The organism is Embleya sp. NPDC127516 (assembly GCF_044765325.1).
Classification (GTDB): domain Bacteria; phylum Actinomycetota; class Actinomycetes; order Streptomycetales; family Streptomycetaceae; genus Embleya.
In genome coordinates this window covers 343,632-393,462 of record NZ_JBIWJT010000009.1, presented here as the reverse complement: position 1 = coordinate 393,462, position 49,831 = coordinate 343,632, and the positions used below count along the sequence as shown (strand labels likewise).

The window sequence follows — 49,831 nt, the reverse complement described above, 5'->3', positions numbered from 1 at the left end:
GGTGTTGCCGCCCCTGAGCCGGTCCACCGGCACCAACGCGCCGTGTTCGTCGAGGTCGTGCTCGACGAAGCCGCCATCGGTCCCGGCGAGCAGGCCGGTCAGTTCGTACGGGTAGACGTTGCCGCGTCGGGCCGCGCGCAGCACCTTCTGGCGGTACTCGTCCAGCGGCAACACCGGTTCCGTCGACGGCTCGCCGACGTGCACGCCCGCGCCGTGGCCGGGGTCGAGGGTGATCCGTACGGCGACCTCGGTCATTTCGCCCGCGCTCGTGCGCCGGCGGGCCAGGAACTGGACCTCCTCCAGTCCGGCGCCCGCCGTGGTCGGCAGGATGCGCTGGACCAGCGTGTCGAGTTCCTCGGTGGTCACATCGGTCGACGGCCAGACGTACATCATGATCCGGTTGGTGTCGAACCGCTTGTTCTGCGGACGCTGCGCCTGGATGTTGCGGATCGCGTCCATGCACGCGGTGACCGCGTCCTCCACCGCGGGCAGCGCGACCAGTCGGCCGTCCGCCTCGCGCAGCGGCGTCAGGTCGCGGATCTGGCACATCGCGAACAGTCGTTCGTCGGCCGGGTTGCTCTTCGCGACGGCCTTGAACAGGTGGATCTCCTCGTCCGCGGTGGGCAGCCGGGTGAGGTCGAACTCGCGCAGCCGCTCCAGTTGCAGGCGTCGCGCGATCTGCGGGTGCAGGCCGCGGATCAGTCGGTCCTCGGCGAAGCCCGCGCCGTCCGGACGGAAGGTGAAGTGGTGGTGCATCACCGCGCCGCCGGCGCCCACCACGGTCGTGGTGATCCGGGCGACGCCCGCGGGCAGCGACCGCCCGGCCAGGACCTCGCCGAGCCGCGCCGCCATCGTGTCGGCGTCCGGCTGGTCCTCCCACGTGACGTACAGGTCGGCGACCAGGCCGCGTTCGGCGACGTCGGCGGCGAACGCGCCGACCGCGCCGATGGCGTCGGGCAGTGCGGCGATGTCGACGGCGGTGGTGACCAGGCGGGTCACCCGGCTGGTGCCGGTGTGCTCGGCGGTGACGAACCGGCAGCCGGCCCGCTCCGACGCGGTCACCTCGGACAGTCCGCGGTTGCCGTAGTAGCGCCGGGTCAACACCTCCAGCAGCGGCCCGTGATCCCACCCGGGCCGCCCGCTCCGCCGGCCGATCAGCCGCACCAGCGGCTCGGCGACGGCCACCATGGCCTGGATGCGCTCGGCGCGGTCCGGCGCGTCCGGGTGCTCGTCCAGATGCCGCAGGTCGTTGCGCACCGCGGCGTACGCCTTCGCCCGGTTGCGGCGCAGCAGCGGCTGGGCGAACCAGCGCCACACCACGCCGCGGGCCAGGTCCGAGACCGCCGGGAAGCGCACCTGGGTGGCCTCGACCAGGTGTTCCAGGGTCAATCCGGCCCGCTCGCGCAGCGGTTCGGCCGGCGGCGCGCCGGCCAGCCACCGGCGCAGTACCTCGGAGACGATGGCGACGTCGGTCGACATCCGCTGTTGGGCCAGGAAGATCCGGAAGACCGCGGCCTCCAGTTCCGGTGTGCGGTCCAGGTCGGTGATGCCGTAGTGCCCGAGCATGCGCCGGAGCTTGGCCTGGAAGCCCTCGGTGACGCCCGCGCGTTCGACGTCGAGGCTCTGCAGGTAGCTGTGGAAGTACTCGCGCGGGCTGTGCACCGGGCTGCCCGGCTCGACGTCGAGTTCACCGCCCGAAGTGTTGCGGCTGAGTTCCGACAGGTCGGCGAACACGGTCAGCAGGTCCACCTCGCCCGGCAGCGGCCGGCCACCGAGTTCGGCCCGTGCGAGGGGATACGCGGACAGGACGCGGGCCCGGTCCTGCGGGTCGACGTCGAAGCCCAGCAGCAGGCCGCGCAGGTCCGCGAGGCCGCGCTCGACCCGCTCGACGGCGGACGCGTCGATCGGCTCGGCGGGCAGGTCGATCTCGACACTGCGCACGGCGCCCGCGGTCTCCTCGTCGGGGGCCTCGTCGGCGAGCGGCTCCAGACGCATCAGCGGCGTGCCGGTCTCGACCTGGCTGCCCACCGACACCGGGCACTCGCGTACCCGGGCCCGGAACGGCGCACGCAGCACCGTCTCCATCTTCATGCTTTCCAGCACCAGGATCGGCGCGCCCGACTCGACCTTGTCGCCGACCGACAGCGGTGTCGCGACCACCAGCGCGGGGGCGGGGGAGCGGACGACGCCGCCCTCGTCGCGGCTGATCCGATGGGTGACGCCGTCGACCTCGACCAGGTGGATCGGGCCGTGCGTGGCGGAGACCAGGCGGAAACGGTGCCCGTTGACCACGATCCGGCCGCTGTGCGCGTCGAAGCGCTCGAGCTCGACGTCCGCCGGGTGCACGTCGCCGCCACCGGAGACGCCGACACGGAAACGCTTATGGCCCACGCGGGCGACGCTCACGCGGTAGTCGACGCCGCGAAGGCGCAGCTCCAGCGGACGGCCGCTGTCATGGCGCACCTGCGGACGCCCGCCGCGCGCGGTGGTCAGCAGTCGGCGGCGGCTGACCTCCTCCTCGTCCCGGTAGGCCTCGATCGCGGCCGCGGCCAGGGCGACCGCGGAGTGCCGGTGGGTGACCAGACGGCCCTCGGCACGGACACGGTCGATCCAGCCGGTGTCGGCGCTCGCGTCGATCACCTCGGGCTGGTCGAGCAGGTCGATCACGAAGCTCTTGTTGGTCGCGCCGCCCTCGATGATCACGGTCGTCTCGGCCATCGCCCGGCGCAGTCGGCCCAGCGCCTGCTCGCGGTCGCGGCCGTAGGCGATGATCTTGGCGATCATCGAGTCGAAGTCGGCCGGGATGGTGTCGCCCTCGCCGACGCCGGTGTCCACCCGGATACCGGGGCCGGCGGGCAACACGAGCCGGGTGATGCGGCCGGGCGAGGGGGCGAAGTCGCGGTCCGGGTCCTCGGCGTTGAGCCGCGCCTCGACGGCGTGGCCCGCCTCGACCGGGCGGGGGCCGTCCAGCTTCCCGCCGTTCGCCACGTGCAGTTGCAGGCGGACCAGGTCGGTGCCGGTGGTGATCTCGGTGATCGGGTGCTCGACCTGGAGGCGGGTGTTGACCTCGAGGAACGCGAACAGCTTCTCGCCGGGGTGGTAGAGGAACTCGACGGTGGCCGCGCCGCGGTAGTCGACGGCCAGCGCGAGTCGCTCCGCCGACGCCTTCAGCTCCGCGATCTGCTCGGGGCTCAGGACCGGGGAGGCGGACTCCTCGATGATCTTCTGGTTGCGTCGCTGTACCGAGCAGTCGCGGACGCCGAGCGCCCACGCGGTGCCCTGCCCGTCGGCGATCACCTGGACCTCGACGTGCCGGGCGCCGGTGACCAGGCGCTCCAGGAACATCACGCCGGAGCCGAACGCGCGCAGCGCCTCCTGGCCGGTGCGCACGTAGGCGTCGGCCAGGTCGGCACCCGACGCGACCATGCGGATGCCGCGCCCGCCGCCGCCGGCGGTCGCCTTGAGCATCAGGGGGTAGCCGATCTCGTCGCCGGCGCGCAGCGCGTCCTCGAGGGTGGCCACCTCGCCGCGACTCCACGGCGCGACCGGGACGCCGACCTCCTCGGCGATCAGCTTCGCGCCGATCTTGTCCCCGAGCCGGCGCATCGCCTCCGCGCTCGGGCCGACGAAGGCGACGCCGATCCGCTCGCACAACTCGGCGAACGCCGGGTCCTCGGCCACGAAGCCCCAGCCGACCCAGGCGGCGTCCGCCCCGGTCTCCACCAGCGCCCGCTCCAGGACGGCATGGTCGAGGTACGGGCGGGCCGAGGCGGGGCCCAGCGGGTAGGCGACGTCGGCCTCGCGCACGAAGGTCGCGTCGCGATCGGAGTCGGTGTACAGGGCGATCGTCTCGACCCGCGTCCCGGTTTCCGCCGACAGATCCCGGACAGCGTGGATGAGCCGCATGGCGGCCTCTCCACGGTTGACGATGGCGACACGACTGAACACCGGTTGATCCTCCCGAATACCCACGCACAGAAGGCGACGTCCCGGTCCCGGAGCGCCGCCTCCACCTACTCCCAGCCTGTCCGATGAAGGCCGGGTACATCAATGTGCCGCTCCACGCATCCCGGCGCCGCTATGTTGTGGGAACCCTACAAAAAGCGATCCCGGCCGGCGCATCCGGTGGCCGTCTCACGCAAGGCCTACCACAAACACAACCGCACATCGGCACGTGTGCGGTCGGCGGCCCGGTCTCCCGGCCCCGGGCCGGGCTCGGCCGACGCGGCGTGCCGTCGTCGACGTGCGCGGTGTCGGTGAGTTCTTTGCCCGGAGTAGGTGTTTGCCCGGAGTATCTCTATTCGCGCCCGCTTTTCGGGCCGACGGAAGATCCGCTTTCCGTGCGGGCGGCAAGATCGGCAAACGCTCGTTTTCCTGGTTTGTGTGAGGAATATGTGCGTGTTTTTGATCTGTGATCCACGTCACATTGACGCGCCTTTCGTGTCGGGGATTCACTTCCAAGGCAACGAGAATCGGAAACTCGGATTCTCCAGCGATGGATTATCGCCCCGGCCCGCCCGCGTCACGTATGCGACTCGGTCGGTTCACAAGTCACCTGGAGGTTGTCGTGTCGAAGATCGTCAACTCTTTCTCCAAGAGGTTCAGGACCGAGAAGAGCCTGAAGTCCGCCACCTGGTTCATCTGGTACAGCTGATCGGAACACGTTCGCGCATCGGATGATCATCGAACCGCCGCGGGTCGTGCCCGCTTCCGCCGCACGATCGACACCATTGCGGTAGCGCCGCCTCGACCCGACCGAGCGTCGGTTCGCAGTCCGGTCCCGCGCCCGGTGCAGCCGTACATCCGGCCGCACCGGGCGCGGGACGCTCGCAGTGCGGGAAGCGTCGAGCCTTGTTGAGAGCGTCGAGCCTTGTGGAGAGCGTCGATGAGTCGTCCCGAAACGGTCGGCAGGGCCCGGGTCACGGTTTTCTCGCCGAAGATCGAGGAACTCCTTCGCGATCGGCGCGGAGCGAAGGTTTTTCGCCTCGAGGCCGACACCGTCGGAGTCGCCGACCCGAACGTCATGGACAAACTGCTCGGGAGCAGGTCGGCCCATGAATTCGAGCGACCCACTTTCAAGCCACTCCAGGGAAGATCCATTTCCCGGGCGGAAGCGAACGACATGTTGCACGCGATCTCGCGGGACGTCCGCGACGCATTGCAGAGGCCGGCCCCCGATTCGATCGATCTTTCCGGAATCTGGCCGCGCGCGGGCCACGCCTATCTTCGTGATCTGCTTTTCGGACCGGAACCCCCGAGGTTTCGCCTGCTGACCGATCCGCGACTCGAAACGGCGCCCGTGGTGGCCCGCGCGGCGGTCCGAGCGAGTGCGGCATGGCCCGGCAGGCCCGGCCCGGAAGCGTCCATGTCGCACCTGGCGCTCCGCGCCGCCGCCGCCGACGACGATCGGCACTACGCCATGGGGCTGTACCGACGAGTCGCCGCACCGGTGTGCCTGGGTGTGTCCGCGCTGGTCGCCAACGCGCTGTGGCTCGGCTCGCCGTTCGACCCGGACGCGTCGAACCGGCACATCGTGCTGGAGTCGCTCCGGTTGTTGCCCCCGTCGTGGAACATCCTGCGTGTGGCGTCCGGCGATTTTCCCGCCCTGGACCCGCGGATCGGTCCCGGCGACGACGTGCTGCTGCTCCCGCTGCTCAGCCACCGCGATCCCGATCTGTGGGACGACCCGGACGAGTTCCGACCGCGGCGCTGGCAGGACCTGGACGCGGAGAACCAGCCGGGATTCCTCCCCTTCGGCCACGCCAACGAGCGCTGCCGAGGCCGACACCTGATCGTGCCCCTGGCCGAACACCTGCTGGAACGGATCCGTTCCGAGGGTCTCGTGGTGAGCCCGGAGCAGACCACCGCCAAGGTGCCGCTGGCCGGCCTGCTCGGCGTCACCCGGGTGCGGGTCGTCCGCCCGCGCGCCTGACCCGACGGCGCGATCGGCGCACGCCTCGCGGCGATCCGACCCCGGCCGGCGCGTCGGCGTCGGCGTCGAGCGCATGCCGCGCCCCAACTCCCCGAGCCTCCTCGGCACTTCGATCCACGTGCCCGGGAGGCTCGACGCGTTCTCCCGGGCGACGCGGCGCTGAAGACGCGTTCTCCCGGGCGACACGACGCCGAACGGGCGCATACGCCCCGCACCCGCGCGCCGCGGCCCGAGCCGAGTACCAGTACCCCGGTACCGCCTGCGCGCGCAATTCTCGTCCCGCCGTACGACGGCGGGCCGGAAAAGCCCTGGCAGTGTGGAGAACACGGATCGCGGGGCGGTTCGCTTCGTCGATCGGGCCCCCGACCACACACGTTCGACCTCGCCGTAGCGGCGCTGTCGGACCCACGAACCACAGGGGTCGACGCACAACCGGAGTGGGATCGACCCACACCCGGTTCGGCATGCACACATCCCGTCGCCGCACGCCCATGGCGTCGGGGGCGTTGATTTTCCCGCAGGTCGGAACTCATTGGAGGCACCATGTTCGGGCGAGGCAAACGAGGCGACCGTCGGGCGAACACGGGGCCCGTCGCGTCCCCGCGCCCGGACCGGGTACCGCACACCGGGCACCCGGTACAGCACGGCCATCCGGGATACCCCGAACACCCCGAACACCCCGGACACTCCCCGTACGCGGGCCGGCCGAGCCGGCTCGCACCCCCGAGCCCGCCCCCGCACGACATGGGCCCACCGGCCGTCCGGCTCGAAGGGGTCACCAAGACCTACGGGAGCGGTTCGCAGGCGACGCACGCGCTGCGCGGCATCGACCTGAGCATCCCCAAGGGCAGTTTCACCGCGGTCATGGGCCCGTCCGGCTCGGGCAAGAGCACCTTCCTGCACTGCGCCGCCGGACTCGACAAGCCGGGCTCGGGCCGGGTGTTGCTGGGCGACGACGACTTGACCGCGATGAACGAGAACCAACTCACCCGACTGCGCCGCACCCGTCTGGGCTTCGTCTTCCAGGCGTTCAACCTGCTGCCCTCGTTGACCGTCGAGAAGAACGTACTGCTGCCGCTGCGACTCGCGGGCGAACGCGCCGACCGGCGACGCGCCGCCGAGGTGTTGTCCCTGGTCGGACTGCACGAGCACGCCGGTCGCCGCCCCTCCCAGCTCTCCGGCGGCCAACAGCAGCGGGTCGCCATCGCCCGCGCCCTGGTCACCCGCCCCGACGTACTGTTCGCCGACGAGCCCACCGGCGCGCTCGACAGCAGCACGGCCGCCGACGTGTTGTCGCTGCTGCGCCGGGCGGTGGACGACACCGGTGCCACCATCGTGATGGTCACCCACGACCCGGTCGCCGCCTCCTACGCCGACCGCGTCGTCTTCCTCGCCGCCGGGCACCTCGCCGGTCACCTGCACGAGCCCACGCCCGAGGCGGTCGCCGCCCGTATGGTCGCGCTGGCGCAGCCGGTGCGCACGCAGGGGCGGGCCGCCTGATGCCGCGCACCAACGGCCTCGCCCGCACCTCCGTGCGGTTTCGGCCCGCGTCCTTCATCGGCTCGTTCGTCGCCCTGCTGTTCGCCGCCACGCTCGTGACGATGTGCGGGATCTTCCTGGAGAGCGGCCTGCGCGCGCACCTGCCGCCCGGTCGCTACGCCGACACCCCGATCGTGGTCGCCGGCCAGAACAGCGTGCACAAGACCTTCGGCAGCGGCGAGGACAAGGAGGAGGTCTCGGTCGCGCTGCCCGAGCGGGCCCGGATCGACGCGGGGCTGGCCGCGCGCATCGCCGCGGTGCCCGGCGTCGCCGCCGTCCTGCCCGACCTCACCTTCCCCGCGCAGACCCCCACCGCCGTGCTCGACGCGCACCCGTGGTCCGCCGCGCGCCTGGCCGGCACCCCGCAGGGCGGCGCGGCGCCGCGCCCCGGCGAGGTGGTGCTGACCACCGAGGCCGCGGCCCGCGCCGGCAACGGCGCCGCGCCCGGCGGCACGCTGCGGGTGAGCACGCCCTCGGGCGAGGCCGGCCTGCGGATCACCGCCGTGGTCCCGGGCCAGGGCGCCCGGCTCTACGTCGCCGACTCCGAGGCACCGCGGTTCGCCGGGAACCCGGGCAAGGTGACCGCGTTCGGCGTACTGCTCGCCGACGGCGCCTCCACCGGCAAGGTCGCCGGCGACCTGCGCAAGGCGCTGAAGGACACCGACGTCAAGGTCCGCACCGGCGACGGACGCGGCGAGGTCGAATACCCCCGCCTGGGCGACACCAAGGAGATGCTCGTCGCGGTCGGCGGATCCTTCGGCGGCGTCGTCGCCATGGTCTCCGTGTTCGTCGTCGCCGGCGCCACCACGCTGTCCGTGGCCCAGCGCCGCCGCGACTTCGCGCTGCTGCGTGCCGTGGGGGCCACGCCCTGGCAGATCCGCCGGATGATCGCCACCGAGGCCGGATTCGTGGCCCTGATCGCCGGCCTGGCCGGACTGCTGCCCGGGACACTGCTCGCCCGGTGGTGGTTCGACCGGATGATCGAGCGCGGCATGGTCGAGACCGGGGTGACCCTGTCGATCGGCCCGATCCCGATGCTCGCCGCGGTCGGCGCGGGCATCCTGTCCGCGGTCCTGGCCGGGCTCGTCGCCGCCAGGGCCAGTGCCCGCACCAAGCCCACCGAGGCACTCGGCGAGGCCGGCATCGAGCGCGCCCGCGTCGGCTGGTTCCGACTCGTGCTCGGTATCGTCTCGATCGCCGGCGCCGGGGTCCTGTCCGGACTCGCGATGAAGGTCGCCGGCGATCAGGCGGTCGCGGCGGCGAGCGGCGTGATCATGCTGTTCATGCTCGGCATCGGCCTGCTCGGTCCACTCGTCGCGCACCTGTTCGTCCGGCTGACGGGAGTCCTGCTGCGCCTGTTCGGCGTCCCCGGGCAACTCGCCTTCGACAACGCCCGCGCCAACTCGCGCCGGCTCGCCTCCGCGATCACCCCGATCACGCTGACCGTCGCGTTCGCGAGCACGCTGATGTTCATGTTCGCCGCGCAGGACCACTACAGCGAGAAGCAGGCCGAGGCCGCCCTGACCGCCGACCGCGTGGTCACCGGACCCGGATTCCCGGCCCGTACCGCGGGCGACGTCGCCCGCGTGCCCGGAGTCGACGCGGTGACCTCGATCCTGACCACCAGCGTGGTCATGTCCACCTCGGACCGGCTGGAGAAGTTCCCCACACAGGCCGTCGGCGGCACCGACAGCGACCTCGCCCGGGTTCTGGACCTGGGTGTACGCAAGGGCACCCTCGATGCCCTGCGCCCCGGCGCCGCCCAACCGCCCGGCGGCGCGGTTGCCATGGACCGGCTCACCGCCGACACCGTCAAGGCACGCGTCGGCAAGCCCGTCGAGATGCGCCTCGGCGACGGCACCAGGATCAAGCCCGTGCTCGTGGCCACCTACGACCGGGGCCTGGGCACCGCCGTCGTCACCCTTCCGCGCGCCGTGGTGGAACACCACGTCGACGCCGCCCTGGACGGCCGCCTGCTCGTCCGCTTCGCCGACGGGGCCGACCCCGCCGCCGTGGACGCCGCGCTCACCAAGGCGACCGGGCAACACCCCGGTACCTCGGTGTCGGACCGGGCCGGATACGCCGCGGAACGCGACCAGGCCCGCGAGACCAACAAGTGGACGAACCAGGTGATGCTGGTGATCCTGGCCGGCTTCGCCACGATCGCCGCGGTCAACACGATGGTCGTGTCCACCTTCGCCCGACGTCGTGAACTCGGTCTGATGCGGATGATCGGCAGCACCCATGCCCAGGTGCGCGGCGTGCTGCGCGGCGAGGCGGTACTGGTCGGCGTCATCGGTCTCGCCCTCGGCCTGGCCGTCGCGCTGATCACCCTGGTCCCGTTCGGCAAGGCCGCCTTCGGCGAGAGCACTCCCTACGTACCGATCCCGCCGCTGCTCGGGATCAGCGCCGCCGCCCTGTTGCTGGCCCCACTCGCGGTCGCGCCGGTCACCCGACGACTCCTGCGCATCGAACCGATCGACGCGGTCGGCGCCAAGGAATAGCCGAGAGGAATGGCCGGTATATTTCGCAGCACCGATCGGCAGCGAAGGAGACCGACGATGGGGTTCCGACACCCACAGGCGGTCTCGGCGGAAGCTCCCGGTGCCGGCGCCACGGCGAGCCCGCACCCGGAGCCGTTGCCCCGGCACTGGCGCGACCTGGTGACCGTCCGGGCCGTGCGCAACGATGTGCTGATCGCGCTGTTCGCCTGCGCCGGGGACGTCCTCAACTACGTCGCGCCCGAAAGTGCCGACAGCACCGAGGTGACGCCGCTCGGGATCCTGTTGGCGGTGCTGGGGTCCGTGTTCCTCCTGTTGCGCCGGCGATACCCCGTGTGGGTCCTCACGGCCACGGTCGTGACCCAGGCGGCCTTCCTCCTGGTGGTCACGCCGAGCTCGCAGAACTACGGCGGCGCGATGGTGTTCGCGCTGTACACGGTGGCCCGCCATCGCGGGAGCCGGGACACCGCGATCGCCGCCTGCGCCTGTATGGCGGTGCAGTGGTTGCGGGCCGAGCGCGTCGGGAACGGTGTGCTGCTGCCCGTCCTCGCCGATATGGCGGTGACGGTGCTGGTGGTCGCGATCGGCATCGGCGTCGCCAAGTGGCAGAACCAACTCGCCCTCAACCGACAGTTGCTCGCGGAGCGGGCGGTGACCGAGGAACGGCGGCGGATCGCCCGGGAGTTGCACGACACCGTCTCGCACCACATCACCACGATGAACCTGATGTCCGGTGGCGCGCGGTCCACGCTCACACCCGAGCAGGAGATCGCGCGCGGCGCGCTGCTCACCCTGGAGGAGTCCGGCCGGGCGGCGCTCGACGAGATGCGACAACTGCTCGGCGTGCTGCGCGGCACGGACGCCGACGCCGACGCCGACCCGCCGTCCCGTTCTCGGCCCGGGATGGAGGACATCGGCCACCTGATCGCCGAGTCGGACGCGGCCGGCCTGCCCGTCGACTACGAGCAGGCGGGCGAGCCGAGGCCGCTGCCGCCGGCCGCGGGGTTGACCCTGTACCGGATCGTGCAGGAGGCGCTGACCAACACGCGCAAGCACGCGGGCGACGCACGGGCGTGCGTGCGGGTGCGGTATCTCCCCGACCGGGTCGCGGTCGAGGTGCTCGACGACGGCGCCGGCGCCGCGGTGCCGGCCGGACTGGCGGGCAGCGGGTACGGCCTGGTGGGCATGCGTGAGCGGGTGGTCCTGCACGGCGGCACATTGGAGACCGGACATCGTCCGGAAGGCGGGTTCCGCGTCGCGGCGGACATTCCGCTGCCGCCGGTTCTCGGTCGCGTCGAGGACCCGGCGCGGGGCTTTCTCGTGGCGTCCTCCGCCGGGAGCCCGAGCGAGGCCGAACCCGGCGACGACACGCGGCAGACGCGGATCTGAGGGTACGGTCGGCGGCGAGGCGGTCGTCGAAGGCGCCCCGAGCATGCGGGACCGATGCCGCTCCCATGGCGCGACGTGCCGTTCGCGCTCGTCGCGGCGCGGGTCGTGGCGTGGTTGCCGTCGGTTTCGCGATGTCTCGTGAAACGATCGTGAAACCGCGATGAGTTCTGCCGCCGGCGGTCGTCTACCCCACGACAGAGTTCACCGACCTTCGACACACCCTGGGGACCACCATGCGGAAGATCACCGCCGGCCTGTTCGTTTCGCTCGACGGCGTCGTGGAGGCACCCGACCAGTGGCACTTCCCGTACTTCGACGACGAGATGGGCGCCGCGGTCGGTTCGATGCTGGGCACCTCCGAGACCATTCTGCTCGGTCGCAAGACCTACGACAGCTTTGCCGGGGCGTGGCCGGAGCGGGAGGCGGCCGGTGGTGAGGACGCGGCCTTCGCCAAGGTGCTGGGCGACGCGCGCAAGATCGTCGTGTCGCGGCGCGAGCTCGACTTCACGTGGCGCAATTCCGAGCAGCTCGAGGGCGAGCTCGTGGCAGCCGTCACCGCCCTGAAGAACGAGCCGGGCGGGGACATCTCGCTCAGCGGCTCGATCTCGATCGTGCGCCGGCTGTTGGAAGCCGGCCTGTTGGACGAGCTGCACCTGTTGGTGCACCCGATCGTGGTTCGCAAGGGCATGCGGTTGTTCGACGAAGGCGACGACACCATCCCGCTGCGTTTGATCTCGTCGACGACGTTCGGGTCCGGCGTGCTCCACCTCGTCTACACCCGCGCCGACTCCGCCGGCAACGGTACGTACGAGGACGCCAAGACCCACCTGTCGCAGACGACTCGGTAACCCGCCGACGGGCGGTCGGGGCCGTCGTCGCGCACGTGTTCCCACCCGCGCCGGACGACCGTCACCCCCACGCGCCGATCACGCCTCGGGCGAGCCGCGTCCGTTGATCGACTACCGTCGGACCGACGGGAATTCGAGGGCCGACGGGATCGGGTGCGGGTACTCCGCGTCGCCTCGGTCCGGTGGGCCGACATGTTCGGCGAGCCTTCGACGTCCCGGCCGAGAATGTTCGAAGAACATGGGAGCAACCTCTTGCGACGCATTTCACGAACACGCACCGCGGCGGCAACCGCACTGCTGGCCGTGGCCGTTACCGTCGGCCCCGCGACGGCGGCCGAGGTATCGGGTCCGGAGGCGGCCGGCTCGTCGCGGTCGCAGGGCACGGCGACCCTCCCGGCACCGGACCTCGCGGGATTGCGCGATGTCCTGACCCGGACACTGGCGGCCGGTGCTCCCGGGGCGATGACCCGGATCGACGAGGGTCGCACCGTGTACCGCGAGACGGCCGGCGTGAGCGACACCGCGACCGGCGCCGGCATGGACACGAACGCGCGGTTTCGCATCGGCAGCGTGACGAAGACCTTCTCCACCGTCGTGCTCATGCAGTTGGTCGGTGAGGGCGTCGTCGACCTGGACGCGCCCGTCGATCGCTACCTGCCCGGCGTCCTGCCGGACACCCGGATCACCGTGCGCCATCTGCTCACGCACAAGAGCGGGCTGTGGGACTACTCGAACGACATGTTCGCCCGAACCGTCCCGGGCTTCGAGGCGGTGCGCAACAAGGTCTTCACGTACGACGAACTCATCGCGCTGTCCACCGCGCATCCCGCGACGGCCGTGCCGGGCACCACCTACCAGTACTCCAACAGCAACTTCGTGGTCGTCGGGGCCCTGATCGAAAAGCTGACCGGCGGCACGGTGCGGCAGGAATACGAGCGACGGATCATCGGCCCGCTGCACCTGCGGGACACCCGGTACGTGCACCCCGCGACCGGCATCGCCGGCAAGGGCATCCGCGGCTACCTCACCCCGGACGAGGCGGGCGCGCCGCTGGTGGACTCGACCGAACAGACCGTCTCCTGGGCCCAGTCGGCCGGAGCGATGATCTCCAGCCCGGGCGACCTCGACCGTTTCGTCTCGGCGCTGCTGGGCGGCCGACTGCTGCGCGCCGACCTCCTGGACCAGATGGTGCAGATGACGCCCAGCGATACCTCGGGGACCCGCTTCTACGGTCTGGGTCTGCGTCGACGGGATCTTTCCTGCGGCATCTCGGTCTACGGGCACACCGGGACCGTGCAGGGCTACTACACCTACGCGTTCACCACTCGTGACGGCCGACGCAGCGTCACCTCGGTGGCCAACGTCACCAACAACGGCACCGTGAACACGATCCTGGGCGACACCCTGGAGTCGGCGTTCTGCGGCAAGGCGCCCGCGCCGCGCGCGCTCGTCGGCCGAGCGCCGCTGCCCGAGGACGAGGCGGCTGCTTCGGTCGGGTGACGGCGGGTCGACCCCGCCCCGCGCGGTGGGACCGGCCCCACCCGGGACCGGCCCCACCGTCGTGGTGGGATCGGCAGTTCTTCACCCGGCGATGCGCCGGTGGCCGTCGGGCGAGCGGGCGCAAACGGGCCGGCTAGGCTGTGCGGATGGGCGAGAAGACCGTTCCGATTCTGCCGTGCCGGACCATCCGACCCGTCGTCGACTTCTATGTGGCGCTCGGGTTCGAGACGACCTACCTCCAGAAGAGCCCCAATCCCTACGCGGTCGTCGAACGCGGTGACATCGAGCTCCAGTTCTTCGGCTTGAGGCAGTACGAGCCGGCCGAGTCGTACAGCACGTGCTACATCCACACCGAGGACGTCGACGGGCTGTACGAGGCGTTCCGGGCCGGCCTGAAGGCGACGTATGGACGGATCCCGACCCGTGGGCTGCCGCGCATCGGGCCGCTGAAGGAAATGTCCTACGGGGTAAGGCAGTTCCTCGTCACCGATCCGGGTGGCAACTGCCTCCGCATCGGGCAGCCGACGAGCGCGGCACAACACCATCGTCCCGCCCCCGAGGAGACGTTCGCCCGGGCGCTGCACCATGCCTCGTTGTTCGCCGACTCCAAGGCGGATCCGGCGGGTGCCGCGAGCATCATCGACCGAGTACTGGACCTCCCGGACGAGCGGCCCACGCCCGCGCAACTGCTGCGCCTGCTCGTGCTGCGTGCGGATGTCGCCGGGCGCCTGGGGGACGAGAAGACCGCCGCGGACGCGCTCACGCGCGCCGATCGGGTGCAACTCACCGCCGAGGAAAAGGAGTCCGCGAAGGACGACCTCCGGCGGTTGGTGGATCTCCGCGACCGGACGGTGCCGGAGCCGCCGGAACCGTCCGGGTGAGCGCGGGCGGCCGGACCGCTCCGGGCGGGTGCGGACCCGTCCGGCACCGTCCGGCCGCGGCTGCCTCAGGGGAGGCTCGACGCCGTTTGCCACATGGTGTACGAGTATTCGCCGGTGCTGCTGATGCCGAAGGTGCCGAACCGGCCCTCGCTGGTCTGCACGCAGTACGGCTTGCGCATGTTCAGCTTGCCGAAGTCGGTGGTCCACGCGTCGGGTCGTACGGTGACGCAGTCGGACAGGGACGGCTTGCCCTCGCCCGAGTGGTTCGCGTACACCGCGCCGTGCGCGCCGGAGGGGCCGCTGAGCGTCACGTGCAGGTCCGTGCCCTTGCGCGAGCCGGAACGTTTGTCCGTGTCGAAGTCGAAATCGGTGTACTTGCCGGCCGCCAGCACCCGGAACTTGCCCGAGCTGCGCATGGGTTGCTCCAGGCTGTCGACGACGGCGACGGTGGTGGGCGTGTCGGACGCCGCGTCGATGGTGATCAGCTTCCTGCTGGGCTCGAAGGTCTGGATGGTCCGGCCGTTGGTGATCACGTGCACCTTGCCCGCGTAGGCGACCTTGTACCCGGTGTTCTGCACGGTGGCGCCGACCTTTCGCCGCACCACGATCGTCCAGTCGTTCTCGACGGCCTTGGTGCCCACCTGGGTCACGGCGTTTCCCGACCCGGTGGTGCCGGTCAGTTGGTCCAGGAGGATCGGCCCGACAACCGACACCGTGAGCTTCAGCGCCTGCCGGATCGTGATCGCGCCGCCCTGCGCCATCATGATGCGGGCGACCTCGACGGTCAACGCGGGCGCCGCCTGTTGTACGACCACCCCGCAGGCGACCAGCGATCCCGCGACCGACCCCACGCACAGGGTTTTGCCGAGGACGTTCGCGCGTGCCGTAGTGCCTGACATCCCGTACCCCCACTGCTTCACCGCGACCGAAAACCGGCACGGCCCCCCAACGGTCCCCGCGTCACGCGCGGCACCGATCCCGTTTCAGGCTAGGGCGCATCGCCCTCGTTCGTGAGGGTTTCCGGCGGACGGCACGTCGGGTTCGCCACGAGGGCGCGAGCGGACGGCCGACGCGCGAGTCGGGCTTGCCCGTGGCATCCGCGCCCCGGATGTCGTGGTGCCACGGGGTCGACGCCTACACGACGCGCGGGCCTGCTCAACGCGCGCGTCGGGGACTCGTCCGGAGGACCGCCATGGCCGCGTTGTGGCCGGGGATACCGCTCACGCCGCCGCCGCGGCGCGCGCCGGCCCCGCAGCGCAGGACTCGCTCGTGGGCCGTCTCGACGCCCCATGTGCCGTGCGCCTCGGCGTCCCGGGTGTATGGCCAGGACAGGTCCCGGTGGAAGATGTGCCCCGCAGGCAGCCCGAGTTCGTGCTCCAGGTCCAGTGGTGTGCGGACCTCCAGACACGGGTTGCCGTCGCCGTCGCGCAGCAGGCAGTCCTCGATCGGCTCGGCCAGGACGCTGTCGACCGAGTCGAGCATCGCGCGCAGCGCCTTCGCCCTGGCGCCGTCGTTGTCGTCGGCGAACAGCCGCGCGGGCATGTGCAGGCCGAACAGCGTCAGCGTGTGCACGCCCGCCGCCCGGGGGCCCGGACCCAGGATGGAGGGATCGGTGAGGGTGTGGCAGTACATCTCGCCCGGCGGCAGGGCCGGCATGCCCCCGGTCGCGGCGCGGTCGTACGCCGCCGCGAGCTGCGCGTATCCCTCGTTGACGTGGAAGGTGCCCGCGAAGGCCCGGTGCGGGTCCGCGAGCGGGTCACGCAGCCGTGGCAGTCGGGCCAGGACCATGTTGACCTTGAGCTGGGATCCCTCCGGCGCGGGCCCGTCCGGAGGCTCGCCGAGGAGCCGGGCCAACGTGTCGGGAGCGACGGCGGCCAGTACGTGCCCGCCCGTGACACGACAGTCCCGGTCGCCGATCGTGTACCGCACCTCGCCGTCCGGATCCACGGCGGTCACCGACGCCCCGGTGAGCAGCCGCGCGCCCGCGGCGCGGGCCGCGTCCGCGAGGCCCGAGGTGACGGCTCCCATGCCGCCGACCGGTACGTCCCAATCTCCCGTGCCACCGCCGACCACGTGATAGAGGAAGCAGCGGTTCTGCCGCAGCGCGGGGTCGTCCATCGGGGCGAACGTGCCGATCAGAGCGTCGGTCGCCACCACGCCGCGCACCGTGTCGTCGGTGAACTCCGCCTCGATCAGGCCCGACAGGGGCTGCGCGAACAGTGCGTCCCACAGGCGTTCGTCGTCCACCAGCCGGCGGAATTCGGCCGCGGAGCGCAGCGGTTCGGTCAGGGTGGGAAACACCCGACGGGCCAGTCGCGCCGTGGCCGCGCCGAAGCGCTCCCACGCGTCGGCCTCGCGCGGGCCGGCGAAGCGGGTGAGTTCGGCGCGGGTGCGTTCGTGGTCCGCGGCGTCGACGAGCAGGCCGCGGTCGCCGAGCGGGGTGTACGAGCCGACCCGGCGTCGGCGCAGCGTGAGCGGCAGCCGCAGGTCGTCGACGATCTTGCGAGGCAGCAGACTGACCAGGTAGGAGTATCGCGACAGGCGCACGTCGACCCCGGGGAACGGCCGGCACGACACCGCCGCACCGCCGACTTCGTCGAGCCGTTCCAACACCAGGACCGAGCGGCCCGCCTGCGCCAGGTACGCGGCCGCGACCAGGCCGTTGTGCCCGCCCCCGACCACGACGACGTCGAATCTCGCACCGTCACGCACCACGTACGCCTCCGGAATCGGCGATCTCGGCCTGCACGACAACCACGCACAGCAGCGTAGGGTCCGGCGTCGCGGCCGGGTAGCGGGCGCGCGGTCGGGGCCGGTGTCGGGGCGGGCGCGCTCCGACGGGGGAGGCGCCCTTGGTCGAGGCGTCGTCCTCCGGCCGTGGCCCCGCGTCGTCCTCGTCCTCCGATCCTGGCCTCGTCCTCGTCCTCCGGTCGGGGCCTCGTCCCCGTTCTCCGGTCGGGGCCTCGTCCCCGTCCTCGTCTTCGTACGGATGGACACACCTTCGACGTATCGCTCGTGCCCGGGCCCGAACCCCGTGGGCACGGCCGCGGCGATACTGAGGGGCGCCACCGGGGAACCGGCCCACCCGTACTCGAAGAGGTTCCGTATGCAGGTCGATCTCGTTGTCCGCGAAGGATCCGTCGTCGACGGAAGCGGATCGCCCGCGTTCGACGGCGATGTCGCGATCGACGCCGGGCGGGTGGTCGCGATCGGGGATGTCGGCGCGACCCGGGGCCGCGACGAGATCGACGCGCGGGGCTGTGTGGTCTGCCCCGGCTTCGTCAACGTGCTGAGCCACGCCTACTTCACGCTCCAGACGGACCCCCGGGGCCTGTCGGACCTCTACCAGGGTGTCACCACGCAGGTCTTCGGCGAGGGCGTCTCGCTCGGTCCGGTGGCCGGCGCGATGACCGAGGGGATGGTCGAGTTCGGCGCGGTCCCCGAGGGAACCCGCCGCTCGTGGCCTCGGTTGCGGGACTTCCTGGAGGAGCTTCAATCGCGCGGCGTAGGCCAGAACGTGGCGAGCTTCGTCGGGGCGGACAATCTGCGGATGTCCGTCGCCGGCCTCGAGGATCGCCCGCTGAGCGACGACGACATCGGCAGCGCGTGCGCGCTTTTGGAACAGGAACTGGCGGACGGTGCACTGGGGGTCGGCTCCGCGCTGATCTACCCACCGGGAACCTACGCCACCACGTCCGAACTCATCGCCTACGCATGCGTGTTGGCGCGGTATGACGCCCTGTACATCTCGCACCTGCGCAACGAGGGCGATCACCTCCTGGAAGGCGTCGAGGAACTCCTCGACATCGCCCGGGCCTCCGGTGCGCGCGCCGAGATCTACCACCTGAAGACCGCGGGCCGTGACAACTGGACCAAGATGCGCGAGGTCCTGAACCGGATCGAGGCGGCCCGGGCGGCCGGTGTCGACGTCACCGCGGACATCTACCCCTACGCGGCCGGCAGTACGGCGTTGGCGTTCGCCATTCCGCCGCCCTTCCACCTCGGTGGACCCGAGCGGCTCCGGGAGCGTCTCGGCGATCCGCGGGAGCGCTCGCCGATCGCCGACGCGGTGCGCGACGGCGGCGACTGGGAAAGCCTGTGGCGGATGAGCGGCGGCGCCGAAGGCGTCGTGATCCTGTCGAACCATCCGGACATCGGTGTCACCCCCGGATCCACCGTCGCGGAGATCGCGAAGGCCCGAGGCGACGTCGACCCGGTCACCACCCTGCTGGACATCGTCCTCGCCGCGCCGCACGCCGACGCGGCCTACTTCATCGGCAACGAGGACAACATCCGACTCGCCTTCGAGCGGGACTGGGTGTCGGTGGGCTCGGACTCGGACGCACCCGCGGTCGACGAACGCTTCGCCGACCATCCCGTGCACCCGCGGGCGTTCGGAAGCTTCGCCCGGGTGCTGGGTCGCTACGCGCGCGACGAGGGGATCGTGACGCTGGAGCAGGCCGTACGGCGGATGACGAGCCTGCCCGCGACGACGCTGCGCCTGCGGGACCGAGGAGCGCTCCGGGTCGGGGCACACGCCGACGTGGCGATCTTCTCGGCCGAGGACGTGCTGGACACGGCGACGTACGCGAATCCGGCAAGCTACGCCCGCGGTATGCGGCACGTCCTGGTGAACGGGACCGCCGCACTGCGCGACGGGCGACCCACGGGCGCGTTGGCCGGTCGAGCACTGCGACGCGACGTGTCGTGACCACGATCCCCGGGATAACGACGGCGACTCGGGTCGGAAACGGTGCCCTACCGAAAACGCCGGCGCGCCCGAGGCGGGCTCAGCCGTCGACGAAGGTGAGGCTGGTCGCGTCGTAGCGGGTGCCCGCGATCTGCTCGGGCGGAGCGGCGGCCTCGATGGCGGCCAGGTCGTCGGCGGACAACGCGATCGTCAGGGACGCGAGGTTCTCCTCCAGATAGCGCCGGCGCCGCGTGCCGGGGATCGGGACCACGTCGTCGCCCCGGTGCTGCACCCAGGCCAGGGCGAGTTGTCCGGCGGTGACTCCCTTGGCCGCGGCCAGTTCGTTCAGCTTCGCGACGATCGCCAGGTTGCGTTCGAGGTTGCCGTCCGCGAAGCGCGGCTGGCTGCGCCGTACGTCGGTCTCCGCCAGTTCCGCGACCGAGTTGTACCGGCCGGTCAGGAAGCCGCGCCCGAGGGGGGAGAACGGGACGAGTCCGATGCCCAACTCGCGGCAGACCGGGGCGATCTCCGGCTCCAGGTCGCGGGTCCACACCGACCACTCGCTCTGTAGAGCGGTGATCGGGTGTACCGCGTGCGCCCGCCGGATGGTGTTCGCGCCGGCCTCGGACAGGCCCAGGTGTCGGACCTTCCCGGCGCGCACCAGGTCGGCCATGGCGCCGACGGTCTCCTCGATCGGCACCCGCGCGTCGACCCGGTGCTGGTAGTAGAGGTCGATGTGGTCGACCCCGAGCCTGCGCAGCGACGCGTCGCACGCCTGCCGTACGTAGGCCGCGTCGCCGCGCACCCGGGTGGGTTCGCCGAGGCGGTTGGCGAAGCCGAACTTCGTGGCCACCACCACCTCGTCGCGGCGCCCGGCGATGGCACGCCCGATGAGCTCCTCGTTGTGCCCGGCACCGTAGAAATCGGAGGTGTCCAGGAGGGTCACCCCGAGGTCGAGGGCATGGTGCAGCGTCGCGATCGACTGCTCGTCGTCCGAGGCGCCGTAGGCGTGGCTCATGCCCATGCAGCCCAGGCCCTGTGCGGAGACCGCCAGTTCCCCCAGGTATCGGGTGGGTGTTTCGGTCATGTCGGTGCCTCCCGGGCTCGTGATCGTTCGCCCACGACGCTAGGTGTTGGAGTGCACTCCATGTCAATCGTGGCGCACCCCATGGCGGTCGGGTACGAACACGGCCGGCACCTACCGGTGGTCGAGGTCGCCGCGGCGCGCGGCTCGCCGGATTCCGCTGCGGGCGGACAACTTCGAAACAGGGCGAGGGGCGGCCTACCATGAGGCATGGCCGAGACCGCCCCACCGCTTTCGCCCCGTGCCGCCGACGACAAGCGTTCGCCCCGTGCCGCCGACAACCAGCACCGCGCACCCGAGCCGCGGCGCGCTGCCGCGCCGCCGAGCCGCGAGCCGTTGTGGCGGCACGCGCTCGGTGAGCAGCTTCGTTCGCTGCGACACGATCGCGGCGAGACACTCGTCGAGACGGCGGGTCGCGCGGGCGTGTCGCCGCAGTACCTCTCCGAGGTGGAACGCGGCCTCAAGGAGCCGTCGAGCGAGATGATCGCGGCCGTCGGCGGCGCCCTGGGGGTGAGCCTCGTCGATCTGACCCTCGCGGTCGGCGAGAACCTGAGGAGCACCCGGCCGGCGGGACGTTCCACCCCGGTCTGCCATGCCGCCTTCGCCCTGGCGGCCTGACCGTACGCCGTCGGGGAGCGGGGGCGCGCCGGTCGGGGCGCCTCAGCGCTCCTCGAGCACGACGTCGACGAGCCCGTACTCCTTGGCTCCCGTCGCGGTGAAGACCCGGTCGTGGTCGGTGTCCGCGCGCAGGGTGGCCGTGCTCTGACCGCTGTGCCGGGACAGGATGCGCTCGATGTCCGCGCGGACGCGCACCACTTCGTCGGCCTGCAGGATCAGGTCCGGGATCGTGCCGCGTCCCTGCGCGGCGGGTTGATGGAGCACCACCCGCGCGTGGGGCAGGGCGGCGCGCTTGCCGGGTTCCCCTGCGGCGAGCAGGACCGCGCCCACCGCGACCGCCTGCCCCACGCATGTGGTGGCGACCTCCGAACGGATGTACCGCATGGTGTCGTACACCGCCAGCATGGCGCTGGGGTCGCCGCCTTCGCAGTTGATGTAGAACTGGATGTCGCGTTCGTGGTTGTCCGCCTCCAGGAACAACAACTGCGCCACGAGCGCGTTGGCCACGCCCGCGTCGATGCCCGTCCCCAGGTAGATGACGCGCTCGGCGAGCAGGTGCGAGTACACGTCCATGATGCGTTCGCCGCGGGAGTCGCGGGTGATGACGTTCGGAATGGTGTAGGTGCTCATCGCGACACTCCCCGGAATCCGGCGTTCTGCGGGCTGCGGCGGGCGCCGCGTGGTGCGACCTCGTGGAACTCCTGCACGATCGCGTCGATGAAGCCGTAGTCGAGCGCCTCCTGGGCGGTGTACCAGCGGTCGTGCAGCGAGTCCTCGAAGATGCGCTCGACGGGCTGCCCGGTGTCCTGCGCGATGAGGCCGAGCACCGTGTCCCGGGTATGCCGGAGATCGTTGGCCTGCAACTCGACGTCGACGGCGCTCCCGGCGATCCCGGCCGAGCCCTGGTGCATCAACACCCGGGAGTGCGGCAGCGCCCGGCGCTTGCCCGGCGTTCCCGCGGAGAGCAGGAACTGGCCCGCGCTGTAGGCGATTCCGAGCACCAGCGTGGACACGTCGCACGGGACGAGGCGCATGACGTCGCGGATCGCGAGCATCGAGGGCACCGAGCCGCCGGGCGAGTGAATCCACAGCGCGATGTCCTCGGAGGGGTCCTCCGCCGCCAGGTTGAGCAACTGCGTCGTCAGCAACGTGCCGTTGTCGTCGTCCAACGGGCCGTCCAGGAGCAGGACGCGCTTGGCGTACAGCTCGTTTCGGGTGCGTTCGGGGAAAAGCTTCGTGTCATCGCTCATGCCTCCACCCTGGGCCGTCGCACACGGTGGTTCCAAGCCGATCTGCCCTGAGCGGATCCGCTCAGGGCTTATCCGCTCACAGCGGATCCGGGCGTGGATTTGCCGATCCTGTGGCCGGCGGGGGGAGTTGTCGCCCGGGGTCGGCCGGTGGCCGTGGAGGGCCGCCGGATCGGGTGTTGCGCGCTCCCTCTAGCATCCGCACATGCTGATCTCGACGACGTACACCTACACGTGGCGGACCGGTGCCGCGGCGATGTTCGCGGCCTATCGGAAGTGGGGCCGTCGCGGGTTGGTCGCGTTGCCCGCGGTCGCGCTCCTGGCCGTCTTCACGCAGGAGGGCCTCATGCGTGTGTGGCTGTTCTTCTTCGTGTTCGCCCTGTTGTTCCTCCACGCCAGGCAGGTGCGTGCGCTGATCAAGCAGGGCGCGATCGACATCGTGCTCGACGACGAGGAATTCACGCGCGAACGGCCCGGCGTGGGTACGACGAGCACGCGCTGGTCGACCACCCTGGGTGTGCGGCGGGAGTTCGGGCTGCTGGTGATCCGCACGACGCCGCGGTGCGTGACCGCCGTGCCCGAGAGTGCGTTCACCGCCGAACAACTCGCCCGGCTGGACGAGTTCATCCGGGAACGCGATGCCGCGCCGCCGTCCACCCGCTAGCCCGAGGGTCGCTCGGGTCGACCGGCGGATGCCCGAGGGCAGTTGCGTTTGCGGGCAGCTCATGGGGGATTGCTCAGGTCGGCAGGCGGATGGTGAAGACCGAGCCGACGTCGGGGGTGCTGCGGGCCGTGATCGTGCCGGCATGGGCGTGGGTGAGGCGGTGGGTGATGGCCAGGCCCAGGCCGCTGCCGCCGGTGCGGCGGTTGCGGGACTTGTCGGCGCGCCAGAACCGGTCGAAGACGTGCGGGAGATCGTGGGCCGCGATGCCGGTTCCGGTGTCGGTCACCTCGAAGACGACCTGCGGTCCGTCCCGGTAGGCATGCAGGGTCACGCTCCCGCCGTGCGGCGTGTGTCGCACCGCGTTGGACACCTGGTTCCAACACTGGCCCGCGGTGCTCTCGCCGGCCTCGGTCGCGGCGGGCTTCGGCGGCGCGATCCTGGTCGGCATGGTCGCCGGCGTCTACCCCTCGATCCGCGCCTCCCGGCTGACCCCGACCGAGGCACTGGCCGGCACGTGACCCCCGTGACCGGGTCACGGCATGCGATCGCACGCCGTGACCCGGCGCGGGCGCGTATCGCCCGCCGTGGTCGGGGTTACACCCGAGCCCACCGACGCAGCGTGGCGGTGGCGGCGGCGGCATCCGCGGGGGAGAGGGCCCCGATGGTCAGGCTGTGGCCGGTGTGCGGCGCGATCCGGACCTGCGCGTCACGGCTGCCGGGGCCGAGTCGGAACGGCTCCGCGCGCGTGGGGTCGTTCTCGCCGTAGAGGAAGAGCATTTCGCTGCTCCGGAACCGCACCCATCGGTCGATGTCGCGCATCGCCCCGGGCTGGAAGCGCAGCGGGATGTCGCGCGGTACGTAGCTGCGCACCTCCTGGATCCCGGGGTGACGCAGCAGGCCGTCGAGATGGGGCGCGGCGACCTGCGGGTATCCGAGCTGAGTGCCGAGTTGGTAGAAGTAGGGCTGGAAGAACTCGACGCTGCGGTCGGTGTAGACGCTGAATCGGGTGATCCCGTCGAGCCACGCGTACAACTCGTCGGAAGTCGCGGCCGGAGTGGGCACACCGGCGCAACTCGGCTCGCCCGCGTACATCCAGAACATCGTCGGCAGGCGCAGGACCGCGAGTTCGAAGGCCTTGTCGACACTCCCGAGCGTGTCGAACGTTTCACCGTTCGCCTGGGCCCACTGCCCGTAGCGGGCCACCAACTCGTCGCGCCGCACGAGCGCTTCGCGTTGCACACCTTGTAGCGCCGCCCGGCATTCGGGGGTGCCCACGGTGGCGAGGAACGTGTCCCACGCGCTGTCGTCACGGTCGTCGGTGTTGTTGGGCGCGGAATAGACGACGCTGCCGTCGACGTCGTTCGGATAGAAGCGACGGTGGTAGACCGTGGTCATGCCGCCCTTGCTGCCACCGGTGGATATCCACGCGCCCCGGTAGATGCCCTTCAATGCCTGGATCAGCCGGTGGTGATCGCCCGCGGCCTGCCGGATGGTCAGGTTCGCCAGGTCGGCGGGCTCGGGTCGGGACGTGCCGAAGTAGCGCTGTTCGGTGTAGATCTGGTTGCCGTCGAGCACGGTGGCCGGATCGGAGCGGAAGCTCGGCCCGGCACCGAGGTTGTATCCGCTGGTGTACAGGACCATCGGTCGCTCGACCGATCGGTGTTGCAGGCTCAGCCGCTGCTCGAAGGAACCCCGCTCGGGGTGCTCGTGATCGATCGGCTGACGGTAGGTCAACTCGAAGTAGCGGATGCCCGGCGCGGCCGGCTTCTCGCCGGTCACCCGCATCCCCGGGATCGCCTCGATCCGGGCCCTGATGTCGGTCTCGGCCTGCCGCGTGTCGGCATGCGGGGCGCCCGCCGGCAGCGCCCCGGCCGGCGCCGCCGCGCCGGATCCCACCAGGCCGAGCACCACGGAGAACAGCGCGAGCGCCGCAAGTCTGCCTCGTGCGGGGCGGATCGATGCGCCGCGCCCGGGGGGTGGTGCCACCCGGCGGTCGTCGCGAGCCGGGTTGTTCGGTGTGTTCGTCGTCGTTCCGGTCATGGGGCAAGCAAAGCCGGAGCCGCCGGGTCGGCGGATCCCCGAGCCGGGGGAACGGCCTCCCCCGCCCGGGGGAGGCCGCCCACCGAGCAGCCTGCCAGGATGTCGTCAGGTGCCGTCCTGCCAGGCCGGCGCGCTTGTCCGGTCTCGCCGATCGCTCCGAGCACGAGAACGTTCATGGACGCGTCGAGGTCGACGGAGCGCCGCCGCCCCACCCGACCCGGTGGCGGACGACCACCGCCGGTCGGCTGCTGCACGAATCCCACACGCCGCTCGGCACGGTGGGCCAACAGATCGGCTACGCCTCGGAGTTCGCGTTCTCCAAGGCGTTCGAGCGTGAGTTCGGCATGGCGCCGGGCAGGTGCCGACTCGCCGCCGGCGCAACGCGCGCACCCGCGGCCTCGGGACGAGGTCCGCGCACGACCGGTCGGGCGCCGCGCGCGGACCTCACGGGAGCAGCGTGAAGGGCGCCGTCGCGCGGACCTCGCCGTTGACGATGATGTCGAGGTCGCGCGGACCGGGGGGTTCGGCGCGCGTGGTGACCGGACGGAAGGAGTGCGACCTGGCGAGCGTGAAGGTGTCGTCGGCCGCTTGTGCGACACGTTCGGCCAGGTGGAACACCCGGCGGGAACCGTCGCGGCGGACCGCGTACTTCAGCAGCAGCGGCCCGGGGCCCTCGGCCCGGACGGTGACGGTGAAGGGGATGCGGTCCCCGGTCGCGACGGTGTCCGCGACGGTGAGGGATTCCACGGTGCCGCTGCCGTGCGCCGCGCCGACGAGGCCGAGCGCCTCGGGATGCCCCGCGCGCAACAGGCCCCGGGCGGCGTGCCGCACGACGCGGTCGGTGTACGTGCCGCCCTCCGTGTGCCAGCGGCGGAGCAGGGCCAGGGCCGTTTCGGGGTGGTCCTTCGCGATGTCGTTGACATGGTTGGCCACCGAGCGGCGGACGTACTCGCTCGGGTCGTCGCGCAGCCGCTCGAGGATGGGCAGGGTCGGACCGGGGGACATCAGCCCGCGGACGCGCGCGCCCCAGGGAAGGCGCGGACGGGTGCCCTCGGAGGCGAGCCGGCGAAGGTGTTCGTCATCGGAGTCGGCCCAGCCCCGGATGATCACGAGCGCCGCGTCCCGATCGCGGTCGAGGTAGGGGCGTACGGCGAACTCGGCGGTCGCGAAGGGGGTGATCACAGCGAGCGTGGACATGGCCTCGTCGAGGTGGTCGACGCCCTGGACGGCGACGTAGTCGGTGGCGGGCCAGCCGCTCCACATGTCCAGGCGGGTGTGCGTGGTCGCCGCGCGCAGGATCGGGGCGGCCTGCGGGAACGGCAGGTCCAGGGCCGCGTGCAGGGACTGCGCCACGTGACCGACCCGGGCCTTGAGCTCCCGGCCGTCGAGCCCCGCGAGCGCGCCCGCGACGAAGCGGTCACGGGGGAACGCGCCGTGCGCGGCGGCGACACCGTCGGCGAGGGTGGCGACGGAGGTCGCGTTGATCATGTCCTTGAGCGGTTGGGCCATACGGCCCACCCTGCCAGACGGCACCGACACCGGTTGCGGCGTCGAGCGCGTACACGTTCCGCTCGTCGCTGCCGGTGTAGACCATCCCGCCGGCCACCGTCGGTGCTTGCTGCTTCCCGTGCTCCGGGGTGATGTCACAAACGCCGGGGCTGCCTCGTCTGGGATGTCGAGGGTGTGTTCCGATCAGGAGGGTGACGGTCATGCGGGTGTACGTGGCAGGCGGGGCCGGGGTTCCGGGACGGCCGCCCTCGTGGCGCCGGGGCCGGAAGCAGGCGGCGGCGTGAGGCGGGCCGAGGAGTTCGGGAACTGCGACCGCTGCTGTTCTCGATCGCGTACCGGATCCTGGGCAGCGTGAGCGAGGCCGAGGACGCGGTCCAGGAGACCTGGCTGCGCTGGGACGGCTCCCCTATCACGCCCGCCTCGACCAAGGCGTTCCTGTCCGCAGTGGTGACCCGGATCTCGATCGACGTCCTGCGCTCGGCCCGCGTCCGGCGTGAGGAGTACGTCGGGCCGTGGTTCCCCGAACCGCTGATGGCCGACCCCTACCAGGACCCGGAGCGCTCGGCGGAATTGGCCGATTCGTTGTCGATGGCGGCCCTGCTGCTGTTGGAGCGGCTCAGCCCGCTGGAGCGCGCGGTCTTCGTCTTGCGCGAGGTGTTCGCCTTCGGTTTCCCGGAGATCGCCTCGGCGGTGGGGCGCTCGGAGACGGCGTGCCGCCAGCTCGCGGTGCGGGCCCGCCGGCACATGGACGAGGGCCGTCCCCGATTCGACGCCGACCGCAAGGAGCGCGAGGAACTCGCCGAACGCTTCTTCGACGCCTTCCGGGAGGGGGACGTCGACGCGTTGCGGGAACTCCTCGCCGCCGACGTCCACATGGTCGGCGACAGCGGCGGCAAGGCTCCGCAGTGGGCCAGGGGCATCGTCGGCGCCGGGAACGTGGCCCGGCTGCTCGCCGCGATCGTCCCGCCGTTCGGGCGGATCGGCGGCGTCGTGGAGCCGCACCGGGTGAACGGTCAGCCCGGCGCGATCCTGCGGGACCGGGACGGCAGGGTCCTCAACACCGTGGTGCTCGACGTCCTCGACGGTCGGATCCAGACGATCCGCTCGGTGATCAACCCCGACAAGCTCGGCCACGTGGGTCCGGTGGCGGACGCCCGAGCGGTCCTGCGCGAAACCTGGCAGGCCCGCCGGGACGCGGACCGACCGGAGGAGCGGCCGGCACCGTGACGGCGCGGCGCGCCGGGTCCCGCGCGGTGCCGTGCGGGTGCGGGGCCGGCGCTCGCCCGACCCCGCGCCCGGCCGGTGCACCCGGCCGGTTCGCGGCCCCGCAACCGCCGACCACCGTCCCGGCGTCGGGCCGCCGGCGCGCGCGAGCGGCCGAGCGTACGCCCGGGCGGACGTCAGCGGTCGCCGATCCCGCACCGCCGATCGAGACTCGAGGGTGGAAAGCCCGTCGGCCGACCCCGGCGTCCACGGCGATCCCGGCGGCACCGGGCCCGTACCCCGACGTCGGAAGGGGATCGTCGTGAACGCCTCCGAGGAACCGCAGGACCGGGTCGAGCCCGGAGTGGGTCCCGCGCCCTGGGAGCCCGCGCGGTTTCGGCCCTACCGGCACCCCGCCGCGGGCTGGGGCGCAGCCAGGAGTGTGGCCGGCCTCCTGCTGGGGCGCGCCGTGGTGGACGGATCCCGGGCCGTCATGCGGATGAATCACGAGAACGGCGGCTTCGACTGCCCCGGGTGCGCGTGGCCGGACGACACCAAGGGCCTGCACCTGGACATCTGCGAGAACGGCATCAAGCACGTCACCTGGGAGATGACCCGCAAACGGGTCGGCCGCGAGTTCTTCGCCGCCCACACGGTGACCGAGTTGGAGCAGTGGAGCGACTTCGCGCTGGAGAACCAGGGCCGGCTGACCGAGCCGATGGTGTACGACCCCGCGTCCGACCACTACGTCCCCATCCGTTGGCAGGACGCCTTCGAACTGATCGGCCGGACCCTGCGCGAGCTCGACGACCCGAACCAGGCCGCCTACTACACCTCCGGCCGGCTCGGCAACGAGGCGACCTTTCTCTACCAGTTGATGGCCCGCGAGCTGGGCACGAACAACCTGCCGGACTGTTCCAACATGTGCCACGAGGCCAGCGGCCGCGCCCTGACGGCATCGCTGGGCACCGGCAAGGGCACCGCGGACCTCAAGGACTGGGAGAGCACGGACGCGCTGTTCATCATGGGCGTCAACGCCGCCTCCAACGCGCCCCGGATGCTCACGGCCCTGGCCGACGCGTACCGCCGCGGCGCCCGCATCGTGCACGTCAACCCGCTGGTGGAGGCCGCCGCGACCCGCACGATCGTGCCGCACGAGTTCGTCGACATGGCCCTGTTCAAGTCGACGAGGACCAGCACCCTGAATCTGCAACCGCGCATCGGCGGCGACATGGCACTGCTGCGCGGCATGGCAAAGGCCATCCTGGAGCAGGCGCCCCGCGATCCCGAGGCACTGGACCGGGTGTTCATCGATCGGCACACCGCGGGCTTCGAGGAGTACCGCGCGCTGTGCGCGAGCACGCCCTGGGAGGAGATCGAACGCCAGAGCGGGCTCGGTCGCGCCGACATCCTCGAGGCGGCCCGCGTGTACCGCGAGGCCGACCGGAGCATCTTCAGTTGGTGCCTGGGCATCACGCAGCACGAACACGGCGTCGACACCGTCCGGGAGATCGTCAACGTGCTGCTGCTGCGCGGGAATCTGGGACGGGAAGGCGCGGGTCCCTCACCGGTGCGCGGGCACAGCAACGTGCAGGGCAACCGCACCTGCGGTATCGACCACCGTCCCGCCGACACCTTCCTGGACCGGCTCGCCGAGGTCTGCCGCATTCGGCCGCCACGCGAGCCCGGCCTGGACACCGTCACCACCATCGAGGCGATGCACGACGGCCGGGTGAAGGTGTTCGTCGGCATGGGCGGCAACTTCGCCCTCGCCGCCCCCGACACCCGGTACACCCAGGCCGGCCTGAGTGCCTGCGAACTCACCGTGCACGTCAGCACCAAGCTCAACCGCAGCCACGTCGTGCACGGCCGCCGGGCCCTGATCCTGCCGTGCCTGGGGCGGACCGAGAAGGACCACCGCCGGGGCGGCATCCAAAGCACCTCGGTCGAGGACTCGATGAGCATGGTCCATCTGTCCGTCGGCATGAAGAAGCCCGCGTCCCCGCACCTGCTCTCGGAGCCCGCCATCATCGCGGGCATGGCCCGCGCCGCCCTCCCGCACAGCGAAACCCCGTGGGAGTGGTACGTCGAGGACTACGACCGCATCCGCGACACCATGGCCCGAGCCCTGGACGGCTTCGAGGACTTCAACCGCCGGGTACGGCTGCCGCTCGGGTTCCGGATCAAGCAGCCCGCCCGCGAACTGATCTTCCTGACCCCCTCGGGACGCGCGGAGTTCTCCGCCGCCCCGCTGCCGGACGTCGTCCCCGCCCCCGGCACCCTGGCCCTGGGCACCATGCGCTCCCACGATCAGTGGAACACCACCATCTACTCCGACAACGACCGCTACCGCGGCATCGAGAACCTGCGCACCCTCGTCTTCATGAACCGGGACGACATGCGCGAGCGCGGCGTCCGGGAGTTCGACCCGGTCGACATCACCAGCACCGCCAAGGACGGCAGCACCCGCGTCCTGCACGGCTGTCTCGCCGTCCCCTACGACATTCCCCGCGGCTGCGCGGCCGGTTACATGCCCGAGATGAACGTGTTGTGCGCGATCGGCGACTACAGCACACAGAGCGATCAGCCGATCATGAAGCACCTCAAGGTCGCCATCACCCGAGCCCCGGCAGTCCCGGCCGCCCCAGGCCACCCGCACGCCGCGGGCCGTTGACCGGCCGACCCTCGGACTCCCTCGGCCGACCGCGGAAAGCACGGGCCGCGCCGTCGCCGCCGCGTGCCCGGGTGGGCGTTCCCGGGCCGCGGATCGTGCGTGCGGCTCACTCCTGTGGCATCGGCTCGACGGTTGTCCCGACCGGCGAACGGCGCCGAGACGTCGTCTGATCGAGGAGGACGACCAGGACCGTGGCCGCCGCGAGTCCGGCGCCGATCCAGGCCACGGAGGTGACCTCGGCTCCGGCGTCGAGGGAGATTCCGGCGAGCACCGGGACGAGGCTGATGCCGAGTTGGAAGGCGGAGACCGTGGTGGCGCCGGCGAGTGTGGGGGCGTCCGAGGCGATGGTGAACACGCGGCCGTAGATCGCGGGGTTCAGCACGAATCCCGCGATCCCGAGCAGCAGCACCAGGGGGACGACCACGACGGCGTGGCGCGCGAACAGGGCGAGCAGTACCGAGCAGAGCAGGATTCCGATCGCTCCGGCCAGGAGCGCGTGGTACGGGCGCTCGTCGGCGATCCTGCCTCCGATGGAGAGCCCGATGAAGGCGCCGACGCCGAACAGGACGAGGATCCCGGAGACCCACACGTCGGGGACGCCGGTCACGTCGGTCAGCAGCGCCGCGAGGTAGTTGAACGAGATCATGTACGCCGCGGTGCTCAGCAGTGTCGTGGCGTAGACGGTCCACAACCGGGGGCGTCGCATGGCGGTGAGTTCGCCCTTGATGCTCGGTCGTCGGTGTGCGGTGGTCACGGGCAGTGCGAAGAAGACCGAGGCGGCACCGAGCAGGGTCAGTGCCACGACCATCCAGAATCCGCCGCGCCACCCGGACAGGTGGCTGATCAGCGTGCCGGCGGGGCCTCCGGCGATCATGGCGAGGCCGAGCCCGCTGACCACGACGCCGGAGGCGCGTGCGGTGCGGTCGGGGGTCACCAGGCTGATCGCGGTGACGGCCGCGACCGCCCAGAAGCCGGCGTAGGCGATGCCCGCCACGAATCGGGTGGCGAGCAGCGTTTCGTAGTCGTCGACCACGAGTCCGGCCGCGACCGCGAGGGCGAAGACGACCTGGGTGATCACGAGCGCGGAGCGTCTTGGCCAGCGCAGGCTGAAGACGGCCAGCGGGGGACCGCCGACGACCACGCCGATCGCGAACGCCGTGACCAGGCCGCCGGCGGCGGCGAGGCTGATGTCGAGATCGTCGGCGACCGCCGGCAGCACTCCGGCGAGCAGGAACTCGGCGCTGCCCATCGCGAAGAGACTGAACGAGAGCAGGTACACGCCGAAGGGAAGTCGGCCCGCCGCGATCGGCTGTTGCGGTGTCTTCGTGGTGCTCATCGGGCCACACCCCCGGCGCACTCGTGCCGGACCGCCTCGGTGGTCACGTCCGGTTCACGGAGCCGGCCGATGATCGTGCCGGTCGCGCTTACTCGCCCGTGGTCGAACTCGCCTGCATAGCCGGTGGATTCACTGCGTCCGATGGCCAAACACCCGGACGGAGCCGTGCTGTCCCGGCACCCGAAGCCGGGTACGCGCGCGGCCCGCAGCTTCCGTGGCTTCCCGTCGTCCACCACCAGGACGGCTGCTTGCGCCCTGGCCACGACGATTCCGACGCTCGGGCCCGCGGCCCCCGCGCCGATGATCACTACATCACGATGGTCGGTCATGACTGTCACCTCCGAGACGACCGTGACGCTCGTGATGCCGAAAGAGCAATAATCGTTGCCGATACCGGGACGACGTGTTGTGATGGATCGATGGATTCCATGCCCGCCATCGCCGCCACCCTCGGCCGGATCGGACCCCGACTGCGCCGGCTCCGGGAGAAGCGGAATCTGTCGCTGACCCGGCTCGGCGACATCACCGGCATCTCCAAAAGCACCCTGTCACGGCTCGAATCCGGGCAGCGCAAGCCAAGCCTGGAACTGCTCCTGCCGATCGCCGCCGCTCTGGCGGTGTCGTTGGACGACATCGTGGCCGCCCCACGAGTGGTCGCCCCTCGGGTCGTCCCGAAGCCGAGGGGATCGAACGGGCGAGTCTTCGTCTCGCTCGCGCGGCAGCAGGCCGGCGAGCCCAGGGCGTTTCGGGTGACGATCCCCCGAGACGAGACGGAGGCCGTCATGCGCACCCACACGGGATACGCGTGGCTGTACGTGCTCACCGGCAGACTCCGGCTGATCCTGGACGAACGCGACGTGATTCTCGGCCCCGGAGAGGCCGCCGAATTCGACACCCGACACCCCCACTGGTTCGGATCCAGCGGCCACGGCGACGTCGAGGTGCTCAGCCTGTTCGGCAAGCAGGGCGAACGCATCCGCGTCCGGGTCTCGGGCCGACCCCCGGCGGCCTGAAGCCCGAGCGCACGAGCCGCGGGCACCGACGATCACGGGGGCGACCGGTCGCCCGGATCGCGGCCCCCGCAGGGGACCTGGGATCCTGGCTCGCGTGGCCCGGGACTCCGATCTCGCGACGTCGGACCGAGCCGACTCGGCCGCGAGCCGGGGTTCGGGAACCGCCCTCTCCGTACGGCGAGTTGGTTGGTCGTCGGCCACGGTGCGTGTTTCGGGTCGCGGGTGGGCATTCCGCGTCGGATGGATAGCCTCCTCGCGAACGCGCCTATACCTTCTGTTGCGCCGCGAGATCCCGAGCGCGATCCGTCCGTGTCCCGCGGTGTTCTCGTCACGTCCCGGTAGCGACGGACCGATCGACACGCGAGACGCGCGAGGCGCGATGCGACGCGCGAACGCGAAGTGCGGCGCGAGTATTCGGGCGGTTCGACACCCGGACGCGGCGGACACCGGCTGACCGGCGACGCACGGTATCCAATTCCGTCGACACATTGGCAGGTAGGCACGTAGTGCTTTTTGCGAAACGAACGACACGAAGAACCACCGAAGTCGGCGGACCCGTTCGAGACGTCGGACCCGTTCGGAACGTACTGCGCCCCTCGGCCCTGGCGCTGGTGATGATCTGCCTGACCGCCACGGCGGGATGCGGGTTGGTCGGCGACGACGACTCCGACGCGGCCGGCAAGCCGCAAACGGGCGGTTCGGCCGTCTTCCTCCTCCCCGGTGAGCCACGCGGGCTCGACCCGTTCAGCGCGAGCTACCCGAACGTGGCCGACGGGAACCGGATGACGGCGCTGTACGACGTCCTGGTCTGGACGGAACCGGCGACCGGCACCGTGCACCCCAAGCTGGCCGAGTCGTTGATCAGCGACGACCAACTCACGAACTGGACGCTGACCCTGCGTCCGGGACTGCGCTTCTCGGACGGATCGCCCCTGGACGCGGCCGCGGTCAAGGCGACCTGGGACGCCCACCGGGACCCGACGGTGAACTCGTTGGTCGGCGGGGTACTGCGGGACGTCAAGCTGGTCCAGGTGGCGCCGTTGCAACTGCGGATCGAACTCCCGTCCGCCAACGCCAACTTCGATCACCTGGTCGCCCGCAACCTGGCGTTCGTCGCCCCCGCGAAGTACGTCGCGACCCCCGACGGTCGAGCCGCGCTCAAGCGCGCCCCGGTCGGCGCGGGCCCGTTCAAGCTGGCGGCCTGGGAGCCCGGAAAAGACCTGCGCATGGTGCGCAACGAGAATTACTGGCAGAAGGGACTGCCCCACCTGGACGAACTCGTGTTCCGGGTGGACCGCAACATCGCGGCGGCGCCGGAGTCGATCGCGGAGGGTCGGGCGGACATCACCGTCACCACCGACCCGACCGTGCTGGGCGACGCCCGGGACAAGAACCTGACGGTCGACGAAACCCTGCTCAACGGCGGCCTGATGATCGCCTTCAACATGCGCAAGCCGCCGTTCGACAACCCGGACGCACGTCGGGCGATCGCGCTGGCGCTCAGCGGCGAGGACCTCAACCGCCGCTTCTACAAGGGCCTCGGCGTCCAGGCCAGGGGTATCTTCAACGCGAGTTCCCCGCTGGCGAACGTCAACCTGGCCGCCGTGGAGAACAAGCCCCAGCAAGCCGGCGAGCTCTTCGCCAAGCTCACCTCGAACGGGCAAAAGCCTTTCGTCTTCCACTACATGGTGCCCGACAGCCCCAAGTCCCGGGAGATCGCCGAGTACATCCGCCGAACGCTGGCCGGATACCCGGGGGTGACCATGATCGTCGACGTCGTCGACATCGCGTCGCTGGTCACGCGCGTCTCGTCCAAGCGCGACTTCGAGGCCACCGTCTTCCAACTGTGGGCGGACGACGTGGAACCGACCGTGCACCAGTTCCTGGTAACGGGGGGCGTCAACAACATCACCGGCTACAGCAACGCCACCGTGGACAAGGCGCTGGGGGAGGGCCGACTGTCTCCCGACCCCAAGGTCCGCCGCGACGCCTACACACGTGTGCAGACCTCGCTGAACCGCGACATGCCCTTCTGGGTGTACCTGGAAGCTTCGGCGGCGGCCGTGCACAGTCGGCATATGACCGGCATCGAGCCCTTCAACGACGGACTCGTGCACTTCGACCAGATCACCCGCACCGGCAACTGACCGACGCCTTCCCTCGGGACCAGGACCCGACGAGCACCGCGGCCCCGCACCCATGACGAGCGCCGGTGGGAACCTCCCACCGGCGCGCCGTCGGGTCCTTGCCCGTCGACGTGGTCACCGATCGGCCGCCGAAGGTGTGCCGCGGACACCGGGCCGGACCGCGGGTGCGGATGGCGTCAGTCGGCGATGCGCGGGGCGAGTTTGCCCGTGGTGGTGGCGCGTTCGGCGTGGGCGTGGGCTTGTGCGGCCCGGTCCAAGGGAAAGGCTCGGTCCAGAGTACGAACTCACCGAGCTGGGACGGGGTGTCGCCCGGCCGTTGAGCGGGCTTCGGGACTGGGTCGAGACCAATGTGGACCTGGTCCGCCCCGGCTGAATCGGGCTTGGCACGCGTGACGGGCGGCGCGTCCGGGGGCACCGGCGGGCCGGAAGGCGGCGTGCGCCGGCAGGCTGTGGGGTATGCGTCATCCTTCCGTCGGCGGAGTCGATCCGCCTCCTTTCGTTGCCGGAGTCGATCTGCACATCGACGTCGATCGGCGTACCGCCGGGACCGGTCGCTCCGTGGAGGAGGCGTTGCGCGAGGCCGTGCGCTCGGGGCGCCTGGCTCCCGGTACTCGCTTGCCCGGCTCGCGCGCCCTGGCTGCGGATCTGGGTCTCGCGCGCGGCACGGTCGTCGGCGTGTACGGCCAACTCGTCGCCGAGGGGTGGCTGATCGCGGAGCCGGGGTCCGGCACGCGGGTGGCGGACGTCGGCGGCGTCGAGCCGTCCCGCGCCGGTGGCGGCGGAAGGCGGGTGCCGACCGAAAGCCGGGTGTGGGCCGATCTGCGACCGGGCCGGCCCGATCTCGCGTCCTTCCCCCGTACCGCGTGGGCGAGTGCGGTGCGTCGGGTCCTGGCCGGGGTGGAGGCGGGCGGCCTCGACTACGGCGACGTCGAGGGGACCGCGAGCCTGCGGGCGAACCTGGCCGCGTATGTGGCCCGGACCCGGGGCGTACGCGCCACACCGGACGCGGTCGTCGTCACCGCGGGATTCACCCACGCGCTCGCGGTGCTCGCGCGTGCGCTGCGCGGCCTGGGCGTACGCCGGGCCGCGACCGAGGACCCGGGGTTGGCCCGACACCGGGAACTGTTCGCCGCCGCGGGGGTGGACTGTGTCCCGCTGCGCGTGGACGAGTTCGGCGCGGACCCGGCGGGCCTCACGCCCGACACCGGGGTCGTGCTGCTGACCCCGGCGCACCAGCATCCGGCCGGCGTCGTGCTTTCGCCCGCGCGACGCGGCGAGTTCGCCGCCTGGGCCCGGCGTGCCGGTGGCTTTGTGATCGAGGACGACTACGACGGCGAGTTCCGCTACGACGGCCGGCCGGTCGGGGCGCTGCAGGCGCGCGATCCCGAACGGGTCGTCTTCGCGGGGAGTACCAGCAAGACCCTCGCTCCCGGCCTGCGCCTGGGCTGGTTGGTCGTGCCGCCGGCGCTGCGCGAGCCGGTGACGGCGGCGCTGCGCGAGAGCGGCACCGGGGTGTCCGTGATCGAGCAACTCACGCTCGCGGAGCTGATCGCGCACGGCGACTACGACCGGCATGTGTGTCGTGCCCGCCTGGCCTATCGGCGGCGCCGCGGCGAACTCGCCGATCGGGTCACCGCGGTGACCGGGATTTCCCTGGTGGGGGTCGCGGCGGGACTGCACGCGTTGCTGCCCCTGCCTTCGGCGGAGCACGAGCGCCGACTGATCGCCGCCGGGCAGTACGTGGGCCTGCGCCTGCACGGCCTGCACGTCTCCGGCTACCGACACCCACCCGACGAATCGGCCCCGGCCGCCCTCGTCCTGGGCTATGCCACGCCGTCACCGCACACCTGGCGCCGGGCGCTGGACCTGCTCGGCGAGGTGCTCGACGCGGAGGGTTTGCGGGCGGGGCCGACGCGGCGGCGACCGGGGGGATAGCGCGACGATCCCCCGGGTGTCGGAGCCTGCTCCCGGTTACAGGGTGGCGAAGCCCGATCGCCAGGAGAGGTGGGTCGGCGTCCAGCCCAGGTGCTTGCGGGCGAAGTGGTTGTCGGCGCCTCTGGCCCAACCGGCGCGTGGCGCGTCGGGCGCCTCGGCGGGCGGTGCCGCGCCCACCGCGGCGGCGAACACCGGCACCCAGGCGTCGGCCGCCGCCGGTTCGTCGTCGACGAGGTTGACCACGCCGCTCGGCCAGCCCAGTGCGGCCACCGCCGCCGCGGCCGCGTCGTCGACGTGGACGAAACTGGACACGTCCGCCCCGCCGGCCAACCGCCCCGCACGCGCGTCGGCCGCCCTGCTGCCGTCGGCCGCGAACCACGTGCCCGGGCCGTACAGCAGCCCGTAACGCAGCACCACCCACTCGGGCAGTTCGCGTACGGCCGACTCCAGGGCGAGCACGCCGTCGATCGTGCCACGTCGGGGCTCGTCCGTCGTGGCGTCCAGCGGCGTCGTCTCGTCGGCGGGCTCCTCGCCCGCCTCGTAGACCCACGCGATGCTCTGGGCCACGACGCGCCGTACGCCTGCCGCGTGTGCGGCGTCGACGAGGTTGCGGGTGCCGATCCGGCGCACGCGTGCGTTGGCGGAAAGGTCGCCCGCGGCCAGATCGGTGAGTTGGTGCATCACGAGGTCCGGCGCGGCGTCCACCACGACGCGGGTGAGCGCCTCGCGGTCGTAGACGTCCGCCGACACGACGGTGACGTCGGGTGCGTGCAACTCGGCCGCGGCGTCCGGGCGTCGCGAGAGCGCGGTGACCCGGTGTCCCGCCGCGACGAGCCGGGGGACGATACGCCGTCCCAGGACACCGGTGGCGCCGGCAACGAGAACGTGCATGGTGTGGAACTCCTGTACGGGGTCGGGATCGGATGACGATGCGCCCGCGCCGGGATGGCGGGGGCGCGGTACTCACGGGGTGGGTCGGGGCGCCCGCCGGTCCCGCCGTTCGGCCAGTTCACGCTCGTCGACGACGGTCAGCATGGGTTCGCCGGGAACGCCGAGCATGACCACCACGAAGCGACTCCACGCGTCGGTGAGGTTGTTGCCGGCCCGGTAGTGGATGACGTCGCCGCCCGGTTCCCAGAACGCCTCGCCGGCATGGATGATCCGCTCGGGTTCGCCTTCGAGTTCGAAGACCATCTCGCCTTCCAACATGTAACCGAAGACCGGACCCGAGTGCCGGTGCGGCGGTGTCCCCGGGTCGCCCGGCGGCAGTTCGACCGTCATCGTCATGGCTTCGGTGGGGGTCGGCAGGAAGGGCGGTATCTGGTGGAGGAGGGATGTCAGCACGGTCCCACCGCTTTTTTCGTTCATGGCGGCAAACGTAGAGGCGGACCGGACCGCATGACTGGTCCACTTCACGCCGGATCGGATGGACCGGTTCGCCCCGTCGGACCGCCCGGATCGACCGAAGCGCCCGGTCCGCGCCCCGGAACCCGAGGGGTCGGCCACGGGTTCACAACGCGATCAGGCCCGCCGCGGTCTCGCCGAAGCCGCAGACATCGACGTAGAACGACCGCAAGTGCTCCTCGAAGTCGACGTGCAGCCATGCGCACCCCGCCGCGCGGGCCCCTTCGGCGGCCGTGCCGACCAGCACGGAGCCGATGCCCCGGGACCGGGCGCGCCGAGCCACGACCGTGTCCAGGACGAAGGCATGGACCCCGCCGTCCCAGGCAACGTTGACGAAGCCGATCAAGCGGCCGTCCTCGCGCGCACAGACCCAGCCGAGGCTGTGCCGCTCCAGCCGTGCGCGCCAGGGGATCCGCCCGATCGGGTGGTCGAACCCTTCGGCGTGCAACTCCTCGAGGGCCGAATCGTCGAAGTCGCCCCGCCATTCGTACGTGATATCCACGGCCCGAACGTAGCGACGGCAAGGGCGGATGCCGGCACGACCCGTCGGGTCGAGACCGTGCGCACCCGAGTCGGGCGGGAGGCCGCCCTCCGGGCGTCGGGTGGCCACGTGGGGCGATTCGGGTCAGGGCCGCGTTCGTGGGGCCGGCTCGTGTCGGGCCAGGAACGCGTCGACGAGGGCGTCGGTGAAGGTGTCGCCGATGGGTTCGTCGGTCACCAGTACGCGATAGTAGAGCGGGCCCACGAGTTGGTCCGTCTCAGTCGCGATGTCGAGATCGGCGGGCAACGAGCCGCCGTTCATGGCGCGTTCCAACGGCAGGCGATCGCGACCGCGTTGCGCGTCGAGCCATCGGACCCGGAAGTCCCGGGCGAATGCCGGATCGTGCTGAGCCTGTGCGATCAGCGCCCGGAAGACGGCCCCGGAGTCGGACTCGGCGAGGAAGTACGCCAACCGTCGCAGGTAGTCGCGCAGGTCCCCCGCGAGGTCGCCGGAATCGGGCGGCGACAGGTCCTCTGCGGCGTCCTCGAGGAAGGCGTCCATCAGGACGTCGGTCTTGGTGCTCCACCAACGGTAGATGGTCTGCTTGGCCACGCCGGCTCGCGCGGCGATGCCCTCCATCGTGACGCCGGCGAATCCCTTCTCGGCGAGCAGGTCGTCGGCCGCCTCGAGAACCGCCCTGCGGGCCTGTTCGCTGCGTCCGTGCCGGTTGCCGTGGTGTGCCCGCCCGGATCCACCGGTGCCGGCCGGCGTGGCGTCATCCGCCGTGGCCCTGTGAGTCTCGGATGTCATCTTCTCGCCTCCCCGCGCCGAGGATATTGCATCTAGAAAAGACGTGACGTTGCGTCTAGCCTAGCTTTCATGACACCCACCCTCACGCTCGCCGACCCCCGAGTCCGAACGGCCCTCGGCAGGATGTTCGAGGAAGCCGAACAGGACGACACCGTCGCCGCCCGGCGCGACGCGGAACTGCCCGGCGGCTTCGCCCCGCTGTCACCCCAGGAACGGGCCGACGCCTCGGCCGAGGTCTACATGCCGATCTCCGCCGACGGCGGAGCACTGCTGTACAACCTGGTCCGAGCCGCGCGCCCGAGCACGGTCGTCGAGTTCGGCACGTCCTTCGGGATCTCCACGCTGTACCTGGCCGCGGCCGTGCGCGACAACGGCGCCGGACGCGTCGTCACCACCGAGATGAGCAAGGAAAAGATCGCCGCGGCGCGCCGCACCTTCGCCGAGACCGGCCTGGACGACCTGATCACCGTGCTGGAGGGAGATGCCCGGGACACCCTCCGCGATCTGGACGCCCCCGCCGACTTCCTGCTGCTGGACGGGTGGAAGGACTTGTGCCTGCCGGTATTGCGCCTGTTGGAGCCACGCCTGCGGCCCGGCACGCTGGTCGTGGCCGACGACGTCGAACTGAGCAGTCTGCAGCCGTATCTCGACTACGTCCGCGACCCGGAGAACGGCTATCACAACGTGACGTTCCCGGTGGAGGACGGCATGGAGATCAGTTGCCGTCTGTGAACCGGCGGAGAACCCGCCGGTGGGCGTGCCGGGGAACGTGACGGAGAACGTGCCGACGGGGCGTGCCCGGTCGGCTGCGGGCCGGCGATGCGGCGGCATGTCCGTAATGGAGCCTTTCGGGTGAGTGCACTGTTCCGGTGGGTCTCCTCTGCGTCAGGCTGGTCGCGGCCGTGCGCGGATCTCGCGTCGGCGTACGCATGACATCGGCAGGAGACCGACCGATATGACGACCGTGCCCGCGGACCGCAAGTACACCCAGGACCACGAATGGATCCTGCCGACCACGGGCGGCAAGGCCCGGATCGGCATCACCGACTTCGCGCAAAAGCAGCTTGGCGACGTCGTGTTCGTGGAGGTGCCCACCGTCGGCTACACGCTTCAGGCCACGGAGGCGCTCGGGAGCGTCGAGTCGGTCAAGGCCGTCACCGAGATCTACGCCCCCGTCGACGGCAGCGTCATCGCCGTGAACGAACTCCTCGAAGGCGAACCCGAACTCCTCAACACCGACCCTTACGACAAGGGATGGGTCGTGGAGGTCACCCTCGTCGATCCCAAAAGCCTGAACGACCTCCTCACCGCCGAGCGGTACCAGGCGTACCTCGACCGGGAAGAGTCCGACTGACTCCCACCGCCGCGGTCGCCGACGCGACGCGCACGGGCACGGTCGACTCCCACGCAACCCGCGGCACACGACGGGTGAGCCCGAGCGGGCCGAAGACGAGACCGTGTCCGTGTCCGTGTCCGGCCAGTGGACGCGGCGAGGGGTGAGGGGCGAGGTCGCGGGACGGGACGTGCGAGGTCGCGGCCCGGTCGACGGTCCGTGCGTGGCAACGCCGACGTCAACGCCAACGGGCACCGGACTCCGGGCGAACCCGCGCTCTTGTTGCGATGCCGGCGCCGGCGTACGGTCCGGCCATGGGCATTCGACCGGCGCTTCGGGGCGACTTCGGCATGGTGTCGTCCACCCACCGGCTGGCCTCCGAGGCGGCCTTCGCGGTGCTGGAGGACGACGGGAACGCGTTCGACGCCGCGGTCGCGGCCGCGTTCGTACTGCATGTCGTCGAACCGCACCTGAACGGACCGGCCGGCGAGGTGCCGATTCTGCTCGCACCCGCCGGCGGCCCAGTGCGAGTGTTATGCGGTCAGGGCATCGCGCCGGCGGGTGCGAGCATCGCCCACTACACCGGGTTGGGCCTGGAACTGGTCCCCGGCACCGGCCCGTTGGCCGCCGCCGTGCCGGGAGCCTTCGACGCGTGGATGCTGCTGTTGCGCGACCACGGCAGCAAGTCGCCGGCGACGGTGCTCGATCACGCGATCGGCCTCGCCGAGCACGGGCACCTGCCGCTTCCGGGCGTGGCGCAGACCGTGACCCGCATGCGCGAGCTCTTCGAGACGGAATGGACCACCTCCGCCGAGGTCTACCTCCCGCACGGGATGACGCCGAGCCCGCGCCGACCCCTGCGCAACCAAGCCCTCGCGCACACGTGGCGGCGTGTGCTGGCCGAGGCGGCCGCGGCCGGCGGCGATCGCGAGGCGCAGATCGACGCGGCCCGCCGCTGCTGGCGCGAGGGCTTCGTGGCCCTGGATATCGCGGAGTTCGCGGCCCGACCCACCATGGACACCTCCGGTGAGCGGCACGCCGGCACCCTCACCGGCGCGGACCTGGCGAACTGGTCGGCGGCGTACGAGGGACCGATCCGTCGGCGGTGGCGGGACTGGGAGGTGTGCAAGCCGGGCGGCTGGTCCCAAGGGCCGGTCATGTTGCAGCAGTTGGCCCTGCTCGCGGACGAACCGGCCTACGGATCCGCCGAGTACGTGCACACCCTGATCGAGGGCGGCAAACTCGCGATGGCCGATCGCGAGGCCTGGTACGGGGACGCCGCCGAGGTGCCGTTGGACGACCTGCTCAGCGCCGACTACAGCGCCGACCGACGTGCCCTGATCGGCCGCGAGGCATCCTACGTGCTGCGCCCGGGTCGGCCCGGCGGACGTACCCCGATCCTCGGCCGACACGCACGCGAGGCGGCCGACCGCGCGGCGGGACACCGCGATCGGCAACCGAGTCGCGTGCACCACCCGGGGACGGGTGAGCCGACGGTCGCGCCGACCGGAGCCACCCGGGGCGACACCTGCCATCTCGACGTGGTCGACCGCTGGGGCAACCTGGTCTCGGCCACCCCCAGCGGCGGTTGGCTCCAGTCCAATCCGGTGATCCCCACGCTCGGCTTTCCGCTCGGTACCCGACTCCAGATGACCTGGCTCGAACCGGGCCTGCCCAACTCGTTGACTCCGGGCCGTCGGCCGCGCACCACCCTCAGTCCCTCGCTGGCCCTGCGCGGCGGCGTCCCGGTCCTGGCCTTCGGCACGCCGGGTGGCGACCGGCAGGACCAATGGCAGACCCACTTCCTGCTCGCCCTCACGCTCAGCGGCCGAACCGCCGGCACGCTCGACGTCCAGGGTGCGATCGACGAGCCCAACTGGCACCAGGACAGCTTTCCTTCCTCGTTCTACCCGCGCGAGATGCTGCCCGGCGGCGTGACCGCCGAGGCCGGCCTGGGACCGGCGGTGCTCGACGACCTGCGCCGCCGCGGGCACGACCTGACCGTCGTCGAGCCCGGTTCGGTGAGCCGGCTGTGTGCCGTCGCCCGCGATCCGGAGACCGGCGCGCTGACGGCGGGCGTACACCGGTCCGGCGGACAGGGCCACGCGACCGGGCGCTGAGGCCCGGCCCCGATCGGCCACGCCGATTCCCGAGGCGCGTACACCCCGCGACCCCGCCGCGCGGCATCCGCGCGATCAGGCCCGGAGCGTGCGCCAGTCCCGCGAGGCGGCTTCGGCGGGTGTGCCGTCCAGGACGGTCGCGGTGCGTGCGGCCGGTTCCAGGACGACGGTCGCGAGCGTGGCCCAGCGTTGCCCCAGTGGCTTGTCCGGATCGGCGCGGCAGGTCACGGGTGGTTCGCCGGCTCCCGTCACGAGGTAGTCCACCAATTCGTCGGCCGCGTTCGGCGCGCCCCGGTGCGCGAGACGCGCGCGCACGAAGTCGTAGCGCTCACCGGAGTCGGGTTGGTAGAGCCAGGTCTTCTCGTCGGCCGCGGGCGTCGGGGAGAGGAAGTGGTTCGTGCGGACCAGGACGCCGTTCTGCGGTGCGATCTCGAAGACGCCGACGGGACTCACGTCGAGCAGGACCGCCGTCGATTCGTCGAAGAGCGAGAACGATCCCGACGACGCGATCGGCGCGCCGCGGACGATCTCCACCGCCTCGGCGACGCTGCCGGCCTCTTCCAGCACGATCGCCGCGAGTACGTGCACGGGGACGCCGCCGACACCGTCGCGGAGGTGACCGAGGATGTTGAAGTGCAGGGCGAGGCCGGCGCTGTTGACGCCGATCTTGCCCAGGATGCCGTTCTCGGTGAGGCCGACCACGTCGTGCCTGCCGCCGCGCGATTCGAGCGTGTGCCAACAATCGCTCAGCTCGACGTGCCAGTCCCAGGTCTGGATGCCGAACGTGCGTGAAGCCGCGGAGTCGCCGTCTCCGAGCCGGCGCACGATCGTGGTGCACTCGCCCGGCGGCACGACCGTGCTGCGCGCGAGGATCTCCGTGCGCGCGTTGAGCGCCGCGACGCGCCACGGTTCCACCCGGGCTCCCTCGGCGATGCCCTCGATCTCGGCGCGGGCGCCGGGACGGAAGTCGTCGATCGTGTCGAGGGCTCGCGCGGCATCCGCCCGCGCCCGCGTCGATGTGATGCCGCCGAGTACGAAGAGCCGGTCGTAGATCTCGACCGCGTCGTGGATCCCCGCGCGCAGTCCCGCGCCGCGGGCCACGCCGCGGGCGTGTGGATCGATCGCGGAGGCGACGATGTGCGGGCGGGAATCGGGATGGGGGTTCGGCATGACGATCACGAGCGTTCCTTCGGGAGGTCGGTGTACAGGCGGACGTCGCCGTCGACGACCGTCGCCAGGACGGCGTTGTCGGCCTGGGCCTCGGGAGTCAGGTCGAGCGGATTCGCGGCGAGGATCGTGAGATCGGCGAGGTAACCCGGGGCGACGCGCCCGAGTTCGTGGCCGGCGCCGCCGGCGTGCGCGGCGGCGAGCGTCATGCCCGCATAGGCCTCGCGAGCCGAGAGCGCCTGCTCCGGATGTACCGGCGTGCTGCCCGGTTCCTCGACGGGGCGTCGCAGTTGGCAGTCGGCGAGCCCCACGCGCGGGTCGCCCGGGCCGATCGGCCAGTCGGATCCGAGCGCCACGACGGCGTGATGGTCCACGAGGTCACGCGTACGCCAGCCGTGCGCGGCGCGATCGGGGCCGATGCGGCGCGACCAGTTGTCGGTGCCGTCCCCGCGTGTGTGTCGGGTGGCGTGCGCGGGTTGCAGGCTCGCCACGACGCCGAGTTCGGCGAACCGGCCGAGGAGGTCGTCGGGGATCGATTCGACGTGCTCGATCCGGTGCGGACCCCGGACGACGGACCCGACCTCCTCGATCACGTCGAGCGCGAAGCGCACGGCCCGATCGCCGATCGCGTGCGTCGCGGTGGGGATGCCACGCTCGACGAAGAACCGCATCGCGGCGCGATAGGCGTCCACGTCGCGCCACAGCGGCTCGCAGTTCTCGCCGTGCGTGTCCGGGCGCTCGAACCAGGCGGTGCCGTTGTCCGCGGTTCCGTCGAGCATGAATTTCGCCCCCTCGACGTGCCAGCGTCGGCCCCGCAGACCCTGGAGACCGGCGACACGCCGCCACTCGTCCGGACCGGAATCGGCCGCCACCAGAGGTGAACAGCGGATCCGCAACGGCAGGTCGGTGTCTTCCTCGATGCGTCGATACACGGCCTCCGACGGGTCGGTGAAGTCCAGCGCGTGCAGGCCGGTGAGGCCGGCGCGGGCCAGGCGTTCGAGTTCGTGTCGGACGTACTCGGCGGCGGTGTCCACGGAGACCTCCGGATAGTGCGCGAACACCAGGTCCATCGCCTGGAGTTCGACGACGTATCCGGTCGGGCGGCCGTCCGGCCCGACCTCGACCGAGGAGGCGTCGGTGAATGTCTCACGACCGGTCAGGCCGACGAGTTCCACGGCATGGGCACTGACCACGAGCGCGTGCGCGTCGCGCGTCATCAGCGAGATCGCGCGCCCGGGGAAACGCTCGCCGAACACGGAACCGGTGGGCTCGCCGGGAAAGGCGTTGACGTCGAGGTCGTAGCCCGTGATCCAGCCGTCCTCGGGCTGTGCGTCGACGGCTTCGGCCAGGTGGTCGCACACCTGGTCGAGGGTGCGGGCCCCGGACAGGTCGACGCCGCTGCCGATCGAGATGGAGCCCCACACGGGATGGGCGTGCACGTCGGTGAGGCCCGGCAGGATCGTGGCGTCCGGGAACTCGTACACGGTCGTCTCGGGACCGCGCAACGACGCGGTGCTCGACGCGTCGCCGACGGCGAGGATGCGACCGTCGCGGATCGCGACCGCGTCGGCGGGCGGTGCCGCGGTATCGGTGCGGAGATGTTCGACGTGTCGGGCGAGCACTATGACATCGGCGTGCACGGGTTGGTTCTCTTTCGGAGTCGAGGCGTCGGAGTCGAGGCGTCCGGACCGGGGTGCCCGGTTCGGGGCGTACAAGGGGCCGCGGGCGCGCGGGGGGCCACCGGTGCGCGAGGGGCGCGTCAGGCGTCGGGGATCGATCGAAGGAAGCGGCACAGGCCCCAGTAGATCGCCGCCGCGGTGAGCATCCCGCCCGGAATGGCCAGGTCGAGATCACCCGTGCCGGCCGCGACGGGGCCGGTCCAAAAGCTGGTGGTCACACACATCGCGGCGATGATCCCGCCGACGGTGATGGCGAGGATCCCGGCCCAATGCACACCGCCGCGATACCAGAACGGGCCGTCGCGCCGTTCGGCGAGCAGCTCGGAGCCGTCGTAGCGGTTGCGCCGCAGAACCAGGTCGGTCACCGCAACCGCCATGGCCGGCCCCGTCACCACGACGACGAGTTCGAGCATCGTGTTGACGCTCGTGAGGAAGTCGAAGACGAGGATCGCGAAGAGCGTCATGGTCGTGCCCAGGACGCCGATGATGAGCACGGCCGGGATCCGGGCGAGGCGGATGCCGACGGACTGGACCGCGAGGCCGGCGCTGTAGGCCGTCATGCCGTTGTTCGCCACGGTGTTGCAGACGACCGCGATGACGAACACGGGGACGAACCAGCCCGGGAGGATGCTCTCCAGCGCACGTTGCGGATCGCTCATGTCCAGGCTCGTGGCCGCCAGCGCGCCCACGCCGGTGAAGACGACGCTCGGCAGGTACGCGCCGAAGGCCGTCCACCCGGCGATGGCGACGGGGCTGGTGCCGCGGGGGAGATAGCGGGCGAGGTCCGGGCTGTTGCTGTAGGACAGCGGCGTGGAGGCGATGATCGTGAAGCCCGCCGTGAGGGTGGCGAACAGGGCGGCTCCGTGCAGCGGTTCGGCGGGCGCGTAGGACCAGTCGGTCTCGGCCAGAACGTAGCCCGTCACCACCACGAACACGATCGTCAGGAAGGTGCTGAGGCCGGCGTACAGCCGCACGATCGTCGCGTGCCCGTAGATCGCGACGAGCAGCGTCGCGCCGGCTATCGCGCAGACGATCACGGCCTCGACGGCCGAATTGTCCGGGAGGCCGACGCGCCGCGCGAGGCCGATGCCCGCGACCGACGCGGCCGACCAGTTCAGGGCCAGATAGGCGGATGCGATCAGCCATCCGGTGAGCACCAGGACGATCCTGTTGCCCAGCACGCCGTACATGGCGCGGGAGACCACCGACCCGCTCGTGCCGGCGGCCGGACCGCTGATCGCGACCACGCCCGTGAGGATCCACAGCAGGTTGCCGACGAGTGCGACACCGATGGCCTGCACCGGCGAGAGCCCCATCAGGACCAGCGTCGCGCCGATGACGAAGCTCAGGTAGCTGACGTTCGGGGCCGCCCAGATGGCGAAGAGTTCACGGGCTCGCCCGTGCCGTTCGGTGACGGGGACCTGGTCGATGCCCCGGGTCTCCGGGCGACCCGCACGGTCGCGGGCACAGTCGTCGGGGGCCGCCGTGGGGAGTGCGTGGTTCATACGTCGAGACCTCTCGGGGCACACCGCTAGCAACCACTGCTATTGGTCTCTTGGCCAATGGGGTATTGGCCACACATCCAATAGGGTGGTCGGTATGACGTCAAGCCCCCCGTCGACGCGGGTTCGCAAGATGCCCGAGGAGCGTCGCGCCGAGATCGTCGCAACCGCCGCGCGGATCGCGCTCGAAGAGGGTCTCGAGCGCATAACGCTCCGTCGCGTCGCCGACGAACTCGGCGTGCGCCCCGGACTGATCGGCCACTACTTCCCGGCTGCCGACGACCTGGTGAGCGAGGCGTTCACGCACGCCGCCACCAAGGAACGCGCGGCGCTGCTGCCGGAGGAGGAGGCCGGGCTCGCCCCCGTCGATCGACTCGGCCGCTTTCTCGTGCGCCTGACCGACGGCGAGTTCGTCGACCTCGGCCGACTCTGGCTCAACGCACGCCACGTCAGCCGGTTCAAACCCGGTCTTCGCGCCGCGGTGCGGGCACAGGAGTCGCTCACCCGCGACGCCCTCACCGCGCTCGTCGACGAGGGTGTGCGCTCGGGCGAGTTCACGACGGACGACCCGCTCGGGGTCACCCTGCACATCCTCGTCAACGTGGACGGCCTCGGCGCGTACAGCAACGACGACGTGCCGTTCGACCACCCCGCCCTGCACGACATGTCGATCGGGACGGCCGAGCGCATGCTCGGACTGCCGCCGGGCACGCTGCGCGCTCGTACACGCTGAGACGGCTTCCCGGGGCCTGCCTGTTCCCGGGGCCGGCGTCCGCACGGGGCCGACTTCCGCACGGGCCGGCGCGGCGGCAGTAGCCTGAATACATGACGAAAGTCGCATTTCGGTGCCGGTGCCTACCGCCGAAGACGGCCGTCCTCGGGCTCGCGCTCGTGCTGGCGGTCCTGCTCTTCGCGGCGGCGCCCGCCCACGCGGCGGCCGGCGGCGGCATCGGGACGATCGCCGCGTCGCTGCGCGACGACCCCGTGTACACCGTCCCGGCGGCCGAGGACGTGCTGCCGTCGGCCACCGCCGACGCGTTGCGGACGAAGATCCGGTCCGCCGACAAGCCGATCTTCGTGGTCTCGGTACCGGCCGACTCGCCACTCGCGTCGGCCGGTTCGCCCGCGGCCGTACTGTCGGGCCTGCGTGAGCAGGTGGGCCGACCGGGCGTGTACGCGGTCACCGTGGGTCGCACGTTCGACGCCGCGGCCGACGCGTCGGTGATGTCCCGCGCACGGCTCGCCACCCTCAAGAGCGACGTACTGGCCGCACACCAGGGAGACGGACCGGGCCTGCTGACCGCCTTCGTCGACGGGGCCGCGGCCGACGCGCAGCAGCCGTCGGCACCGGCGCGCGACGACGGCGGCTCGTCGTGGGTCGGCCTCGCCGTGGTCGGGGCCGTGCTCGTCGCCGGAGCCGGCACGATCCTCATGCTGCGCAGGCGGACCCGCACCCGCCGGGCGGCGCAGGCACGGCAGGAACTGGAGCAGGTGCGGCCGGTCGTCGACGAGGACATCACCGCATACGGCGAGACGCTCGATCGGGCCGCCTTCGATCCGGGGGCGGCCGACTCCGACGACGCCATGCGCGAGGAATGGACCAGGGCCCTCGACGCCTACGAACGGGCGAAGTCGGCCATGGCGTCGGCCCGGGAACCCGCGGATGTGCGTGCGGTCAGCGAGGCCCTGGACGACGGACGATTCGCCCTCGCGACCCTGGCGGCCCGACGTACCGGCGCGGCCCTGCCGCAACGCCGACCGCCGTGCTTCTTCGACCCGCGCCACGGTCCGTCCGTGCGCGACATGCGCTGGGCACCGGCGAACGGCGCCGAGCGGGAGGTACCGGTGTGTGCGGCCGACGCGGCCCGCCTGGACGACGGTCTGGACCCGGAGATCCGCGAGGTGGACAGTGCCGGCGGTCGTCGCCCGTACTGGGAGGCCGGTCCCGCCTACGGTCCATGGGCGGCCGGGTGGTACGGCGGCATGTTGCTCCCGGGCCTGCTCATCGGGACCACACTCGGCGCGTCGATGAACCTGGGCTACGCGGCGGAGGCGGGCGCGGCCGGGGCGGGGGACGGTGGATTCGGTGGCCTCGGTGACGGGGGCGGCGGCTTCGGGGGCTGGGGCGGAGACGGCGGTGGCGGTTGGGGCGGTGACGGCGGCGGCTCGTTCTGACCCCGAAGAAGACGACGCCGGCGCCTGTCGTCGGGACCGGGCGCCGGCGCCCGGTTCCCCGCCCGCCCGAAGCCGGGCGCGCGGGGAACCGCGTCCTTCTCAATAATCGATCGTGCTCTGGTACAGGCTCTTCAGCGGACCGTTCGCGGAGGTGTCGTATCCGTCGGCCCTGCGCTGTTGCCAGAACTCGGCGAATGTCGTGGACCGGTGTCGCAGGAACGTGTTCCAGACATTGCCCGGGGCGGCCTCGCCGTAGACGTCGGAGCCCTCGTTCGTGGTGTCGGTGAGGTCGATCAACGCACCGGCCACGCGACCCTCGACCGCGTCACCGTCGTCCCAACCCGACGTGCTCCAGGAGGGAGTCTCCAGGTTCATGGACGCACCGCTCGGCCACCGGTAGTACGGATCCT

41 protein-coding genes and 1 pseudogene (1 of these 42 running past the window's edge) are annotated in these 49,831 nt (G+C 71.5%); 22 read left to right on the top strand and 20 right to left on the bottom strand.

Annotated features, from left to right (window positions below; all coding sequences use genetic code 11):
- Positions 1-3,948, bottom strand: a 3,948-nt coding sequence (locus ACIRL2_RS20190; protein WP_402233774.1) for a biotin carboxylase N-terminal domain-containing protein, incomplete at its 3' end; no start/stop codon positions are given.
- 937 nt (positions 3,949-4,885) lie between these two features.
- On the opposite strand from ACIRL2_RS20190, the gene ACIRL2_RS20185 reads away from it, so the two are divergent.
- From ACIRL2_RS20185 to ACIRL2_RS20155, 7 genes are all read left to right on the top strand, one after another.
- Positions 4,886-5,932 carry a cytochrome P450 gene (locus tag ACIRL2_RS20185; RefSeq protein ID WP_402233772.1) on the top strand — a complete coding sequence of 349 codons (1,047 nt, stop codon included), beginning with the start codon at positions 4,886-4,888 and terminating at the stop codon, positions 5,930-5,932.
- A gap of 744 nt (positions 5,933-6,676) precedes the next feature.
- Positions 6,677-7,432 carry an ABC transporter ATP-binding protein gene (locus ACIRL2_RS20180; protein ID WP_402233771.1) on the top strand — a complete coding sequence of 252 codons (756 nt, stop codon included), beginning with the start codon at positions 6,677-6,679 and terminating at the stop codon, positions 7,430-7,432.
- Positions 7,432-9,975: an FtsX-like permease family protein gene (locus ACIRL2_RS20175; RefSeq protein ID WP_402233769.1), complete on the top strand. Its 2,544-nt coding sequence runs from the start codon at positions 7,432-7,434 to the stop codon at positions 9,973-9,975. Before ACIRL2_RS20180 ends, ACIRL2_RS20175 begins: the two co-directional genes overlap by 1 nt.
- Positions 9,976-10,032: 57 nt before the next feature.
- The gene (locus tag ACIRL2_RS20170; RefSeq protein WP_395860705.1) at positions 10,033-11,361 is read left to right on the top strand and encodes a sensor histidine kinase; all 1,329 of its coding nucleotides are present in this window, start codon (positions 10,033-10,035) and stop codon (positions 11,359-11,361) included.
- A 233-nt stretch (positions 11,362-11,594) separates the two neighbouring features.
- Entirely contained in the window at positions 11,595-12,209 is a 615-nt protein-coding gene (locus tag ACIRL2_RS20165; RefSeq protein WP_402233767.1) for a dihydrofolate reductase family protein, read from the top strand.
- 303 nt (positions 12,210-12,512) lie between these two features.
- A complete protein-coding gene (locus tag ACIRL2_RS20160) occupies positions 12,513-13,709 on the top strand; it encodes a serine hydrolase domain-containing protein (protein WP_395860703.1) in 1,197 nt (398 codons plus the stop codon).
- Positions 13,710-13,855: 146 nt separating this feature from the next.
- Positions 13,856-14,590, top strand: coding sequence for a bleomycin resistance protein (locus tag ACIRL2_RS20155; RefSeq protein ID WP_402233765.1), 735 nt, complete (start codon positions 13,856-13,858; stop codon positions 14,588-14,590).
- A gap of 65 nt (positions 14,591-14,655) precedes the next feature.
- On the opposite strand, the gene ACIRL2_RS20150 is transcribed toward ACIRL2_RS20155, so the two are convergent.
- Positions 14,656-15,489, bottom strand: coding sequence for a hypothetical protein (locus tag ACIRL2_RS20150; protein WP_395860700.1), 834 nt, complete (start codon positions 15,487-15,489; stop codon positions 14,656-14,658).
- Between the two features lie 256 nt (positions 15,490-15,745).
- Complete coding sequence (locus tag ACIRL2_RS20145) at positions 15,746-17,305, bottom strand: phytoene desaturase family protein (RefSeq protein WP_402233764.1); 1,560 nt, start codon at positions 17,303-17,305, stop codon at positions 15,746-15,748.
- Between the two features lie 391 nt (positions 17,306-17,696).
- Between ACIRL2_RS20145 and ACIRL2_RS20140 the strand changes: the two genes are divergently transcribed.
- Positions 17,697-19,301 carry an amidohydrolase family protein gene (locus ACIRL2_RS20140; RefSeq protein WP_402233762.1) on the top strand — a complete coding sequence of 535 codons (1,605 nt, stop codon included), beginning with the start codon at positions 17,697-17,699 and terminating at the stop codon, positions 19,299-19,301.
- Between the two features lie 79 nt (positions 19,302-19,380).
- On the opposite strand, the gene ACIRL2_RS20135 is transcribed toward ACIRL2_RS20140, so the two are convergent.
- Positions 19,381-20,367: an aldo/keto reductase gene (locus ACIRL2_RS20135; RefSeq protein WP_402233761.1), complete on the bottom strand. Its 987-nt coding sequence runs from the start codon at positions 20,365-20,367 to the stop codon at positions 19,381-19,383.
- A gap of 207 nt (positions 20,368-20,574) precedes the next feature.
- Here ACIRL2_RS20135 and ACIRL2_RS20130 point away from each other — a divergent pair, with 207 nt between their 5' ends.
- Positions 20,575-20,982: a helix-turn-helix domain-containing protein gene (locus ACIRL2_RS20130; protein WP_395860693.1), complete on the top strand. Its 408-nt coding sequence runs from the start codon at positions 20,575-20,577 to the stop codon at positions 20,980-20,982.
- 42 nt (positions 20,983-21,024) lie between these two features.
- Here ACIRL2_RS20130 and ACIRL2_RS20125 read toward each other — a convergent pair whose 3' ends face one another.
- Positions 21,025-21,612 (bottom strand): ATP-dependent Clp protease proteolytic subunit, encoded by a 588-nt coding sequence (locus ACIRL2_RS20125; protein ID WP_331770318.1) that lies wholly within the window; start codon positions 21,610-21,612, stop codon positions 21,025-21,027.
- Positions 21,609-22,232, bottom strand: a complete 624-nt coding sequence (locus ACIRL2_RS20120; protein WP_395860690.1) for a ClpP family protease — start codon at positions 22,230-22,232, stop codon at positions 21,609-21,611. The genes ACIRL2_RS20125 and ACIRL2_RS20120 overlap by 4 nt, the downstream gene beginning before the upstream one ends.
- A gap of 202 nt (positions 22,233-22,434) precedes the next feature.
- Between ACIRL2_RS20120 and ACIRL2_RS20115 the strand changes: the two genes are divergently transcribed.
- Positions 22,435-22,893, top strand: a complete 459-nt coding sequence (locus ACIRL2_RS20115) for a hypothetical protein (protein ID WP_395860687.1) — start codon at positions 22,435-22,437, stop codon at positions 22,891-22,893.
- A 73-nt stretch (positions 22,894-22,966) separates the two neighbouring features.
- On the opposite strand, the pseudogene ACIRL2_RS20110 reads toward ACIRL2_RS20115, so the two are convergent.
- Positions 22,967-23,269, bottom strand: a pseudogene (locus ACIRL2_RS20110) (sensor histidine kinase); the annotation flags it as partial.
- Between ACIRL2_RS20110 and ACIRL2_RS20105 the strand changes: the two are divergent.
- Positions 23,256-23,411, top strand: coding sequence for an ABC transporter permease (locus tag ACIRL2_RS20105; protein ID WP_395860993.1), 156 nt, complete (start codon positions 23,256-23,258; stop codon positions 23,409-23,411). The pseudogene ACIRL2_RS20110 and the gene ACIRL2_RS20105 overlap by 14 nt on opposite strands.
- 76 nt (positions 23,412-23,487) lie before the next feature.
- Here ACIRL2_RS20105 and ACIRL2_RS20100 read toward each other — a convergent pair whose 3' ends face one another.
- Positions 23,488-24,933: a S28 family serine protease gene (locus ACIRL2_RS20100; protein WP_395860685.1), complete on the bottom strand. Its 1,446-nt coding sequence runs from the start codon at positions 24,931-24,933 to the stop codon at positions 23,488-23,490.
- Between the two features lie 134 nt (positions 24,934-25,067).
- Here ACIRL2_RS20100 and ACIRL2_RS20095 point away from each other — a divergent pair, with 134 nt between their 5' ends.
- The gene (locus tag ACIRL2_RS20095) at positions 25,068-25,394 is read left to right on the top strand and encodes a hypothetical protein (protein WP_402233759.1); all 327 of its coding nucleotides are present in this window, start codon (positions 25,068-25,070) and stop codon (positions 25,392-25,394) included.
- Here the strand turns inward: ACIRL2_RS20095 and ACIRL2_RS20090 are convergent.
- Together ACIRL2_RS20090 and ACIRL2_RS20085 are read right to left on the bottom strand one after the other, a co-directional pair.
- The gene (locus ACIRL2_RS20090) at positions 25,378-26,442 is read right to left on the bottom strand and encodes a hypothetical protein (protein ID WP_402233757.1); all 1,065 of its coding nucleotides are present in this window, start codon (positions 26,440-26,442) and stop codon (positions 25,378-25,380) included. The two genes, ACIRL2_RS20095 and ACIRL2_RS20090, sit on opposite strands and share 17 nt — an antisense overlap.
- Positions 26,351-26,644 carry a PQQ-binding-like beta-propeller repeat protein gene (locus ACIRL2_RS20085; protein ID WP_402233756.1) on the bottom strand — a complete coding sequence of 98 codons (294 nt, stop codon included), beginning with the start codon at positions 26,642-26,644 and terminating at the stop codon, positions 26,351-26,353. Before ACIRL2_RS20085 ends, ACIRL2_RS20090 begins: the two co-directional genes overlap by 92 nt.
- Before the next feature lie 149 nt (positions 26,645-26,793).
- Here ACIRL2_RS20085 and ACIRL2_RS20080 point away from each other — a divergent pair, with 149 nt between their 5' ends.
- On the top strand, positions 26,794-27,669 hold the full coding sequence (locus ACIRL2_RS20080) for an RNA polymerase sigma-70 factor (protein ID WP_402233754.1): 876 nt from the start codon (positions 26,794-26,796) through the stop codon (positions 27,667-27,669).
- Positions 27,670-28,009: 340 nt separating this feature from the next.
- Positions 28,010-30,319 carry an FdhF/YdeP family oxidoreductase gene (locus tag ACIRL2_RS20075; protein ID WP_402233795.1) on the top strand — a complete coding sequence of 770 codons (2,310 nt, stop codon included), beginning with the start codon at positions 28,010-28,012 and terminating at the stop codon, positions 30,317-30,319.
- Between the two features lie 106 nt (positions 30,320-30,425).
- On the opposite strand, the gene ACIRL2_RS20070 is transcribed toward ACIRL2_RS20075, so the two are convergent.
- Together ACIRL2_RS20070 and ACIRL2_RS20065 are read right to left on the bottom strand one after the other, a co-directional pair.
- Positions 30,426-31,655, bottom strand: a complete 1,230-nt coding sequence (locus ACIRL2_RS20070; protein ID WP_402233752.1) for a Cmx/CmrA family chloramphenicol efflux MFS transporter — start codon at positions 31,653-31,655, stop codon at positions 30,426-30,428.
- Entirely contained in the window at positions 31,652-31,984 is a 333-nt protein-coding gene (locus ACIRL2_RS20065) for a hypothetical protein (RefSeq protein ID WP_395860672.1), read from the bottom strand. The genes ACIRL2_RS20070 and ACIRL2_RS20065 overlap by 4 nt, the downstream gene beginning before the upstream one ends.
- A gap of 90 nt (positions 31,985-32,074) precedes the next feature.
- Here ACIRL2_RS20065 and ACIRL2_RS20060 point away from each other — a divergent pair, with 90 nt between their 5' ends.
- From ACIRL2_RS20060 to ACIRL2_RS20050, 3 genes are all read left to right on the top strand, one after another.
- Complete coding sequence (locus ACIRL2_RS20060; RefSeq protein WP_402233750.1) at positions 32,075-32,668, top strand: helix-turn-helix domain-containing protein; 594 nt, start codon at positions 32,075-32,077, stop codon at positions 32,666-32,668.
- 614 nt (positions 32,669-33,282) lie between these two features.
- On the top strand, positions 33,283-34,815 hold the full coding sequence (locus ACIRL2_RS20055) for an ABC transporter substrate-binding protein (RefSeq protein ID WP_402233749.1): 1,533 nt from the start codon (positions 33,283-33,285) through the stop codon (positions 34,813-34,815).
- 456 nt (positions 34,816-35,271) lie between these two features.
- Complete coding sequence (locus ACIRL2_RS20050) at positions 35,272-36,750, top strand: PLP-dependent aminotransferase family protein (protein WP_402233747.1); 1,479 nt, start codon at positions 35,272-35,274, stop codon at positions 36,748-36,750.
- 36 nt (positions 36,751-36,786) lie between these two features.
- Here the strand turns inward: ACIRL2_RS20050 and ACIRL2_RS20045 are convergent, their stop codons facing one another.
- The 4 genes from ACIRL2_RS20045 to ACIRL2_RS20030 all read right to left on the bottom strand — a co-directional run bounded on the left by ACIRL2_RS20045 (position 36,787) and on the right by ACIRL2_RS20030 (position 39,445).
- Positions 36,787-37,641, bottom strand: a complete 855-nt coding sequence (locus ACIRL2_RS20045; RefSeq protein ID WP_395860665.1) for an NAD-dependent epimerase/dehydratase family protein — start codon at positions 37,639-37,641, stop codon at positions 36,787-36,789.
- Positions 37,642-37,713: 72 nt separating this feature from the next.
- Positions 37,714-38,118 carry a cupin domain-containing protein gene (locus ACIRL2_RS20040; protein WP_395860663.1) on the bottom strand — a complete coding sequence of 135 codons (405 nt, stop codon included), beginning with the start codon at positions 38,116-38,118 and terminating at the stop codon, positions 37,714-37,716.
- Positions 38,119-38,260: 142 nt separating this feature from the next.
- Positions 38,261-38,656 carry a GNAT family N-acetyltransferase gene (locus ACIRL2_RS20035; protein ID WP_395860661.1) on the bottom strand — a complete coding sequence of 132 codons (396 nt, stop codon included), beginning with the start codon at positions 38,654-38,656 and terminating at the stop codon, positions 38,261-38,263.
- Between the two features lie 123 nt (positions 38,657-38,779).
- On the bottom strand, positions 38,780-39,445 hold the full coding sequence (locus ACIRL2_RS20030) for a TetR/AcrR family transcriptional regulator (RefSeq protein WP_395860659.1): 666 nt from the start codon (positions 39,443-39,445) through the stop codon (positions 38,780-38,782).
- A gap of 69 nt (positions 39,446-39,514) precedes the next feature.
- Between ACIRL2_RS20030 and ACIRL2_RS20025 the strand changes: the two genes are divergently transcribed.
- The 3 genes from ACIRL2_RS20025 to ACIRL2_RS20015 all read left to right on the top strand — a co-directional run bounded on the left by ACIRL2_RS20025 (position 39,515) and on the right by ACIRL2_RS20015 (position 42,898).
- Entirely contained in the window at positions 39,515-40,177 is a 663-nt protein-coding gene (locus ACIRL2_RS20025) for an O-methyltransferase (RefSeq protein ID WP_402233744.1), read from the top strand.
- Positions 40,178-40,400: 223 nt separating this feature from the next.
- Positions 40,401-40,799, top strand: a complete 399-nt coding sequence (gcvH, locus tag ACIRL2_RS20020) for a glycine cleavage system protein GcvH (protein ID WP_395860655.1) — start codon at positions 40,401-40,403, stop codon at positions 40,797-40,799.
- Between the two features lie 293 nt (positions 40,800-41,092).
- Positions 41,093-42,898, top strand: a complete 1,806-nt coding sequence (locus tag ACIRL2_RS20015) for a gamma-glutamyltransferase family protein (protein WP_402233742.1) — start codon at positions 41,093-41,095, stop codon at positions 42,896-42,898.
- Positions 42,899-42,973: 75 nt separating this feature from the next.
- Here the strand turns inward: ACIRL2_RS20015 and ACIRL2_RS20010 are convergent, their stop codons facing one another.
- The 3 genes from ACIRL2_RS20010 to ACIRL2_RS20000 form a co-directional block, all read right to left on the bottom strand.
- On the bottom strand, positions 42,974-44,068 hold the full coding sequence (locus ACIRL2_RS20010; RefSeq protein WP_402233793.1) for a C45 family autoproteolytic acyltransferase/hydolase: 1,095 nt from the start codon (positions 44,066-44,068) through the stop codon (positions 42,974-42,976).
- Between the two features lie 5 nt (positions 44,069-44,073).
- Positions 44,074-45,705, bottom strand: coding sequence for an amidohydrolase (locus tag ACIRL2_RS20005; RefSeq protein WP_402233740.1), 1,632 nt, complete (start codon positions 45,703-45,705; stop codon positions 44,074-44,076).
- 119 nt (positions 45,706-45,824) lie between these two features.
- Complete coding sequence (locus tag ACIRL2_RS20000; RefSeq protein ID WP_402233738.1) at positions 45,825-47,249, bottom strand: purine-cytosine permease family protein; 1,425 nt, start codon at positions 47,247-47,249, stop codon at positions 45,825-45,827.
- A 94-nt stretch (positions 47,250-47,343) separates the two neighbouring features.
- On the opposite strand from ACIRL2_RS20000, the gene ACIRL2_RS19995 reads away from it, so the two are divergent.
- Positions 47,344-47,979, top strand: a complete 636-nt coding sequence (locus ACIRL2_RS19995) for a TetR/AcrR family transcriptional regulator (RefSeq protein WP_395860647.1) — start codon at positions 47,344-47,346, stop codon at positions 47,977-47,979.
- 92 nt (positions 47,980-48,071) lie between these two features.
- Positions 48,072-49,421, top strand: a complete 1,350-nt coding sequence (locus ACIRL2_RS19990; RefSeq protein ID WP_402233736.1) for a hypothetical protein — start codon at positions 48,072-48,074, stop codon at positions 49,419-49,421.
- A gap of 99 nt (positions 49,422-49,520) precedes the next feature.
- Here ACIRL2_RS19990 and ACIRL2_RS19985 read toward each other — a convergent pair whose 3' ends face one another.
- Positions 49,521-49,831, bottom strand: the 3' portion of a protein-coding gene (locus ACIRL2_RS19985) for a hypothetical protein (protein ID WP_402233734.1). The gene runs 1,417 nt beyond the window's last position; 311 of the gene's 1,728 nt are visible here — the last part of the coding sequence; its start codon lies beyond the right edge, outside the window — the gene reads right to left on this strand; it ends in the stop codon at positions 49,521-49,523.

What these genes read in the sequence shown, in the direction of transcription:
- ACIRL2_RS20015 (WP_402233742.1), top strand. Translation starts at nt 41,093, where the DNA reads ATGGGCATTCGACCGGCGCTTCGGGGCGACTTCGGCATGGTGTCGTCC.
- gcvH (WP_395860655.1), top strand. Translation starts at nt 40,401, where the DNA reads ATGACGACCGTGCCCGCGGACCGCAAGTACACCCAGGACCACGAATGG.
- ACIRL2_RS20180 (WP_402233771.1), top strand. Translation starts at nt 6,677, where the DNA reads ATGGGCCCACCGGCCGTCCGGCTCGAAGGGGTCACCAAGACCTACGGG.
- ACIRL2_RS20060 (WP_402233750.1), top strand. Translation starts at nt 32,075, where the DNA reads ATGGATTCCATGCCCGCCATCGCCGCCACCCTCGGCCGGATCGGACCC.
- ACIRL2_RS20090 (WP_402233757.1), bottom strand. Translation starts at nt 26,442, where the DNA reads ATGGCCCAACCGCTCAAGGACATGATCAACGCGACCTCCGTCGCCACC.
- ACIRL2_RS19995 (WP_395860647.1), top strand. Translation starts at nt 47,344, where the DNA reads ATGACGTCAAGCCCCCCGTCGACGCGGGTTCGCAAGATGCCCGAGGAG.
- ACIRL2_RS20135 (WP_402233761.1), bottom strand. Translation starts at nt 20,367, where the DNA reads ATGACCGAAACACCCACCCGATACCTGGGGGAACTGGCGGTCTCCGCA.
- ACIRL2_RS20000 (WP_402233738.1), bottom strand. Translation starts at nt 47,249, where the DNA reads ATGAACCACGCACTCCCCACGGCGGCCCCCGACGACTGTGCCCGCGAC.
- ACIRL2_RS20065 (WP_395860672.1), bottom strand. Translation starts at nt 31,984, where the DNA reads ATGACCGACCATCGTGATGTAGTGATCATCGGCGCGGGGGCCGCGGGC.
- ACIRL2_RS20070 (WP_402233752.1), bottom strand. Translation starts at nt 31,655, where the DNA reads ATGAGCACCACGAAGACACCGCAACAGCCGATCGCGGCGGGCCGACTT.
- ACIRL2_RS20185 (WP_402233772.1), top strand. Translation starts at nt 4,886, where the DNA reads ATGAGTCGTCCCGAAACGGTCGGCAGGGCCCGGGTCACGGTTTTCTCG.
- ACIRL2_RS20010 (WP_402233793.1), bottom strand. Translation starts at nt 44,068, where the DNA reads ATGCCGAACCCCCATCCCGATTCCCGCCCGCACATCGTCGCCTCCGCG.
- ACIRL2_RS20170 (WP_395860705.1), top strand. Translation starts at nt 10,033, where the DNA reads ATGGGGTTCCGACACCCACAGGCGGTCTCGGCGGAAGCTCCCGGTGCC.
- ACIRL2_RS20100 (WP_395860685.1), bottom strand. Translation starts at nt 24,933, where the DNA reads ATGACCGGAACGACGACGAACACACCGAACAACCCGGCTCGCGACGAC.
- ACIRL2_RS19990 (WP_402233736.1), top strand. Translation starts at nt 48,072, where the DNA reads ATGACGAAAGTCGCATTTCGGTGCCGGTGCCTACCGCCGAAGACGGCC.
- ACIRL2_RS20155 (WP_402233765.1), top strand. Translation starts at nt 13,856, where the DNA reads ATGGGCGAGAAGACCGTTCCGATTCTGCCGTGCCGGACCATCCGACCC.
- ACIRL2_RS20085 (WP_402233756.1), bottom strand. Translation starts at nt 26,644, where the DNA reads ATGACCGTCACCCTCCTGATCGGAACACACCCTCGACATCCCAGACGA.
- ACIRL2_RS20150 (WP_395860700.1), bottom strand. Translation starts at nt 15,489, where the DNA reads ATGTCAGGCACTACGGCACGCGCGAACGTCCTCGGCAAAACCCTGTGC.
- ACIRL2_RS20130 (WP_395860693.1), top strand. Translation starts at nt 20,575, where the DNA reads ATGGCCGAGACCGCCCCACCGCTTTCGCCCCGTGCCGCCGACGACAAG.
- ACIRL2_RS20045 (WP_395860665.1), bottom strand. Translation starts at nt 37,641, where the DNA reads ATGCACGTTCTCGTTGCCGGCGCCACCGGTGTCCTGGGACGGCGTATC.
- ACIRL2_RS20175 (WP_402233769.1), top strand. Translation starts at nt 7,432, where the DNA reads ATGCCGCGCACCAACGGCCTCGCCCGCACCTCCGTGCGGTTTCGGCCC.
- ACIRL2_RS20055 (WP_402233749.1), top strand. Translation starts at nt 33,283, where the DNA reads ATGATCTGCCTGACCGCCACGGCGGGATGCGGGTTGGTCGGCGACGAC.
- ACIRL2_RS20115 (WP_395860687.1), top strand. Translation starts at nt 22,435, where the DNA reads ATGCTGATCTCGACGACGTACACCTACACGTGGCGGACCGGTGCCGCG.
- ACIRL2_RS20120 (WP_395860690.1), bottom strand. Translation starts at nt 22,232, where the DNA reads ATGAGCGATGACACGAAGCTTTTCCCCGAACGCACCCGAAACGAGCTG.
- ACIRL2_RS20025 (WP_402233744.1), top strand. Translation starts at nt 39,515, where the DNA reads ATGACACCCACCCTCACGCTCGCCGACCCCCGAGTCCGAACGGCCCTC.
- ACIRL2_RS20165 (WP_402233767.1), top strand. Translation starts at nt 11,595, where the DNA reads ATGCGGAAGATCACCGCCGGCCTGTTCGTTTCGCTCGACGGCGTCGTG.
- ACIRL2_RS20050 (WP_402233747.1), top strand. Translation starts at nt 35,272, where the DNA reads ATGCGTCATCCTTCCGTCGGCGGAGTCGATCCGCCTCCTTTCGTTGCC.
- ACIRL2_RS20140 (WP_402233762.1), top strand. Translation starts at nt 17,697, where the DNA reads ATGCAGGTCGATCTCGTTGTCCGCGAAGGATCCGTCGTCGACGGAAGC.
- ACIRL2_RS20040 (WP_395860663.1), bottom strand. Translation starts at nt 38,118, where the DNA reads ATGAACGAAAAAAGCGGTGGGACCGTGCTGACATCCCTCCTCCACCAG.
- ACIRL2_RS20030 (WP_395860659.1), bottom strand. Translation starts at nt 39,445, where the DNA reads ATGACATCCGAGACTCACAGGGCCACGGCGGATGACGCCACGCCGGCC.
- ACIRL2_RS20125 (WP_331770318.1), bottom strand. Translation starts at nt 21,612, where the DNA reads ATGAGCACCTACACCATTCCGAACGTCATCACCCGCGACTCCCGCGGC.